Source organism: Fulvivirga sediminis, from assembly GCF_016757215.1.
Classification (GTDB): domain Bacteria; phylum Bacteroidota; class Bacteroidia; order Cytophagales; family Cyclobacteriaceae; genus Fulvivirga; species Fulvivirga sediminis.
In genome coordinates this window covers 230,686-288,356 of the sequence record NZ_JAESIY010000007.1, presented here as the reverse complement: position 1 = coordinate 288,356, position 57,671 = coordinate 230,686, and the positions used below count along the sequence as shown (strand labels likewise).

At 38.0% G+C, this 57,671-nt stretch carries 45 protein-coding genes and 1 riboswitch (2 of these 46 only partly in view); of the genes, 28 read left to right on the top strand and 17 right to left on the bottom strand.

The genetic code is table 11. The features are described 5' to 3' along the window. From JL102_RS14330 to JL102_RS14300, 7 genes are all read left to right on the top strand, one after another. Nucleotides 1-997, top strand: the 3' portion of a protein-coding gene (locus tag JL102_RS14330) for a TldD/PmbA family protein (RefSeq protein WP_202245100.1). The gene continues 320 nt to the left of window position 1, outside the view; only the last 997 of its 1,317 coding nucleotides appear in the window; its start codon lies beyond the left edge, outside the window; its stop codon occupies nt 995-997. Between the two features lie 94 nt (nt 998-1,091). Further along, a complete protein-coding gene (locus tag JL102_RS14325) occupies nt 1,092-1,718 on the top strand; it encodes a DUF4159 domain-containing protein (RefSeq protein ID WP_202245099.1) in 627 nt (208 codons plus the stop codon). A 10-nt stretch (nt 1,719-1,728) separates the two neighbouring features. Next, on the top strand, nt 1,729-2,730 hold the full coding sequence (locus JL102_RS14320) for an AAA family ATPase (protein WP_202245098.1): 1,002 nt from the start codon (nt 1,729-1,731) through the stop codon (nt 2,728-2,730). A 4-nt stretch (nt 2,731-2,734) separates the two neighbouring features. Then, nucleotides 2,735-3,634 carry a DUF58 domain-containing protein gene (locus JL102_RS14315; protein ID WP_202245097.1) on the top strand — a complete coding sequence of 300 codons (900 nt, stop codon included), beginning with the start codon at nt 2,735-2,737 and terminating at the stop codon, nt 3,632-3,634. Continuing rightward, nucleotides 3,627-4,931 carry a BatA domain-containing protein gene (locus tag JL102_RS14310; RefSeq protein WP_202245096.1) on the top strand — a complete coding sequence of 435 codons (1,305 nt, stop codon included), beginning with the start codon at nt 3,627-3,629 and terminating at the stop codon, nt 4,929-4,931. Before JL102_RS14315 ends, JL102_RS14310 begins: the two co-directional genes overlap by 8 nt. Continuing rightward, nucleotides 4,928-7,180, top strand: a complete 2,253-nt coding sequence (locus JL102_RS14305) for a hypothetical protein (RefSeq protein ID WP_202245095.1) — start codon at nt 4,928-4,930, stop codon at nt 7,178-7,180. Before JL102_RS14310 ends, JL102_RS14305 begins: the two co-directional genes overlap by 4 nt. Then, the gene (locus JL102_RS14300; protein ID WP_202245094.1) at nt 7,173-8,906 is read left to right on the top strand and encodes a hypothetical protein; all 1,734 of its coding nucleotides are present in this window, start codon (nt 7,173-7,175) and stop codon (nt 8,904-8,906) included. Before JL102_RS14305 ends, JL102_RS14300 begins: the two co-directional genes overlap by 8 nt. A 281-nt stretch (nt 8,907-9,187) precedes the next feature. Here the strand turns inward: JL102_RS14300 and JL102_RS14295 are convergent, their stop codons facing one another. The 4 genes from JL102_RS14295 to JL102_RS14280 all read right to left on the bottom strand — a co-directional run bounded on the left by JL102_RS14295 (nt 9,188) and on the right by JL102_RS14280 (nt 21,029). Beyond that, a complete protein-coding gene (locus JL102_RS14295) occupies nt 9,188-10,150 on the bottom strand; it encodes a PorP/SprF family type IX secretion system membrane protein (RefSeq protein WP_202245093.1) in 963 nt (320 codons plus the stop codon). 7 nt (nt 10,151-10,157) lie between these two features. Next, complete coding sequence (locus JL102_RS14290) at nt 10,158-16,343, bottom strand: T9SS type B sorting domain-containing protein (RefSeq protein ID WP_202245092.1); 6,186 nt, start codon at nt 16,341-16,343, stop codon at nt 10,158-10,160. A gap of 140 nt (nt 16,344-16,483) precedes the next feature. Beyond that, complete coding sequence (locus JL102_RS14285; protein ID WP_202245091.1) at nt 16,484-19,696, bottom strand: FG-GAP-like repeat-containing protein; 3,213 nt, start codon at nt 19,694-19,696, stop codon at nt 16,484-16,486. A 43-nt stretch (nt 19,697-19,739) separates the two neighbouring features. Next, the gene (locus JL102_RS14280; RefSeq protein WP_202245090.1) at nt 19,740-21,029 is read right to left on the bottom strand and encodes a PorP/SprF family type IX secretion system membrane protein; all 1,290 of its coding nucleotides are present in this window, start codon (nt 21,027-21,029) and stop codon (nt 19,740-19,742) included. A gap of 155 nt (nt 21,030-21,184) precedes the next feature. On the opposite strand from JL102_RS14280, the gene JL102_RS14275 reads away from it, so the two are divergent. Continuing rightward, the gene (locus JL102_RS14275; RefSeq protein ID WP_202245089.1) at nt 21,185-22,048 is read left to right on the top strand and encodes a porin family protein; all 864 of its coding nucleotides are present in this window, start codon (nt 21,185-21,187) and stop codon (nt 22,046-22,048) included. 23 nt (nt 22,049-22,071) lie between these two features. On the opposite strand, the gene trpF is transcribed toward JL102_RS14275, so the two are convergent. Further along, entirely contained in the window at nt 22,072-22,677 is a 606-nt protein-coding gene (gene trpF, locus JL102_RS14270) for a phosphoribosylanthranilate isomerase (RefSeq protein WP_202245088.1), read from the bottom strand. Between the two features lie 148 nt (nt 22,678-22,825). Between trpF and JL102_RS14265 the strand changes: the two genes are divergently transcribed. From JL102_RS14265 to JL102_RS14200, 14 genes are all read left to right on the top strand, one after another. Then, nucleotides 22,826-23,143 carry a thioredoxin family protein gene (locus JL102_RS14265; protein WP_202245087.1) on the top strand — a complete coding sequence of 106 codons (318 nt, stop codon included), beginning with the start codon at nt 22,826-22,828 and terminating at the stop codon, nt 23,141-23,143. Between the two features lie 7 nt (nt 23,144-23,150). Beyond that, nucleotides 23,151-23,393 (top strand): DUF6952 family protein, encoded by a 243-nt coding sequence (locus JL102_RS14260; protein WP_202245086.1) that lies wholly within the window; start codon nt 23,151-23,153, stop codon nt 23,391-23,393. 124 nt (nt 23,394-23,517) lie between these two features. After that, complete coding sequence (locus JL102_RS14255; RefSeq protein ID WP_202245085.1) at nt 23,518-24,204, top strand: hypothetical protein; 687 nt, start codon at nt 23,518-23,520, stop codon at nt 24,202-24,204. Beyond that, nucleotides 24,191-25,789, top strand: a complete 1,599-nt coding sequence (locus JL102_RS14250; RefSeq protein ID WP_202245084.1) for a S8 family serine peptidase — start codon at nt 24,191-24,193, stop codon at nt 25,787-25,789. The genes JL102_RS14255 and JL102_RS14250 overlap by 14 nt, the downstream gene beginning before the upstream one ends. Nucleotides 25,790-25,812: 23 nt before the next feature. Beyond that, nucleotides 25,813-26,466: a ribulose-phosphate 3-epimerase gene (gene rpe, locus JL102_RS14245; protein ID WP_202245083.1), complete on the top strand. Its 654-nt coding sequence runs from the start codon at nt 25,813-25,815 to the stop codon at nt 26,464-26,466. Nucleotides 26,467-26,473: 7 nt separating this feature from the next. Further along, nucleotides 26,474-28,828, top strand: a complete 2,355-nt coding sequence (locus JL102_RS14240) for a TonB-dependent receptor (protein ID WP_202245082.1) — start codon at nt 26,474-26,476, stop codon at nt 28,826-28,828. Nucleotides 28,829-28,882: 54 nt separating this feature from the next. Further along, nucleotides 28,883-29,473, top strand: coding sequence for a penicillin-binding protein activator LpoB (locus tag JL102_RS14235; protein WP_202245081.1), 591 nt, complete (start codon nt 28,883-28,885; stop codon nt 29,471-29,473). A gap of 85 nt (nt 29,474-29,558) precedes the next feature. Further along, entirely contained in the window at nt 29,559-30,965 is a 1,407-nt protein-coding gene (locus JL102_RS14230) for a COG3014 family protein (RefSeq protein ID WP_202245080.1), read from the top strand. Nucleotides 30,966-31,088: 123 nt separating this feature from the next. Beyond that, nucleotides 31,089-31,544, top strand: a complete 456-nt coding sequence (locus JL102_RS14225) for a hypothetical protein (protein ID WP_202245079.1) — start codon at nt 31,089-31,091, stop codon at nt 31,542-31,544. Nucleotides 31,545-31,653: 109 nt separating this feature from the next. Continuing rightward, entirely contained in the window at nt 31,654-32,265 is a 612-nt protein-coding gene (locus JL102_RS14220; protein WP_202245078.1) for a hypothetical protein, read from the top strand. A 122-nt stretch (nt 32,266-32,387) separates the two neighbouring features. Next, nucleotides 32,388-33,452, top strand: coding sequence for a hypothetical protein (locus JL102_RS14215; protein ID WP_202245077.1), 1,065 nt, complete (start codon nt 32,388-32,390; stop codon nt 33,450-33,452). Nucleotides 33,453-33,638: 186 nt separating this feature from the next. Continuing rightward, nucleotides 33,639-36,197 carry a DNA gyrase subunit A gene (gyrA, locus tag JL102_RS14210; RefSeq protein ID WP_202245076.1) on the top strand — a complete coding sequence of 853 codons (2,559 nt, stop codon included), beginning with the start codon at nt 33,639-33,641 and terminating at the stop codon, nt 36,195-36,197. Between the two features lie 41 nt (nt 36,198-36,238). Continuing rightward, nucleotides 36,239-37,420 carry a tetratricopeptide repeat protein gene (locus JL102_RS14205; protein WP_202245075.1) on the top strand — a complete coding sequence of 394 codons (1,182 nt, stop codon included), beginning with the start codon at nt 36,239-36,241 and terminating at the stop codon, nt 37,418-37,420. Nucleotides 37,421-37,616: 196 nt separating this feature from the next. Continuing rightward, the gene (locus JL102_RS14200; protein WP_202245074.1) at nt 37,617-38,000 is read left to right on the top strand and encodes a YtxH domain-containing protein; all 384 of its coding nucleotides are present in this window, start codon (nt 37,617-37,619) and stop codon (nt 37,998-38,000) included. An 89-nt stretch (nt 38,001-38,089) separates the two neighbouring features. Here the strand turns inward: JL102_RS14200 and JL102_RS14195 are convergent, their stop codons facing one another. The 4 genes from JL102_RS14195 to JL102_RS14180 form a co-directional block, all read right to left on the bottom strand. Next, on the bottom strand, nt 38,090-38,632 hold the full coding sequence (locus JL102_RS14195; RefSeq protein WP_202245073.1) for a hypothetical protein: 543 nt from the start codon (nt 38,630-38,632) through the stop codon (nt 38,090-38,092). Nucleotides 38,633-38,909: 277 nt separating this feature from the next. Beyond that, nucleotides 38,910-40,010 carry an HNH endonuclease gene (locus JL102_RS14190; RefSeq protein ID WP_202245072.1) on the bottom strand — a complete coding sequence of 367 codons (1,101 nt, stop codon included), beginning with the start codon at nt 40,008-40,010 and terminating at the stop codon, nt 38,910-38,912. After that, nucleotides 40,007-40,555, bottom strand: coding sequence for an AAA family ATPase (locus tag JL102_RS14185; protein ID WP_317191645.1), 549 nt, complete (start codon nt 40,553-40,555; stop codon nt 40,007-40,009). The genes JL102_RS14190 and JL102_RS14185 overlap by 4 nt, the downstream gene beginning before the upstream one ends. Before the next feature lie 196 nt (nt 40,556-40,751). Next, the gene (locus JL102_RS14180; protein ID WP_202245071.1) at nt 40,752-42,311 is read right to left on the bottom strand and encodes a hypothetical protein; all 1,560 of its coding nucleotides are present in this window, start codon (nt 42,309-42,311) and stop codon (nt 40,752-40,754) included. A gap of 237 nt (nt 42,312-42,548) precedes the next feature. Here JL102_RS14180 and JL102_RS14175 point away from each other — a divergent pair, with 237 nt between their 5' ends. The 6 genes from JL102_RS14175 to JL102_RS14150 all read left to right on the top strand — a co-directional run bounded on the left by JL102_RS14175 (nt 42,549) and on the right by JL102_RS14150 (nt 48,535). Beyond that, entirely contained in the window at nt 42,549-42,776 is a 228-nt protein-coding gene (locus JL102_RS14175; RefSeq protein ID WP_202245070.1) for a hypothetical protein, read from the top strand. A 152-nt stretch (nt 42,777-42,928) separates the two neighbouring features. Next, nucleotides 42,929-43,405: a hypothetical protein gene (locus tag JL102_RS14170; RefSeq protein WP_202245069.1), complete on the top strand. Its 477-nt coding sequence runs from the start codon at nt 42,929-42,931 to the stop codon at nt 43,403-43,405. Between the two features lie 184 nt (nt 43,406-43,589). Then, nucleotides 43,590-44,756 carry a glycosyltransferase family protein gene (locus JL102_RS14165; protein WP_202245068.1) on the top strand — a complete coding sequence of 389 codons (1,167 nt, stop codon included), beginning with the start codon at nt 43,590-43,592 and terminating at the stop codon, nt 44,754-44,756. 219 nt (nt 44,757-44,975) lie between these two features. Next, nucleotides 44,976-46,601 carry a hypothetical protein gene (locus JL102_RS14160; protein WP_202245067.1) on the top strand — a complete coding sequence of 542 codons (1,626 nt, stop codon included), beginning with the start codon at nt 44,976-44,978 and terminating at the stop codon, nt 46,599-46,601. A gap of 130 nt (nt 46,602-46,731) precedes the next feature. After that, nucleotides 46,732-47,973 (top strand): cation:proton antiporter, encoded by a 1,242-nt coding sequence (locus JL102_RS14155; protein WP_202245066.1) that lies wholly within the window; start codon nt 46,732-46,734, stop codon nt 47,971-47,973. A gap of 124 nt (nt 47,974-48,097) precedes the next feature. Further along, entirely contained in the window at nt 48,098-48,535 is a 438-nt protein-coding gene (locus JL102_RS14150; protein WP_202245065.1) for a hypothetical protein, read from the top strand. 631 nt (nt 48,536-49,166) lie between these two features. Here JL102_RS14150 and cobC read toward each other — a convergent pair. From cobC to JL102_RS14110, 8 genes are all read right to left on the bottom strand, one after another. Then, nucleotides 49,167-49,691, bottom strand: a complete 525-nt coding sequence (gene cobC / locus JL102_RS14145) for an alpha-ribazole phosphatase (protein ID WP_202245064.1) — start codon at nt 49,689-49,691, stop codon at nt 49,167-49,169. After that, entirely contained in the window at nt 49,673-50,461 is a 789-nt protein-coding gene (locus tag JL102_RS14140) for an adenosylcobinamide-GDP ribazoletransferase (protein WP_202245063.1), read from the bottom strand. The genes cobC and JL102_RS14140 overlap by 19 nt, the downstream gene beginning before the upstream one ends. Continuing rightward, on the bottom strand, nt 50,458-51,513 hold the full coding sequence (gene cobT, locus JL102_RS14135; RefSeq protein ID WP_317191642.1) for a nicotinate-nucleotide--dimethylbenzimidazole phosphoribosyltransferase: 1,056 nt from the start codon (nt 51,511-51,513) through the stop codon (nt 50,458-50,460). Before cobT ends, JL102_RS14140 begins: the two co-directional genes overlap by 4 nt. 32 nt (nt 51,514-51,545) lie before the next feature. Beyond that, nucleotides 51,546-52,049, bottom strand: a complete 504-nt coding sequence (locus JL102_RS14130; RefSeq protein WP_202245062.1) for a bifunctional adenosylcobinamide kinase/adenosylcobinamide-phosphate guanylyltransferase — start codon at nt 52,047-52,049, stop codon at nt 51,546-51,548. A 39-nt stretch (nt 52,050-52,088) separates the two neighbouring features. Next, nucleotides 52,089-52,285: riboswitch (cobalamin riboswitch) on the bottom strand. Between the two features lie 164 nt (nt 52,286-52,449). Continuing rightward, on the bottom strand, nt 52,450-52,656 hold the full coding sequence (locus JL102_RS14125; RefSeq protein WP_202245061.1) for a hypothetical protein: 207 nt from the start codon (nt 52,654-52,656) through the stop codon (nt 52,450-52,452). Then, nucleotides 52,653-53,030: a GxxExxY protein gene (locus JL102_RS14120; RefSeq protein WP_202245060.1), complete on the bottom strand. Its 378-nt coding sequence runs from the start codon at nt 53,028-53,030 to the stop codon at nt 52,653-52,655. Before JL102_RS14120 ends, JL102_RS14125 begins: the two co-directional genes overlap by 4 nt. A 299-nt stretch (nt 53,031-53,329) precedes the next feature. Then, on the bottom strand, nt 53,330-56,518 hold the full coding sequence (locus JL102_RS14115; protein ID WP_202245059.1) for a type I restriction endonuclease subunit R: 3,189 nt from the start codon (nt 56,516-56,518) through the stop codon (nt 53,330-53,332). Further along, nucleotides 56,511-57,671: the 3' portion of a restriction endonuclease subunit S gene (locus JL102_RS14110; protein WP_202245058.1), read on the bottom strand. 276 nt of this gene lie beyond the right edge of the window; 1,161 of the gene's 1,437 nt are visible here — the last part of the coding sequence; its start codon lies off the right edge, out of view — the gene reads right to left on this strand; the stop codon is at nt 56,511-56,513. The genes JL102_RS14115 and JL102_RS14110 overlap by 8 nt, the downstream gene beginning before the upstream one ends.

The window sequence follows — 57,671 nt, the reverse complement described above, 5'->3', positions numbered from 1 at the left end:
CGCTGATAGTATTACTTATCAGGAATCTACGGCTAAAATTACACCTGAATATAGGGCTAATGTAGCTGAAAAAAGTATTACCCCTGCCATGAAAAAGGAGGTAACAGCTGCCGGTTTTTTAGATGATAGCGCGGGTTTCAGCGCCCTCATGAATTCTAAAGGCCTTTTTGCATATAATCAGTCTACTAACCTGGACTTTACCGTTACCATGAGAACTAATGATGGTACTGGTTCTGGCTGGGTCACCAGAGATTATAATGATGTTAATAAATTTGATGCAGCTGAAGCCTCTCAAATAGCCATAGAGAAGGCACTAATGTCTCGTGAGGCTAAAGCTATAGAGCCAGGTAAATATACCGTGATCTTAGAGCCTGCAGCCTCAGAAGACCTTTTAGCCAATCTTTTTTATTCCCTTAATGCTCGTACAGCTGACGAAGGACGCAGTTTCATGTCTAAAGAAGGCGGCGGCACCAAGCTAGGGCAGCAGATAGTTGATGAGAGGGTAAATATTTGGTCTGATCCTTTAAATCCATTGGTACCAAGCTCTACTTGGAATGGAGACGGATTGCCGGTGACGAAAACCAGTTGGATAGAAAATGGAGTGGCCAAAAATCTGGCTTATTCAAGGTATTGGGCTGAGAAACAGGGCGTAGAACCAGTTCCTTTTCCCGGTAATGCCATTATGGATGGAGGGAGCGCTTCCCTTGAAGACATGATTAAGGATACCAAGAAAGGGATATTAGTGACTCGATTTTGGTATATACGTACTGTAGATCCTCAAACTTTACTTTATACAGGACTTACCCGAGATGGTACATTTTATATTGAAAATGGACGTATTAAACACCCAATTAAAAATTTCAGATTCAATGAAAGCCCCATTATTATGCTTAATAACTTGGAGACTTTGGGGCAGCAGGTGAGAGTGAATGGTAGCTTAATTCCATATATGAAAATCCGAGACTTTACATTTACCAGCTTATCTGATGCTGTTTAATGAATTGATTTCAGGCAGCTGTCTTGATTTATAGAGGCAGTTGCTTTCTGATTTTTTTAGTACCACCAAAACAAGGCTTTAAGGATTACTATTTATGAATGATTACAATGCATTCTTTTTCACCAGATTACAATATGAATCCGGAGACTGGGATGTAGACCAAAGGATGCCTTCTAATGTGCTTAACTCTATGGTAGAATATACCACTGTTAAAGTTGATACTCGTGAGAATATAATTCCGCTGGGGAGTGATGATATATTCAAATGCCCTTTTTGTTATTTATCAGGTCACAAGCTTGTGCAGTTTACCAAACAGGAAAAGAGCAATTTTAAAAAATATGTTAATAACGGTGGGTTTGTATTCGTAGATGACTGCAACCATGATATTGATGGCCTTTTTGCGAAGTCCTTTGAAAGAGAAATGACAGATATATTTGGAGAGAAAGCTTTGAAGAAACTTCCCTCAAACCATGATATTTACCATTCCTTCTTTGATTTTGATGATGGGCCACCCACTACATCACAGGAGCTTAATGGATGGGGAGATGATTTGGTACATGATTATTTAAAAGCTATAGAAATTGAAGGAAGAATAGGCGTTTTGTATAGCAATAAAGATTATGGCTGCGAATGGGACTATGACTTCAGAAATAAGCGGTGGTACAAAATTGATAATACCCGGTTTAGTGTTAACATAATTATGTACGCATTAACCTCATAACATTTTATTTATGAACGATCAACTGTTACAGATAGAGCAGGAAGTTACCTCCTTAATGGATAAGCTTAAGAAACTGAAAGAAGAAATAGGCAAAGTGATTATTGGCCAGGAAGAAGCTATTGATCAACTCTTAATAGCCTTTTTGGCTGGAGGGCATGCGCTCTTGGAAGGTGTACCAGGCTTGGCGAAAACATTAATGATCAGAACACTGTCGCAGGCAATAGACCTGAAGTTTAAACGCATTCAATTCACTCCTGATCTTATGCCTTCTGATATTATAGGTACTGAGATTCTCGAAGAGGATCATACCACCGATAAAAAGTTCTTTCAATTTAATCAGGGGCCTATTTTTGCCAATATAGTATTGGCAGATGAAATCAATAGAACTCCGCCTAAAACTCAATCTGCACTGCTAGAAGCTATGCAGGAGTTTGAAGTGACTTACTCTGGAAAAGCTTATGCTTTAGATAAGCCATTTTTCATATTAGCAACGCAAAATCCAATAGAACAGTCGGGCACATTCCCTCTTCCTGAGGCGCAACAGGATCGTTTTCTGTTGTATATTAAAATTGGTTATCCATCTGAAAATGAAGAGAATGACATATTGAAATTCACGACAGGATCAACAAAGAAAAAGGTAGATAGTGTGATTAATGGAGATGATATAATTAGGCTACAGCAAATGGTGAGAGAGGTGCCTATCAGTGATACCCTTATTCAATATGTGTCCCGAATAGTTCGATCTACAAGGCCTGAAATATCGGTTTACGATTATATTAAAGAGAATGTGGAGTGGGGGGCAGGTCCTCGTGCCGGACAAGCAATGATTCTCACCGCTAAAGCCAGAGCACTACAGCAAGGAAGGTTGTCAGTCATTCCTGAAGATATAAAGCATGTTGCATTTCCCGTATTAAGGCATAGAGTTTTACCTAATTTTAAAGCTGAAGCTGAGGGGATTAACTCAGATGATTTTACTTATTTCCTCTTGGATAAAGTTGAAATTTCTAATTGATCTAATGAAAGGAAATCAAGACTATACTTCTCTTCTTAAACCTGAAGTAATAAGTAGTGTAAAGGGTTTATCTCTTATTGCCAAGCTATTAGTAGATAGTTATTTATCAGGGCTGAACTCAAGCAAAAGGAAGGGTAGCGGTATTGAATTTAGTCAATATAGAGGTTATGAGCCTGGTGATGATTTACGTATGTTAGATTGGAAAAGGTTAGCTAGGTCAGGTAAATACTTTATAAAGGAATCTGAAAGAGAAACTCACACCGTTATAAAATTTATTATAGATGCCTCAGCTTCCATGCTACACACCGAGCAAGAGCTGAGTAAATTAGTTTACGCACAGATTTTGGCTGCCTCTATTGCCTATTTAGCTCAAAACCAAGGCGATAATATAGGCCTTTTTGCTCTCAATGATACAAAGGTCTATAGCTTGCTTCCTTCAAATAAACCTCAGCAATTTAATAGGTTTATACAAAGCATGTTATCCATTGAAGCAGGAGGAAAGTGGCCCAAAGAAGTAAATACTAACATTATTCATAGCAGGAAGGAGCGTGAACTTATAGTGTTTTTGTCTGATTTATATGAGAAAGATAATGAAATAAGTGATTTAATCAGCCAGTTAAAAACTGTTAGAAATGAGGTAGTTGTGTTTCATTTATTAGGTGAAAAAGAACTCTTATTTGATTACTCAGGAACAATAGTGTTTGAAGACCTTGAATCAGGGAAGCAAGTTAAAGCGACTGCTTCAAATATAAAAGAAAAGTACCTCACAGCGCTTAATAATAAAATCACTCAATGCAAACATAAAATGTTGCATCAAGGTATTAGCTATGAGAGTTTTATTATGGGTAGACCTATGGAAACAGCATTGAGTAATTATTTGAAAAGGAGGGCTAGGCTTGTTTAATATTACATTTCTTCATCCTGCTTATCTATGGGGGGTATTTGGTGTGGCTGTGCCATTGGCTATTCACCTATGGAATAAACAGGAAGGGCGAGTTGTTAAGATCGGTAGTACTGAACTTATAAACGAGGCCGATAGTAAACAAATTAAAACTGTTTACTTTAACGAAGTTTTGTTGCTAATTATTAGAACTTTAATGATCTGTATGATAGTTCTACTAATGGCTGATCCGTTAATGCCTGTATTTCAGTCAGAGACTAGTAAAGTGACATATCTCTTTGAAGAGGAACTACTTGCTGACAAGTCAATTAAAAATATTGCAGACAGTTTAAATGAAAATCATGAAGTAAGACTTTTTAAGAAATGTTTTCCTCAGTATGATCAGCAAAGGAGTTATAAGAAAAATCATGTACCCGATTATTGGCAGTTAATTTCGAATTTTAATCATATAGAATCTGATAGTTTGGTCATTTTTACTAGTGCCAGATTGAAAGGCTTGAAAGGAAAAAGAGTGGGGGCTTCACCAAAAAAGTCGCATTGGATGCAAATTAATAAAGGGGAGTCTATAGCTAAAGTGGCTTATGCTTATGCTATCGATAGTTTAAATACTGCTTATATTGCTCATAGTGATACGTCATCTCTTAGTTTCAGGAAGATACAGTGGACCAATAATCCCCCTGATTATCTAGAGGTTAAAAACAATAATAAATTGAGGCTATCTTCAAAACATACCTGGACTAATATGAAGCAAATGGATCCAATTCATATAAAACTGGTATACGATAGAAAGTTTCATGATGATCTCATGTTTATTAAATCCTCTTTATCTGTGATAAAAAAGGAAATTCCTTTGAATTTATCAGTTGAAATTATAGAGTTGCCCTCTTATGAACTTGATAGTATTACCAATATTCTATTTTGGTTGAGCACAGATGACTATCCTGAAAATATGAACAGGAAGAGTATAATACTTCGCCCAGATGCTCTGGCTTCTCAATTAATTGATCAGGGAGACCGATCCAATGTTTATCATATTACAAAAAGGCTTAATATTCAATCTGTTATTAACTATCAATTGACAGAATCATTAATTCCTCTCATTGTCCCTTTTAATTTGGATAATGACGAATATGACTACAGGGTATTGTCTATTAATCATTGGGTGCCAGATAGGGTCATTTCTCCAGAAAAAGATAAACTAAATCCTTCTTCATCAAGGTCTATTACCCTTTGGATATCAATCATTTTAGTTATTCTATTTATTGTGGAAAGATCGTTGTCTTTAACTAGCAAACAATGATTGCTTCAAAAAACATATTAAGCAAATTTGCTAGAAAATGGCAATTTATACTATGGTTTGAGATCATACTGATTGGTTTATCTGTAGGATTAGGAACCTATTTATTCTTTTACAACTTAACCGAGGCCACAATTTCTATCCTTTTAGCACTTACTATTCTTTCACTGATTATCAGGCCTTGGGGAGTGTCCAAAAAAATAGCAGCTCGATATATTAATGATCATTATTTAAATGCTGAATATAGCTCCGATTTGTTATTGGAACGGACGGAGTCTTTAACTACAATCGGGCAATTACAGCAGAATAGAGTTTTTCTTAAGCTCACACAAGAGAGACTGCTGCCACCGCATCATTTATTTAAGGTATTAGGTTTATCCGTGGTTTTGATACTATCGTGTTGGGGTATTTCATCATTCTTAAAACATTATGAGGCAAATCAATCAATAGTTCAAAATGGTCGAAACGTCAATAACGAAATAGAGCTTCATCCTGTAGAAACCGAAACTAAGTCTAATGTTGACTCCTTGGAAATAGCTTCGGTTGAGCTTTTTATTAACTATCCCAGTTATACAAAAATGCCAACACAGACCCAAGTCGATATGAATGCTGAAATATTGGAGGGAAGCAGCCTAACCTGGAAGTTAGCTTTTAATAAGAAGGCTAGTGAAGTAGCGCTTGATTGGAATGGTAGAACTTATACAATGATCGAAAAAGATAAGTATTTTTATAGATCAATTACGCCTAAGTCCAGTGGCTTCTACCAATTCGTGTTTAAAGATGTAGATGAGAATGAACTTTTGTCTGACCTGTATAACCTTCATGTGATAAATGATCAGAAACCTATTATACAAATTCAGGGACTTAATCAATACACTTCTTTCGAATATAATAGCAATAAAAATGTCTTTTTTGAAGCAAGCATTCAAGATGATTTTGGGATTAACCAAGCTTACATAATAGCCACAGTAAGTCAAGGAGAGGGTGAATCCGTTAAGTTCAGAGAAGAGAGATGGAGCTTTGATAATCAATTGGTTAAAGGAGATAAGGAAGTTTCTCTCAATAAAACCATTCAATTTGATCACCTTGATATTAGCCCTGGTGACGAGCTGTACTTTTATGTAGAAGCTATAGACAATAAATTACCCGATCCTCAACGGGCCAGAAGTGAAACCTATTTTATCGAAATAAAAGATACTATTGCTTATGAGTACACCATGGATGCTTCTTTAGGGGCAGATGTAATGCCTGAGTACTTTAGAAGCCAAAGACAGATTATAATAGATTCTGAAAAGCTAATAAATAACGGGAATAATTTAACTAATAAGATTTTTAAAGATAAGATTAATAATATAGCATTTGATCAGAAGGCATTAAGGCTTAAGTACGGACAATTTCTTGGTGAGGAAGCTGAATCAGGTATAGATGTTTCGCCTGAAGAGCAAGTAGAGTCTATGATGCAAAATGATGGTAAGGATGATGCTTTAACGGCTTACATGCATGATCATGATGGAGGAGAAGGAGAGGGAGAAGTTGGAGAGTACGAACATGACAAATCACATGCTGAGCATGAACATTCTGAAAATAACCTAGAGACGTATACGCATAATCATGATAATCGTGAAGAGGCTACTTTTTATACTGTTTCAGTGAAGACTAAGTTAAAGCAGGCACTTAGTGAGATGTGGAATGCTGAATTGTACTTAAGGCTGGCTGAACCAAGCAAATCATTGCCATATCAATATAAAGCATTAAAGCTCATCAAAGAGGTTAAAAATGATGACCGTATTTATGTACATCGTATAGGGTTTGATCCACCCCCAATAAAAGAAAAAAGTAGACTAAGTGGTGATATTGATCACGTTAATAGCCATTCAGTTAATAATGATTTTAAGATAGCAGATCCATATGAGCATATAAAAAGAGCCATACCTCTTTTACATGATATCATTAATAAAGAGAAAACAGTCCTTGATAAAGCTGAATTGGAAACATTAAAATATTCAGCAGAAGAATTAGCGCAGCAAGCACTACTCCATCCTGGCAAATACCTTCATTCATTACAGAATCTAAAACGCATCACTCAGAAAGGCGCTATATTAAATAATCATAAAAGTGTGCTTCAAATGATTTTGAAAGATTTTACCACGGTGCTACCCGATTCGCAGCCTTCATTACAATCAAAAAATGAATCAGCTTCTGACTGGAATGTATTATTGATCAATGAAATGAGACAAGTGCAGCATGATTGATCATCTAAGAATCTTCCATATAGAGTGGCTTTGGCCTGTAGTTATCGTTTCTTCTATTTTGTTTATTGGACTTGTAATTAAAGAAGTGATTCGTAAGAACAAACGGCAAGTGCTGTTTCGCATTTTCTTTTCAGTCCTTATGATTGCCACTACTTCTTTTTTAATTCTCCAACTACAAGTGAGTAAACATCATTCGTATAATTACGTCGCCATTTTAACGCCCGACTTTAAAGAATCTCAACTGGATAGTCTAATAGCACTTTATCCTAAGTTAAAAAAGCTTGCAATATCCGCTGATTTTCCTCAAAACATAACGAATGACGCAGGCTTTATCCTCGGTAATGGCATAGCTATTCATGACTTAAATAAGATGAATCCATCGTCTTTTCAATTCCTGAGTGGTAATCCGTTGAATGGGGTGGTTAAATTAAATTATAATAAGTCACCAATAGAGGAAGAATCTATTGAACTCATAGGTAGATTTCATGATCAAACGAATTATTCAAAAAAGATATATTTAGAGCTAGATGGAATCGTATTGGATTCAGCTTTATTGAAAGGAAAAAATCAAGCATTCAGACTTAACAGTAAAGCTCATTCTTCTGGAGATTTTATTTATTCAGTGGTTTGTAAAGATAGTATTGGAAATGTCATTACTGCTGATCCACTTCCTGTAACTATTCTAAAGAAAAAATTGAAGCATATACTTTTCATTAATCAATTTCCCACTTTTGAGATAAAGTATTTAAAGAATTATTTATCAGAGGAAGGTCATCAAGTATTGGTCAGAAATGAGCTGTCTGCAAATAAATTCAAATTTGAATTTTATAATACCCAGGCAAAGAGTCTCCGTTATGTTAATACAGATTTGTTAAGTATTATTGACTTAGTCATTGTTGATTCCGAGTCATTGAACAAACTTTCAAATAGTGAGCTTCTTGCGTTAAAAAATGCCATGTCCAAACAAGGTTTAGGGCTGTTTATCTTTCCTGATGAAAATTATCTTAAAAGAAAGCCCTCTAGAATTTGGGATGCTTTCTCTTTTATAGCTTGGCCTGAGAATCAGGCATTGAAGCAATATACTAGTATTGAAATAGCTCCTTATAAGATTAATCACGGTTTGTTAACTACGCCTCTGGTTAAATCAGAGAAAGGTAATACTATTGCTGCCGCAAATAATGTGGGTAAAGGTAAAATAGGCACTTCATTAATAAGAAACTCTTATTATTTATGGCTTTCTGGGCAGAAGAAAGAATATAAGAAGCTTTGGAATGAAGTAATTTCTGCGGTTATGTCTGAATCATATGATCAATCGGTTGAGTTAATAAATTCCGAACCTGTTTTCAGTAGCAATATTCCCTATAAATTAGTGATAGATAGTAATAAAGACTCTTCCAATCTTACCAATCAGCTTCATGATTTTCCACTAGTTAAAGAACTTTATTCGAGAAAATGGACCACAATGATATGGCCTGAAAACCATGCTTGGAATAATATTGCCATTGCTGATACAGTTCGTACCAGTTATTTCGTGAATGATAATAGTTGGGATGTGATGAAAGCATTTAAAAAGAGACAGGCTAATTCAGTTTATTTTGCTAAACAACAAGCTATTGAAAATAATATAGTAAAGGAAAATATTAAATGGGAAGATGCTAATTATTGGCTACTATTTTGTCTATTTATCTTATCTGCAGGATATTTGTGGCTTGAACCAAAGCTATAATGAGTAAATCTAAAAAGATATTTCTGATCGTTGCACTTGTGTTTTTCGCAGTTATGGCATATATCGGTTATGACATTTCGTCGCGTACAACATTTCCTGGCTCAAAACCTCAATTGAAAGAAAGATTAATGAATCAGGAAGAGGAGACTGACAGTTCTAATAGTCATATAGACTCAATAAAACCATACCGTTAAAGCAGGGGAAAGTTGTAGAGAAGTGATTAATAAAAAGGCCTTTGAAAACGAAGTTTCAAAGGCCTTTTTATAATTTATTATTCTGGGTTAGAACTTAAATACGCTAGGACATTCCACATTACCGTGAATCTTTCTTATTCGGAATCTGTAATTGAGCGAAAACTCATGACTACCTGATGAATATTGTTTCATGTCTGAAGAAGTCCAATCATATGAATAGCCAAAATTTAAAGATTCAGTGATTTTTAATTGTATATAGGTAACGATAGCGTCTACATTTCGATAGGATGCTCCTACACTAAATACATCATAAAATATGAAGCCGGCATTTAAATCCATACTTAAAGGTTGTCCTTCTTGTCCTCTTAATAATACAGTAGGGTTGAAAACAACGGTTTTCATTCTACTGAGCGGTAAAGTCATTCCACCATGGAAGTAGTAGTACCTGGCTTCTTTGACACCATTTGCTAAAGCTTCAGCATCAGTAATATCTACACTGTTAGTTAAGATAAAAGGAACAGACAAGCCAGCGAAAAATAAGTCATTGCTATAATATACACCTGCTCCAAAGTTAGGCTTAAACTTATTATCGAAAGCTGCAAATGAAGGGTCATTAGGATCTTTCAAATTCAAGCTGCTGAAGTCAGCAGAGGTTAAGTTAAAACCAGCCTGAAGTCCCATGGAAAAAGTACCCATTGCAGACCTAATTATAAAAGCATAACTACCAAAAACACTATTGTTATTATAACTTCCTATTTGGTCATTGGCTACCAGGAGTCCTACACCAATTTTATTCTTAAGTAGAGATGTATGTCCACTGAAAGAAAAAGTCTTCGGAGCTCCATCAAAGTTAACCCACTGGTTTCTATACATGGCCGTAGCACTTACCTGTACATGACTACCCGCTACTGCCGGATTGATAACTAGCGGGTTGAAAATATACTGTGAGTAAACCGGATATTGCTGGGCTTCTGTTTTTATGACAGACATAAAAACAAGAGCCACAATAAGGGTCAGACTATTTTTGTTAAGCTTAAAAAATAACTTCATGCTATTATCAGTTTACAATTTCTAAGTATCCTGCTAGTGGCTTAGTGCCATTTCGTTTATCAATGATGTAGAAGTAGGTTCCATCTGGCAGATCGGTTCCCATGACACTAATTCCTTTATTAGATACTCCATTAAAGAAATTATTCTCGTTATCATAACCTTCTGTCTCGTAAACAAGAGTACCAGCACGGTTAAATATCTTCACTATACTTTCCTCAAAATTCTCAATACAATCAATGTAGAACCTGTCATTTCCGTAGCCTGAACGTCTTGCTATACCTCTGTGAGGGGTAGGATTTCCAAGTATTTCAACATCTTCACTCACATAACACTGAGTACTAGAGTAGACGTGAACAGTATAGATACCTCCACCGATGTCTGCCAAAATAAATCCTCTGTTAAGCACAGCAGTAGAATCAGCAGGATCACCTCCTTCTTTTGTCCAAATTACTCTCGCAATATCTACTGTACTAGTAGGAACTAGTGTAATAGCTCCATTTGGTGTGCTACAATCAGGATTTACAATGGAGAATGTAAATTCAGGATATGTTTCTTCATGAAGAATTTGAGCGGTAGCTATTCCTGTACAGTGAGATTCATTGTTTTTAGCTACTACTGTGTAAAAGCCTTCAGGTAAATTTCTTAATCTTTCACTTGTTCCAATAGGAGGGCCAGTAGGCTCTTTTCCTTCATACCAGGTAAATGAATATCCTACGGTGCTACTATCTACAGATGCAGAAAGCATGCCTCTTGGTACTTCATAACATCCAATATCATGTGCTTCTATTTTTATAGTTGGTATAAATGCTGCTGGTAGATTAATGCCAACTTGTACGTCATCGGTTCCACTACATTGCGTAATGTTATCTGTAGCTAAAACAGTATAAGGTATACTAGCTTTTAATTTTGAAACCTCTGGTCCGGTAAATGCAGTAGGGGCTGTTTCCGTATCTATTTCCGTGCCTTCAAACCATTGGAAAGTGTACCCTACAACAGTTCCAGCCACTGAAACCCTTGCAGCACCATCTGCGTAATTTTCATCACAAACTGTAATAGGAGCAAAAGCTTCAGCTACAGGTACTGGCATAACCAAATTCTCTTGAACGGTAAGAGTTAGTGGGTTTGATATACAGTTAACAGGATCGGTATTACTAGTGGCTACTACGGTGTATTGTCCAGCAGGAATATTATCCCATTCTTTTCCGAGACTATTGCCTAAACTAACGTTAGTCCATTCATAGGTATAATCATTACTTGCCCCACTTGTGATGGCTGCAAATACAGAACCGTTACTGTTAGTGGCGCAATTAGTGACATCAATTGCTGAGCCTTCTATGGTTACCTCTTTAATTTCTATACCCATGCGGTAAGTTTCTGTAGCGGTACAGTAGCTATCATTATTGGTTACTCTAACTGTATAAAGGCTGTTAGCATCTAAGTTTGTAGCTGTTTCTCCGTTAGCTCCAGTAACATTTGATGGGTTGAGTGGAGCTGCTGAAGTGGTTGTTCCATTGAACCATTCGTAGGTATATCCGCTGGTACTAGTACCAGAAGCTAGAACCTCTAATTGACCTATTTGAGGAGTTGGGAATAAACATTGAGAAGGATTGGAGAAATCCACTAAAGTGATACTTGGGTTGTTAATGGTTTCATCCTCAATCGTAAATTCAATCCTTGCTGCACTACAATTATTTATGTTATTAACTACTGTAACAGAATAGGTCCCGGCCTGAGCGAGTCGATCAATAAAGTTTTGTCCTGCTGGAACTGGTATCTGTACGGAATTAGGGTCAAACCATTGATAAGAATAGTCAGCCAAATTCGCGTCAGCATTATCTTCTAAAATTCTGGTGACTTCAACGTAGCTGCCATTATTGCTTGGATCGCAACTAATAATATTTGTAATAGATAAGTCTCCTCTTGGCACCGAAATAGTGGGAGGGTTATCATATATTCTATATGTACGACTAGTCAAACACCTTCTATATTGACTGATATCTTCCACCTCTACTGTATAGTAGCCAGCAGGTAGGTTTATCAAATGATCGCTACTGCTTACATAAGCAGGGTCAATAGGTGTAGAATTGTTTTCCCCCTTGTACCAAACTACATCAAATTCGGATAAAGGTCTGGATCCGCCATCTATTTCAATGATAATTTCACCATTACCATCTGTGCTAGCACCACTACAGAAAGTATTCTCGTTCAAGGTGGTAGCTCTAATAGATGGATACTCCACGATAAGTTCTATTTCAGCTCGTACTATAGGATCTTCACAAGCCGCAATAGCAGGGTCAAAAGGACGAGCGGTAACACTATAATTACCACTTGGTAAGTTGTTGAAGGTATAGTTCGTCGTACCTGCTACACCATTTTCTGTTCTATATACTGTTCCAATAACATCGTCACCCTCATATAAAAATATGGCATAGGAACTCTCATCATAACCCAAAATACTGGTAGGCTTTAAGGTTACTGTTATGCTTCCATTATCATCACTGCAATAAGATGCTGTACTAACAATATCTAGGTCCAATTGGTGTCCATCGTTTTTGGGCATATAGAATACAGCGGTTTCTTCACAATGCGTAACCAGGTTTCTAGCTAAAACTGTATAGTTTCCTGAAGTTAAGCTAGTAGCCGTAAATTCGTTAGTTCCTTGTAGGAAAGGGGTAACGGTTGCAGGGTCTACATTTCCCTCATACCAAGAGATATCATAGTCTGCCGAGCTAGGAGATACATTAATGGCTAAGACACCGCTATCTTCACTACAGTCATTAGGGAAACTAGATGCGGTGGCATCTACCTCTATTCTAATTACTGGCGCTTCGATTGTAACAGTTTCTATATTGGAGGCAGCACAAAAAGACACATTATTTACTGCCTGTACGGTGTAAGTACGCGCTTCTAGATTAGATAAAACGTTAGACGTTTCTGTGAAATCCGGAGTAGCTTTTACTGATGGACCTTCATAGTAATAGAAAGTATAATTAGAAACATCTCCAGAAGTACCATTTTCATCTACACCAACTGTGATACTACCATTGAAGGGCGCACATTGGGTTACGTCAGTTTTATTATCTATGGAAATTTGAGGTATAGTTATATCATTATCAATAATAACTTCTGCCGTATCAAAACACCCGTTGGCATCTATCACTTTTACTGTGTAAATGCCTTTGGCAAAGTTGTTTACAGTTGCTGTATTTGCTACAGCAGTACCAATAGTATTTTGTCCTTCATACCACTCATACGTGTATGGAGCCGTTCCGCTTGTAGCAGAGGCTTCAGCTGAGCCTAAGGGTTGAAGGTCATCACATGAAAAGTTATCTGAGATTTTAACTACTTGAGCTACTGGAGGAACTGTTTGGTTAATAGTAACCGTGACGGTATCCGTAGAGCAACCAGTGTTTTTATCAAAAGCGATTACAGTATAATCTCCTTGTGGTAAATTGCTTAAATTAGCCCCTGTAGCATTGGGTGTGGGTAGGGGAGTAGAGGCATAATACCACTCAAAATCATAGTCAGTAGTATTACCGGCTACATTTGCAGAGACTGTACCAGAATTGGCATTCGAGCAACTAATATCAGTGGCAGTTGCAGTCACGAGACTTCGAACCCTATTGTCAGTCACGTTCATACTTTCTATTGTAGAGCATCCCGTTAATTTTTCGGTTACAATCACTGTATAACTTAGCCCTCCAGTCAAACTGTTAATAGTATGACTGGTGCCTATTACTTCACCTGAAGTGAGGTCACCTACATACCATTCATAGGTATATTTTCCTTGGGGCTGCTTAACCCCATTTTCATCAAAAACATTCACTGTTAACCTACCATTTGGTGATGCGCAGTTATTGTCACCACGATTTTCCTCTATTTGAGCTAAGATGGGTCTAGTTTCTGAACCTACAGTAACTACTCCTTGTATTTCTGAATCACACTGTGCCGTTTTATGTACTGCATATACTGAGTATGTACCTGATGGGATTCCTGTATACACAGCTCCTTCATAATCAGGTGTTCCGTTGATATCATTGCCTGGGTTGAACCAATAAAAATCATACTCCGAAGTAACCTCAGTGCTTCCTTCAAGTCTGAAAGCTCTGGCTGTTCCGTTAGGGGAAGCGGTTGGCGAACATCTAATATCAGGTGTAGTAGCCACTGATATTTCAAAGGGTATTGGGTTAACCTCTGCTGAAACTATATTATCATAATTACATTCTAAAAAGTCGGTATTACCTTTAAAAGGATCTGGTAAGGGAACAGTGGTTCCATTGTCATTCAAAACAACAAATAATGTAAAGGCGGATCCCGGTCCGGTAACGGTCAAGTCATTCACTTCATATATATCTCCTACACGGAAATTATTGAAGGTAAAGTATTCAGTTGAAAGCCTAACGGTTTCGTTGGTTTGCGGATTATTTTGATAAAATGTAATTGGTAGTTCTCCTGTAAGATCATTGTCTCCAGTATTAGTTACCCTAAATGATATTTTGAAATCCATTTCAGGACAACTAGGAGGCTCCACGGTCAGAGAACCATCTACTATTTCCAAATCAGGACGGGCGTAGGTCGGGCAGCCGTAGGAATTGAGGTAAGGAGACTGGTTCAAAAAACCATTTAAAGGTCTTCTATCTCCATCAGAGCAAGTGCCATTTGACCAAATAAGGTGGTGCTTTTGTTGTCTAATAGGGATCGTTAAATCGTTATTGACATTTACATTGAAATAGGCATGCTGATTCCATAATCTTCGTGCAGGCACCCATGGCTCAGTATCTGATTTATATACTCTAACCTGACCATATATCCAGTTGCTATTATCATTAAACTGTCCTCTAGTCATATTATCGTTTGTAGCACAAGCCACACAGATTTCAGTAGATCCATCAGCATCTACATCTGCTACAATCGGGTAATCAACGTTGGTTCTGGAGATACATTTCTTTGCGGTATTTACGGTTCCATCACCATTAATAATATAGAGATATTCTTCATCTCTATAAACAATTTCCATTTTCCCATCGCCGTTAAAATCAAATAGTGTACAACCCGTATATCCAGATGTTTCTTCTTTAATTGATTTCTTCCAGTGTAGTGTGAAGTCCTCTTTTAGTGCATACAAATAACCACCTGTAACATAGGAAACATTGAGTTTTCCATCTCCATCAAGGTCTCCAATATTAAGTCGACCAGTGCCATTTCTCCAGTTATAGCTAGGATCTTGGTAGGTTCTTACGGTGTTGTTATGAACATCCCAAAAATACACAGTGGTATAGTCTCCATGTCGCCAGCCTCCATACTCCATTCTGCCAGTGGTAATTACATCTAAATAGCCATCTTGATTATAATCGGCTATACTCGTAGCAGCTTCAGTTATTTTAGGTCTGTAGAAAGCTGGCATTTGTCTTTCTAATGTAAGTGTACCAGCAACAAGATCTACAGAATAAATTTTATCTCCTATCACTAATTCTAAATCCTCATCACCCAATATATCAACCGCAACCGGACCACCATTTAGGTCCCGCCAGGTATTGGGTGTTCCTGCTACCAGTACCTCACCCGTAGACGCATTTCTTATTTCATTTTTGTAGTATAACTCAACTTGACCATCGCCATTAAAATCAGCTAAACTGGTGTGAACAGGATCATTACTGAATCTTTCGGTTCTCCATAACTCTTGAAGTTGGCAATTATAGGCTGTGATATAATAACCGGTTTCTACAGAAAATATTTCGCCGCATGATTCAGGATATGAGTTATTGGGATTAGGAACATTACCAATGTTTACGTACCACATAAGATCCCTAGGAGTTCTAGTAACATTTTTTACTGCTCCTGTTTGGCCATCTAGAATTGTTATTCTTCTTCCGGTCCTACTTTTTGTAACTATTTCAGGGATTCCATCACCATCTAAGTCACCTATGGCAATCCTTCCTAAATGATCAGCTGTCTGATCAGCAGATTGAAAATCCAAAGCCATAGCGAAGTCTGGAAAGCTATTAGGCTCAACCTCACATGTGGCATCATTTCCGAAATAAAATCCGTTACAATCGTCGTTATCAGAGCAATCTGGATCATAGCAATCAATGAAGCCATCACCATCATCGTCTATCCCGTTATTACACACTTCCTGTGCAAAGCCACCAGTAGCAGCCAGTAGAAGTGACAATAAAATGACCAATTTTTTCATAAGCAATGCGTTTTACACTTTATCCCTTGGTCATTGATAGGATTTACGAGGGTGTTGTAACTGCTAAATCGTAAAAAAGTGATACAAAAAGCGAAATTTTAAGACGAGTCGACATATTTCGTCGATGAAGTGACTTATTTCTATCTGAGAATGGTTATACTCCCAGATTTTGCCACTTCAGAACCATCACACTTAATTACATAGTAGTATACTCCGTCAGGTAGCATTTTGCCGTTAGAAGTGCCATCCCAGTCATTATTGTAGGGTTGGGCCTCATATAGTATATTACCAGTCTGATCGATTATTGTGACTATACATTCTGGAAATTGTTCAATTTTATCTATAACCCATAAGTCATTAATATTATCTCCAGAATTTGGTGAAAAAAAGTTCTTAGGTTTAATAATATTACCAACCATATCGGTAGCAACAAAAAGGTCTATGGAGCCTATTCCATAGCATCCGTTATTATCTCTTCCTTCTACCGTATAGGTTTCAGATTGGTTTACTGTTGCTATTGGGTTAGAAATAGTGGAGTCATTAAGTGAATTGCCAGGAGACCAAAGATAGTTTGCTAGTCCGGTAGCGTTTAGTTGTACATTACTTCCCGGTGAAACTGTAATACTATCCGCAGTAATATTAACTACTGTTTCAGGATAGGCATCAAGTGTGATATTTCCCAAATTGTCACATCCGTTGCTGGTGTTCACTAACATGACTGAGTAATTACCCGCCTCTGAAACTGTAATGTCAGCGGTGGTTTCACCCGTACTCCATTCAATTTGGTAGTTATTCGGAATATTGCCTAAGCTAAGCGTTACTTCCTCTTGAAAACACATTGGGTTTTGTGATGCTTCTATTTCTACATCAAGTCCATCATCTATAATTGTAATTTGCTTGGAGAAAGTGTCCGAGCATGTAGAGCCTTCATAACTTACTTTTAATACAACATCGTAGGTACCAGGCACACTATATGAATGTCCCGGCTCTTTATTTTCCATAATGGCACCATCACCGAAAGTCCACCTATGATTTACTGTAGCATTGGGATCTACAGTGCTGTTATTTTTGAATAGAACATTTTGTTTTGTGCAGGCATCATCGGCAACAATAAAAGAAGCGTTAGGTGCTGACAGTATTGATACTTCTATTGAGTTAGATTGAATATCAGGACATGACGCATTATTGAGATCAGTTATTTTTACATAATATTTCTGAGTACCAGGAGTGTTTACAGAAAGGGTTGCACCTGTTTGCCCAGAAATATTACCTGATTCATTGGCCCATTGATAGGAATAATCAGAAGTGTTGAATGGGCTCACTGTTAAAGTAATAGGGCTACCTTGGCAAGATGCTGTTTCTGGAGCAGAAACAGTAAAACTTGGTACATCTACCGATTGAACTAGTACGGTTTCTGTTGCTATTAGGCAACCCGCAGAATTATCATAAATCTTTACGCTATATTCTCCTACATTAATAGCCGCAAATGAAGTCACTAATGCAGGGTTAGAAGTTGATGTGAAATTGTTAGGACCAGACCACTCAAAAGTTTTACCGCTTACATTACCGGTTACTTGCAAAGTGGCAGTTCCACCAATACATACAGGATCTACCGGAGTAATGGCAAATGAAGCAGCAGTAGAAGTAACTACTTCGATACTGATTGGGTCTGATGTCTCTGAACATGCTCCTAGTGAAAGGGTAACTTCGTAAGTGTGGGTGCCCGTAGTGCTAGCAGTAAAGGTATTGCTAGGTCCAGTTTGTTGTGTAGCTCCATCCATGCGCCAGGTATAAGTAGCATTGGGTACGGCTTGAGTTTCTAATTCTACTAGATTGGAAGCGCAAACGGTTAATGGACCTTCTTCATTTAAGACTGGAGTTACGCATTTTTTATTCATTAGTATGCCTATTCTGGCTTGTGCAAAAATGGTAAATACAATATCAGGCTTTCCATCCATATTGAGATCTCCTACCTTCACATTTCTGGTTCGGTCGGAAACACCTAAGTTTAATGTTGCGTAATTTAATGCGGTTGAACGATATAATACTGAAACTATAGATGCATTAGAGTTACCTACCACAAAGTCTTCAAATCCATCTCCATCTATATCTCCTAAATCTAGACCCCAAGGTCTATCTCCAGCAGATACCCTGTTGCTAGCATTGACGTTAAACGAAATGGCACCCCCATTGCTTGAGGTGTTCAAATAATAAGCAACGTCACTATTAAGGTATCGTGATGCTATCAAATCGATCTTACCATCTCTGTTAATATCAGAAGCTCTTAAATTTACTATAGTACCTGCAGCAGCTATGGCACTTACAGTTGCGAATTGAATATTTCCTGGTGTACTATTATTTCTTAAAATAAAAAGACCTCCACCATCTGTAAAATATAGACTGGCTGCAATATCTGGTTTGCCGTCATTGTTTAAATCATCAACCAGTAGGGGCCCAGTTTGTAAAGACCTCCCTAAATTTAATGATATAGGTGCTGCAAAGGATACAGAAGCATTAGAAGTGTTTCTTAAAATATATATTTTGCCGTTATCCGCCTGATCAGAAACCACTAAATCAGGTTTACCGTCCCCATCAAGATCAGCAATATCTACCAACTTGGTTTTAGAGGATGGGATATCTATTATGTAGGGTGAGGCACCAAAGCTTATCGCTCCACCACTTGAGTTCGTTAAGATAAATACTCGGCTAGAGGGGTCGCTATCATTGCCTTCAGATAGAATTACGTCTGGTTTGTTATCTCCATTCAAATCTGCTGAAGTGATATTCAGCGAGGTGGCAGTGGATGGTAAACTATAAGTGGACGCATTAAAACTGGGGCTAGGAGCTCCTACTGTGGTTGTGCTATTTTGTAATATTTGTATAGAGTTACTGCCTGCACTTGTAACCATTATGTCATTTTTTGCATCGTTATTAAAATCGGATATGACTAGATCATAAGGTGTGGGTTGGGTGGGTAAGTTAATTTCTGCACTGAAATCACTGGCAGTTAAGCCTGTCTCTCCTCCAAAACTTAAAATAAAGGGAAAGGGACTAGATGCTGAATTTCTATTACTATTCGTAACCGTGATGTGATCAAAAGTAGCATTTGCAGGAACTTCCACTTCGATAATTTGAGAAGTACTGGAAAGTATATTAGCTCTTGCATTTCCAAAGCTTACTACACAAGGTGAGCTGAAGTTACTGCCTGTAATAGTTATCTTCTGCCCAACGTACCCATATCCTGGTGAAACCGAAGCAATATCAGGAACTTGTGCACAAAGAACGCCGCTTACCAACATTAGACATATAGACAGAAGAGTAATTCTTCTTATATGGTAAGATTTAGTTTGCATATTATGAGTTTATAGTAAACATAACTTCAGGTGATCTTTATATTTATTGCTGAACAGTGATAATGGTAACACTTTTATATTTAGTTAATTCCTGAACCGCTCTTCTTTGTTCGTTAGCTTCCTTTAATTTATAGGTTTGGAAGCTATATACGTGGTACTTTTTATCAATATTGTTATAAAAAATATTTGTGTATAACTCTCTCTCCGCCATTCGACGAACAAATTCATCAGCAGAATTGAAATCTTTGAATGATTTTATAACAACATAATACTTTTTTAAATTTCCATCTCCTTGATCATCTCCACCTTCAGAGATATCATCTGCGGAGAAGCGTGCTCTGTGAGTTTCGGTTTTTTCTAAGGTGCGAAGTATAGGTTTGCTACGTTCTATCTTTTTCTTTTCTCCTATTCTCAAAGTCAACTGCACTTCGTGGGTGCCTTGCGGAAGCCCTTCTACATGTTCAGACGCTGGCTCATAAGCGTAACTGAAAAGGAAATTTTTAATTTTAAGTCCTAATAATCCTGAAGCTCCATAATTCATTCTATAGGAACCACCCACCCAAAAATTCTCTGTTAGGTTAAGTGTGGCTAAAACCTCTATTCTTTGGTCTTGAACTTTAGAATATTTATATAAAAAATACAGCTGTAAGGGAGCGTATGGATCTTCAATTTCCACTCTTCGTTTCATTCGGCCGTATTTGCGAGTCACGATTTTTTTCTCCAATGGCTTTTTAAAATATGTGACAAACTGGACTTCATCAAATGGAGAAAACTCATAAGAGGTGAAGCTCTCAGGGTTTAAATACGTAGGACTGAAAAGTCTAGGTAAACTAATTCCTATATTTAATCCACTCTTAGATGTAAGCTTAAAACCAGCATTAGCAATAGGTTGCATATTATTACTGGTATAATCTACCAAAACGGGATCATCAGGATCGTCAATGGCATTGAGATCTATAGTATTAGATGTTAATCCTGCTGAAATTCCAAAGTTCAACGTAGTTATCTTGGTTAAATACGCTCGATAACTATAAGTGAATAGGAGGTCATTAGTATTTAACAAGCCTCTTTCAAAATTACGTATGGTTACGCCTACTGACGCCTTTTTGTAACTGAATGGTGTTTGAAAAGTAAAAGTAGAAACTACTGGAGCTCCTTCAATTCCTCTCCACTGCTGCCTGTGATTAAAATCAAAACTCATATAACCTGACATTCCTACCTCAGCAGGATTTATCAAATAGGGGTTATTATAGAAATGATTATACACTGGAGCAAGTTGTGCATTAACCTTCCATGCCAAAAAGAGTAGTAGTATAAAAAAATATTTACTCATTAAGGAGTCCTAAAATCAGATAAATCTGGTATAAAAAAATTATAAATACCTTAAAGCCACCCCATAAAGTACATCAATTGAAACTTATCTCAAAATAAATACATTCCTACGGCAAAAAAAATTATAAATTGGGTTACTTCACAAGTGCAAAAAAAATGAATAATAGTTGGCTTAAAAAATTTAAGACGAAAAATGTATCGAAACTACCCATGAATAATTACGGAACGCGAATTGTAACTACAATATTTTTTTCTTTTGTATTATTTTTTTTAACTATTCCAGCTAAATCTCAATTATTAATTGGACCAAGAGTGGGGGTTCAATATACTTGGGTAAGATATTCTGATTCAGATTATAGAGATTCTGTCAGTGTTAGTCCTGTGCTAAATTATTTTGCTGGTTTTACTACGGCCTTTAGGGTTAAAAACCGATTTTTCCTGGAGATAGATTTACTTTATTCTAGAATGGGAAAAGAAGTGGAGAGTAAGATAGACGAATCTTTAGAGTACAAAATGTATACTGATCATATCCAGCTTCCTATTTTATATAGAGTTGACTTTAAAAAAGAAATAGGAAAGGACAAGTCTTTTAAATGGTATGTCGGTGCAGGCCCTACACTTAGCTATTGGTTAAGTGGTCACGGTACCGTTTCATCTAGCGAACTAATAGAAAGAGGCATCGATAAAATCGATTATAAAGTAAAATTTAATAGTGATTATAATGAAGCGGCTGATGATGAATTAGGTATTCCTGATCCTAACAGGTTACAATTAGGTTTGAATATAGGAGGTGGGCTGGTTTTTGAATTTCCCGGGGTGTCTTCTTTGGCTGTGGATTTAAGGTTTGAAATGGGACATTCCTATTTGGGTAAAGGTGATGCTGCTGAATTTAGGGATATTGTTTTATTCACTGATTCTATGGAAAGTAAAAACATGGCTATCAAGATAGGAGTGTCATACTTGATGGATACCAGAATTTCTGAGCGTAAGAAAGGTAAGAGCTCTATTAAAAGACGTTGATAAAAAGGCTTAAGCATTGATGCTTAAGCCAAATCATCTATTTCTAGTGATTCTAAAATATCGGCTAGTTCATCATAGTCTTTATACCCTGGCCTTAGTTCATTTCCTCCTTGGAGGGCAATACCTGCTGCTTTTGTTTTTTCGAGTAGCTGTTCTATGTTGCTTTCATTAACTCCTGAGCTCAGCAAAATTTTATAGTTATCTTTATGCTGAAATATGAGGTCTAGTTCTTTCTCAGACCATTCGTCGGTCTCACCACTTACAAGAAGATATACTACAGGTAAATTTGGATCTATATGGGGCAAATCTTTGACTGAAATTGATAGAATAAGTGAGAAAGACTCACTATTTAGCTCTTTGGCCTGTTCAGGATTATTTATTTGCACAAAACTTACATTATACTGATTTATAGTCTCTTGTATTTTTTGTGTAGAAGAATTCTCAAATTCACCCACATATTCCACTCCAGATAACCACTCGGTGAGTTCACTAAATTTCTCAGGTGAGATATAACTTTCAGTTCCTTCTTCTAAAGAAAAGCCTATTTGATTTACCTCCATGCCGGCACAGTATCGGGCATCAGAGAGGTTGTTTACAGAGCTTACTTTTACAAATGTTTTTAAGGCCATAGATAAATTTTATTAGCTGATCAGTAAAATCCATTAAAAATTCGGGCAAAACTAAGGTAAAATAATTTGATTCGCATGACAATTGTCCGAGAAGGACGTTATACTACGAAACAGATAATTTTCATAAATTAGCATAAAACTAAACGACATGGCAGTAGAAGTTTTAACAGACAATGATTTTTCTTCAACTATTAAAGAAGAAGATAAAGTAATAGTAAAGTATTTTGCCGGCTGGTGTGGTAGCTGCAGGCTATTTGCCCCAAAGTTTAAAAGACTTTCTGGAGATGAGCGTTTTTCTGATATTAAGTTTGTAGACGTAGATGCAGAAAATAATCCAGAAGCTAGGAAATTAGCTGGAGTGACTAACCTTCCTTTCTTTGCCGTTTTTAAAAAAGGAGAACTTTTAGGAACAGTTTCTACAAGCAAAGAGGAAGGAGTACTAGAATTGTTGAGTCAACTAAACTAATGGAGATATGAAAATCCCGGAAATAAAAAGGCTGGTGGAGAATCATCAGTTAGAAGAATTAATACAAGCAGAGGAAGATCTTGTTAATGAAAAAGATTTAGATATTACTGTTAATGGAGAAGATGAAGGCGAGCAACTGACTCACATTTTTGCAGCTATTTTTATAATTAACAAGATGAATGACGATCAGGTAGATTTCAAAACTGCACTTAGAGAATACACTGGTAAAGTAAGAGAGTCCATTAACTAAAGTATTACCCTAATATAAGTCCTTTGAAGCTTCAGATATTTAGAGCAATGTTTCGAATATCTGGAGCTTTTTTATTTTATTGTCTCTAAATTTTGCTAGTCTTTATTTAACTTCAAATAAATTAATGAAGAAGCTTTTTTTAATATTTATAGTTTTTGCGGCCTGTAGATCTGAGGATGCAGATCCTGATAACTCCAGACTAGGCCTTGATTTTTACCCCATTGAGGTTGGTACATTTCAGGTATATCAGGTGGATCGCATTGATTATCGAATTACTGGAGAAATAGAGCGTAGTAGCTATGAACTAAAGGTTGAAGTAGTGGACTCCTTCTACAATCAAACAGGAACGCTTACTTACATTACTCACCAATCCAAAAGATCTGATAAAAATACCGACTGGCAGTTCAGCACGGCTTGGCCAGTACGTATCACCCCTTATCAGATTGTACAAACAGAAGATAATATTCCCTATATTAAGTTAAGCTTACCTATAGAAAATGGAAAAGAATGGGATGGCAATGCTTCAAATACGTATGAAGAAGATATTTATAAAATGGATAGTATCAATTCTTTATATATAACACCCTTATCTGATACTATTAATTCTACGCTTACTGTAATACAGTCTGATAATCAGGATTTTACGGTGCAGCAAGATCGTAGGTATGAGATATATGCCCGAAGCATTGGGTTAGTTTATAAAGAAGATATATCGCTTCAATATTGCACTGACCCTAAATGTATAGGGCAGCAGCAGGTAATTGAAGGAAAAGAATATCGACAATATTTAATTGATTATGGCAAAAACTAGATTTATACTTTCTGTCATGTATTTTCTTCTATCCATCTCCTGGGTATGTGCACAGAATCGTTATATGGTCTTTTTCTCTGATAAGAATGACTCACCTTATTCCATAAATACTCCTTCACAATTTTTGTCCGACAGAGCTATTGAAAGAAGGCTTAAGTTTGGTATAGCCATCGATGAAAATGATATACCAGTAAACCCTGATTACGTTAAAGGAATAAGTGAAATGGGGGTTGATGTTTATTATAAGTCCCGTTGGCTCAACGGTATTTTGATAGAAACGGATGCATCTACCGTTGAAGGACTAATTGAGCTTGAATATGTTAGCTCAGTGAGGTTATTGGCTCCAGGAAATAAACTTAGTAGAACGGCGCGTACACAGTATGAAGAGGATTTGAATGCCATGAATACGAGTACTAAGGAACAATTGAATATGATGGGGCTTAATCTATTGCATGAGGATGGTTTCACAGGTCATGGAATGTTAACAGCAGTATTAGATGGAGGTTTTTCAGGAATTAATACTATACAAGCCTTTACTCACTTGTATGATTCTAACAGATTAGTTTACACGTATGATTTGGTGCGCAACCATCAAAATATAGACGCTGGCAGCACGCATGGCACCAGAGTTTTATCGGTAATCGCCGGTTATAAAAAAGAGTCATATATTGGAAGTGCATATAATTCTGATTACATGTTGTTTATCACTGAGGATAGCGACACTGAATATACTATAGAAGAATATAATTGGCTCATTGCTGCCGAGCGTGCAGATAGCGCCGGTGCAGATATTATTAGTAGTTCACTAGGCTATTTTGATTTTGATGACGTCAGTATGAATTATGATTATAGTGACTATGATGGACATACTACTATAATAGCCCAAGCAGCAGATTTTGCTGCTAAGAGGGGGATTTTAGTGGTAGTGAGTGCGGGAAATGAGGGGGGAAGTAGTTGGAATTATATTACTTCTCCGGCTGATGCAGAAGGCGTGATCTCAGTAGGATCGGTTGACCTTGGCTACAACACCAGTTTATTTAGCTCTGGTGGACCTACTGCTGATGGACGGTTAAAGCCAGAGTTAATGGCTTTAGGCTCATCGACCAGTATTATTTCTGAGTCAGGAAATATTACTTCGGCCTCTGGCACTTCATATTCTACCCCGTTGGTGGCTGGTTTTGCAGCATGCTTATGGCAGCAAAATCCAGAGTTAAGTGCTCAGGAAGTGCGTGATCTTATGTTGAAAAATGCAACCAGATCTGGAAACCCGGATAATTTGTATGGATATGGCGTTCCTAATTATAGATACATCATTTCAGGAGTTGACAACGAATATGAAGAAAGCCGCTTTTTGGTCTATCCTAATCCTGTTATTAATGATGAAATCCATCTTGCTACTGATGTGAGTACTGGAAAAACCCTACTCATGCTTTACGCTAAAGATGGAGCTCTACTTTCAAAAGAAACTATTGATTTCTGCCAAAATAGAGATTATTCAATGAAAGTTAACTTGAGTAAAGGAATTTATTTCTTACAGGTTCTTGATGGAGACAAAAGCTACTACTTCAAAGTAGTTAAATACTAGCTGATTTTTTTATCTTTGAAAGCATGAATAAACCTTTTATTGCCCCTTCAGTTTTAGCCGCAGATTTCGCTAATATTCAGAGCGAAGTGGAAATGCTCAATGAGAGCGTTGCCGATTGGATACACGTAGATATTATGGACGGCAGATTTGTGCCTAATATTTCTTTTGGTATTCCTGTGGCCGAAGCAATAAACAGGCATGCTAAAAAGCCTCTGGATGTTCATTTAATGATTGAACAACCTGAAAATTATGTAGATCAGTTCTACAAAGCTGGAGCGGCCTCTATTACGGTGCATTACGAGGCCTGTCCGCATTTACATAGAAACATTCAACAAATAAAAGAGCTAGGTATTAAAGCGGGGGTAGCCCTCAATCCGCATACTAATGTACAATTGCTGGAGGATATTATTTCAGAAATAGACATAGTCCTTATCATGTCAGTTAATCCAGGCTTTGGAGGGCAGAAGTTTATTGAAAACACCTACAAAAAGGTAAAGCAGCTAAAAGAAATCATTATAGACGCCGGAGCGGATACTCTTATTGAAATCGATGGTGGAGTAAATGAAGGGAATGCCCGGAAATTGATTAATTCTGGTGCTGATGTTTTAGTGGCAGGTAGCTTTGTTTTTAAATCAGAAGACCCAAAAGGTACTATACTGGATTTGAAAAACGTTTAACCTTCACATGAAATTTTCAACCTTATTATTCTTCCTAACCTTAATCTACTCTTTCACTTATGGCCAAAGTGGTCTAAAAGGTACTGTTTACGACCAACAAGGACTTCCTTTAGAAGGAGTAAGTATCCAATTGACAGAAAATAACAAAGGAACTGTTACAGATTCTGAAGGTTATTTTAATCTCTTACTGACACCTGGCACATATATTATAGAGCTTAGGCACGTAGGCTACAATCCTGCTTTTGACACGGTTGCTGTAGCCGCTAATCATTTTATCAAGAAAACATATAATTTAAAAGAAAGGGCCGCTTTACTTCATGAAATAAGTATTGAAGACTATAGAACAAAGGATGATGAAGTTAGTGTAACACGTATCAAACCCATTTCTGCAGAATCTTTAGTAACTCCTTTTGGAGATTTTAACAAGATTTTAACCACCTTACCTGGGGTAGTGAGTAATAATGAACTTTCATCAGCCTATTCAGTAAGAGGGGGTAATTTTGACGAAAATCTGGTTTATGTGAATGAGATTCCGATTTATAGACCATTTCTGGTGAGCAACGGTCAGCAAGAGGGGCTCAGCTTTGTGAATACCGATATGGTGGAAAATGTATCTTTTTCTGCCGGAGGCTGGCAGCCAAAATACGGTGACAAGCTCGCTTCGGTGTTAAATGTGAATTATAAAAAAACTAATTCATTTGGCGCGTCAGCCAGTCTTCATTTATTAGGTGGCTCGGCTCATATAGAAGGCACCAATAATGATGAAAGACTTTCTTATGTGGCAGGCATCAGGCATAAATCAGCGCAGTATCTTTTAAATACGCTTGAAACACAAGGGGAGTACTTGCCAAGATTCACTGATATGCAGGCTTTTGTTAATTATAAGCTCAATAAAACTACTGAAATTGGAGTTTTAGCTTCTTACGCCAGAAACAGGTATTTAACTGAGCCGGAAAGTAGAGAAACTGATTTTGGTACGATTGGTCAATCATTTAGATTATTTGTAGGTTTCCAAGGTCAGGAAATCTTACAATATGATACCTATCAGGGAGGCATTAAGCTGACCAAGCATATCAATGATAAATGGATTTCTAAGTTAATCGTTTCAGGAGTTTATGGGCTTGAAAGAGAGTATACTGATGTGGAAGGAGCCTACCGTTTATGTGATGTAGATAAAAATCTAAGTAGCAACTCTTTTAATGAATGTATTTATATAAGAGGAATAGGTTCTAATTATGACTATGGTAGAAATACACTTGAAGCCAATATTATTAATGCAGAGGATCGAAATGTTTATCAGCTAGATGATAAAAATACTTTAGAGTTTGGATTAGGTTATTCATATCAAAACATTAAGGATCAGCTAGGTGAGTATTCATTTCGTGATTCATCCGATTATGTAATTGACATAGAATCATTGCAGGCTGAAAATAACCTTGAAAGCAACCGCTACACTGGATATGTACAGCATACTCATTATTTTTCTGACGAATTTTCGGCTACTTATGGCGCTCGGTTAAACTATTGGGATGTTAATGAAGAATTACTGATTAGTCCCAGAACACAGTTTTCATATAGCCCAAAATGGGAGAGAGACATTACTTTTAATGCGGCTGTGGGTGTATACCAGCAACAACCATTTTACCGAGAGTTAAGAAACTATCAAGGAGATCTTAACGAGGACCTTAAAGCACAGCGCTCTATGCATATTATAGGAGGTATGAATTATAGCTTTAAGTGGTGGGATAGGGATTTTAAATTCATCAGCGAACTGTATTATAAAAGAATTAGAAATGTTATTGCTTATGACATAGATAATGTAAAAGTGAGGTATTATGCTAATAATGATGCTAAAGCGTATGCTTCAGGGCTTGATATGAGACTTAGTGGTGAGTTTATACCAGGTACTGAATCATGGTTTAGTTTAGGAATTTTAAATACACGTGAAGATGTGGATGGTGATGGTAAGGGGTACATAAGAAGACCGACCGATCAGAGAGTAAATATGGCTATTTTCTTCCAAGATCATTTACCTTCTAACCCAACAGTAAGAGTAAGTCTAAATTTACTGTATGGAACGGGGTTGCCTTTTGGTCCTCCGAGAGATAAAGAGAGAAGGAACATTTTTAACGGAGGCTCCTATCGTAGGTTGGATGTAGGATTTTCGAAAATATTTTTCATTCAGGAAAATAAATATAAAAAAGAGAGACAATTCATTGTTAGCGCTGAGATATTAAACCTTTTAGGAACCTCTAACCCCATATCTTATACATGGGTGAGTGATGTTTCTAACAACAGTTTTGCAGTACCTAATACATTATCGGCAAGGTTTTTGAATGTTAAAATTTCAGTTAAAATATAGTTCTTACTTATAACACTTATTAACCTTGTCAGGTTTGTTTTAAATTAATTATTTATGAAAAATTCTATAAAAACTTTAACTGTAGTTATTTTTTCAGTGGCTATTCTTTTTGGTTGCTCTCAGAGAACAGTAACCAGAGTAAGTCCTGATCAGCAGATTGATCTTAGCGGCCGTTGGAATGATGTTGACTCTAAAATGGTGGCCAATAAGATGGTGCAGCAGTTCCTGAACAGTCCGAGATATCAGCAATATTCAAGTGATAATGGTAGAACACCAGCTATTATAGTAGGTTATATAAAAAATAAAACCAGCGAACATATTGACTCTGATAACTACATCAAGAAATTTGAGATGGAAATTTTTAACTCAGGCCTTGCAGACTTAGTAGAATCTGCTGAGTTCAGAGAAAAACTAAGAGAAGAAAGAGCAGACCAGCAAGAGTTTTCTTCTCCCGAAACAGCCGCCAGCTGGGGAAAAGAATATGGAGCAGATCTTATGCTTTTTGGAACTATGACTTCTGAAACAGATACTTACAACAAGAAAAAAGTAGTAAACTATATTACTACCCTTTACCTTACTGACCTGGAGACAAACAAAAGGGTATGGTACGGACAAGAAGAAATTAAAAAGTATATAGAAAATTAAAAATGCTTTAATCGCCTCTTAATCATTAATGATGGTTAGGAGGCGGTATTTTTTAAAGATATCATTTCCGTATCATTCGAGATCTATGAGGGGTTTTAAAGTAGTGGTTGTTGTAGTGTTAGCTCTTTTATCTTCTTGTGCTACCTATTATGAAGTAAATCAAGAGTTTAACTATGAATTTGAAAAGGGGCAGTTAAAGGCTGCTAATCAGACTCTTGCCAAGAAGAGTAAGAAGCTTGAGCAAAGCAAAAACAGACTCTTATATTACTTAAACAGAGGTGTAGTTCTTTCCATGCTGGGAGAGTATGAAGAAAGCAACCGATATCTAGAAAAAGCTTACCTCTATACAGAAGATTACCAGACTAATTATTTGAATGAAGCGGTTTCCATGCTCTCTAATCCTAATTTTGTAGCTTACAGGGGGGAGAATCATGAAAACCTGATGATGCTCTACTATAAAGCTCTTAATTACCTAAGAATGGGGCAATATGACAATGCACTGGTAGAGTGCAAACGTCTAAATATTAGACTGGACCAGCTTAGTGACAAATATAAGAGCGATAATAAATACAAAAAAGACGCCTTTATTCATACTTTGATGGGTATCATCTATGATGCTCAGCATGATTATAATAATGCTTTTATTGCATACAAAAACGCTTTAGAAATATATAAGGATGAATATGCCGATATGTTCGGCGTAAATGTTCCTCATCAGTTAAAAGAAGATATCCTTAGAACCGCATATCTTACAGGATTTCAACAGGAGTATGATCTCTATAAAAAGGAATTGGGTATGGAAGATTCTCAATACCAGCGCACTGATGGCGGTGATTTAGTGTTCTTCTGGCATAATGGTCTTGGGCCTGTAAAAGCCGAATGGAGTATTAATTTTGCAGTGGTAAGAGGTCAAGGTGGAGCGGTTAACTTTACTAACGAAGAATATGGACTTAGTTTTCCTTTTAATCTCAACTACAATGAGGAAACAGGCAGTACTGGCCTGGAAGATCTTGAATTTTTCAGAGTTGCTTTTCCGAAATACAAAGAAAGACCCACAGTGTATTCAAACGCAAATCTCAGCGTTAATGGCAAGCAATATTCTCTGGATCTAGCTGAAGATGTTAATGCTATTGCTTTTAAAAGCTTGAAAGAGAGGATGATAAAGGAGTTTGGTAAAGCTTTACTTCGTGTTGCTTTAAAGAAGGCCGCTGAGGAAGTGGCTCGAAATGAAAAGGATGGACTTGGTGCAGCTGTGAGTCTTTTCAATGCTATCACAGAAAAAGCAGATACCAGAAATTGGCAGACATTACCGCATAGCATTTATTATACACGAGTGCCTTTAAAAAAAGGGGAGCAGCATATAACATTAGAAATGCAGGGTAAGGACAATAAGGGAGTCCAGAAAGAGGAGTTTGTCTATCAGGTGCAATCAGGAGCAACTATCTTTCAAGCTTTTTGGTCCTTAGATTATGCGATAAAGCTCTATCCATAAGCACTAATTATCACGTTTATAGTCTTTTTTTTGAAAAAAAGTTGAATTACTAAATCAAAAAGCCTTTATTCGGGGTTTTGTATGTAAGAAATCAATTATTTATAAATAAAACAAAACGAATAAATGAGCAAGATCAATTTAATTTTGGCAACCCTATTTACTGTAATGATTTTCGGAACAGCGCAGGCACAAGACGATGAGTATGTAACTGACGAGAATTTGAGGAGATATGCCATTATGGAAGAGGTTATTGATGACATGAAGTCTGAAATTAGTGTGGTTCTTAATGACATGATAAAAAACCAGGATGGATTTGACGGAAAGAGATATTCTGAATTGAAAAGTGGATCTGGAGAGCCTGCCAGTGACTTTGAGAATAAGATTATGGATCAAATTAATAACATGGTAGACGAAAGAAAAGAAGCTATCGGAGATGTTGTTAAGATATTGGCTACCAAGATGTTACCTGATGGAGGTAAAGCTTACAATGCCATCAAATCTAAGTTAGCTTCAGATGAAGAAGTGAAAACAAAATATGCAGCAATTAAAGCTGAAGTATCAGGAGAAGCTGCTGAATAATCAATATTACCTGATTGTAGATATTATGTAAATGAAGGCTCGTAATGACATTGCGGGCCTTTTTTAATGTGAAATGTATTATATTAACCTTTAATTAAATTATTTATTCATGTTTTCTGAGAATGAAATAGCCACTTTGGTAGAAATACCAGAGATAAGAAAGGTGACTTTAGAGGCCAAACAACGGTTTATTGAGGGAGAGGTAAGTATGTTGGAGATTACCAATCATGATTTTCTTTCATTAATAATGATGACTCCTGCTATAGGTGTAGCACTGGCTAATGGCAGCATCAGCCTGTTTGAAGAATTGGCGCTCAATAAAATGGCCAGGAAAATGTCTAAAGGAGGTTATTTTATGAAGGTAGATCCCGTGGCTCATGCCATGAACTATCTAATAAAAAACTATATGAACTGGGAGCAACCCTTCTTTGAAGTAATAAAGCAATGCATGGATCATACCTTTAACAAAGAGCAGCTTCTTAGTATGAAATCTAGTGATATGGTGGACCCTGTACAGCGCTTCGCCAGAGACTTGATGACGGTGCCTTATATATTTGTACGATTTTTGAGTACAGTAATTTTGAATGACGAATCTGATATAGTAGAGCAAAGAAGCATCTCTAAGGTAGAATATGAGAAGATTTTAGATATAGGAGAAAAATTAGGACTCTATGATATGCCTGTATTTGACTCCTTCTGTAGAACCTTTGAGGTAAAATAAGAACAGAAAACCAATGCCTTGAGTATAATATTCTTTAATTTTGCCTGTTTTAATATATGTGTGCATTTTTTGAATAAACTAGAAAGGTTTTAAGCCTTAGGCGCACAGCTAGATATTATAAAATGATCTTAGAAAGGATTAGAGTTTTTTTTTATTTTCTTACCATAGTGATGGGCTTGTTGGCTTTGTCATTTCTAACCGCTACCGCACAGGTAGAGCAGGATGATAGAGAAGCGTCTATTCCATTAGATCATTTTTACCTAAAACCTAAAGGCAGAGGACTTAGAACATTTTTAAGTAAATTTCATTGGAGCTTTTCTACTGGTTACGGTCATACTTTTTACAGACAAGATTTGGATGGGTTTGCCTTATTACAACAGCCTGATAGCGATCCTGTTATATATGACGCTAACCCAAGTGGTACAGGTGGTATAGGTTACAATTATTGGTTTAACGATGTTAAAACCACTAACAACATAGCCGCTGGTCCTAATGACTTTACGGTGAGTAGCGATACTACCGATTTGCGATTTAAAGCACCCGGAACCAGCATACCGCTCAACTTCACAGTTCATATGGAGTTTGACCGATACAAAATAGGAGGGGGTGTTATGTTTGAATATCACCGTCCGGGTAAATTTAAGCCTACAGTTTTTGAAGACCAGATAAGTAGCTATGAGCCTGATTTTGGAAGTGCTTTTTATAAAAAATATTATCTGATACTGGGAGCTAGAGTATATCGCTATTACGAATATAGTATTTCTATAGATGCTCATATTGGGGCTTTTAATCTGTCGAAGAAGTTTAATAAGGAGGTAATGGATAAAGGCGTTTATGTAAACCTGGGCGCGACCTTTGAACGTGATATGTCTGAATACTTTAAGTTGTTTGTAAGGCCTTCTTTTGATTTGAAAAGCTTTACCACCAATATGCCTGAAAGTAGCCTCTCCATTTCTCAAAGTATGAATGCGGCTTATCTCACCTTTGGATTCACCTACCGTATACCAGAGCTGCCTAAATGCTTTTTAAAGCAGTGTTCCACCCAGGTGAACCATCAGCATGGCGAAAGAGAGTATAGGAGCAGAATGCACCCTATCTATAAAAAACAAAACCCTCATCATGGGGAAAATTATCCTACTTTAATCAAGTATAAGAAAAAGAACAAGAATAAACTTAACGCTTATTAGAGATCGTTAACGACGTGCTTTTTCGTCTATAATTTGGCTTTTTTTTAAAATACTTAGTGAGGCGAGTCATTAGTTGATAACTATTGATGCTCAATAGCTAATAATTGTTGGTTAACGCTGTTAATTACTAGCTTATTTGCGTAAATTCGCCATGATTTTACAAATAAATGACCTTTAAATTACTCTATGGCTGACGAATCGAATGAGAATCTGCCGGCAGGCAGACAGGGTATTATACCCATCAATATTGAGGATGAGATGAGAGGAGCCTACATAGATTATTCTATGTCGGTGATCATATCCAGGGCATTACCGGATGTAAGAGATGGTTTAAAACCTGTGCATAGAAGGATCTTATATGGTATGCTCGAACTGGGTGTAAATTACAATAAGCCGTATAAAAAATCTGCCAGAATCGTAGGAGAGGTGCTAGGTAAGTATCACCCTCATGGTGACTCTGCCGTGTATGATACCATGGTGCGTATGGCGCAGCCTTGGTCCTTGCGGTACCCTTTGGTAGATGGCCAGGGAAACTTCGGTTCCATAGATGGTGACTCTGCAGCTGCCATGCGTTATACTGAGGCTCGACTCAAGCGTATTGCTGAGGAGTTGCTTACAGACATTAATAAAAATACGGTAAACTATCAGTCTAACTTTGATGACTCCCTAAAGGAGCCTTCTGTAATGCCTGGTAAGCTACCCAACCTGTTGCTTAACGGCTCATCAGGTATCGCTGTAGGTATGGCTACCAACATGGCTCCACATAACCTGAGAGAGGTGGGAGCGGGTATTATAGCCTACATAGAAAATAATGATATTACGGTGGCTGAGCTGATGGAGCATGTAACGGCTCCTGACTTCCCTACGGGAGGTATTATTTATGGCTACACTGGTGTAAAACAGGCGTTTGAAACGGGTAGAGGCCGTGTGGTAATGCGAGCAAAGGCCGAATTTGAAACCACCAGTACTGGAAGAGAGCAAATCATCGTTACGGAAATACCTTATATGGTGAATAAGGCCAGCATGATTGAAAAAACAGCGGCCTTGGTTAACGATAAGAAAATAGAAGGTATATCCGATATCCGTGATGAATCTGATAGAAATGGATTGAGAGTGGTGTACGATCTTAAAAAGGATGCTATACCTAATATCGTACTTAATTACCTTTATAAATATACTCAGCTTCAATCTTCTTTTGGGGTAAACAACATTGCTCTGGTAAAAGGAAGACCGGAGACGCTAAACCTTAAAGACCTGATCAAGCATTATGTTGATCACCGTCATGAAGTAGTAATCAGACGTACGCAGTACGAGCTGGATGAAGCAGAGAAAAGAGCCCACATATTAGAAGGGTACCTTATCGCGTTAGATAATCTTGATGAAGTAATTTCATTGATCCGTAACTCACAGGATCCTGATAGTGCTCGTCAAGGATTGATGGAGAAATTTGAGCTTTCAGAAATTCAGGCCAGAGCCATATTGGAAATGAGACTCCAAAGGCTTACCGGAATGGAAAGAGACAAAATATTGAAGGAATACGAAGAGGTGAAAGCCTTGATCGAAGACCTGAAAGATATTTTGGCTAGAGAAGAGCGTAGAATGGAGATCATCAAAGATGAGATTAATCAGCTGGTAGAAAGATATGGTGATGACCGAAGAACGCAAATAGTTCATAGTGCTGATGATATCACTGTAGAAGATATGATACCTAATGACGAGATGGTCATTACTATTTCTCATCAAGGATATATCAAAAGATCAGCCCTTTCTGACTACCGTACTCAAGGCCGTGGCGGCGTAGGTAGCCGGGGTGTATCTACTAAGGATGATGACTTTACAGAGCTGCTATTTATAGCACGTGCGCATAACTACCTTTTGATCTTTACAGATAACGGTAAAGTATTCTGGAAGAAAGTATATGCTATACCTGAAGGAAGTAAAACTTCAAAAGGGCGAGCTATTCAGAACCTGATCAATATTGAGCCTAACGATAACGTAAGGGCGGTAATAAACGTAGAGAGCCTTTCTGATGAAGACTACGTGAAGAATAACTTCCTAATGATGTGTACAGTAAAAGGTACTATCAAAAAGACTACTTTGGAGGCTTATTCAAAACCAAGGGCTAATGGTATTAACGCTATTACCATCAGAGATGATGATCGCTTGCTTTCTGTAAGACTTACTAATGGTGATAACCATATTGTGATAGCAAAGAGAAACGGTAAAGCTATTCACTTCCATGAGTCTGATGTAAGACCTATGGGACGTACTGCCACAGGTGTACGTGGTGTAACCCTGGAGGATGAAGATGATAGGGTAGTAGGTATGGTGAATATACACCGAGAAGAATCTAACTTGCTGGTAGTATCAGAAAATGGTTATGGAAAACGCTCATTAGTAGACGATTACCGAATCACGAAACGTGGTGGTAAAGGAGTGAAGACCATCAACGTAACGGAGAAGACTGGCAAGCTTGTTGCAATCAAAGAAGTAATTGATACTGATGATTTGATGATTATCAATCGTTCAGGAATTACTATAAGATTGGGAGTGAAGGACTTACGAGTGATGGGTAGAGCCACGCAAGGAGTGAAGCTGATCAGATTAAATGAAAATGATACTATTTCTTCCGTAGAAAAAGTGGAAAAAATCGATGATATCGACGAAATAGATGAAGAGCTGGAAGAAGGACAGGAAGGTGCTGATGACAACCAAGAGACTTCTACTGATAATAATGAAGATTAATTAACTTAAAGCAAACTAAACAAAGAATAGAAACACCGATTATGAAAAGAATGATTTTATTACTGGCTGCAGTTAGTATAGCCGGATATTCTTTTGGACAAAAGAAGCCTAAGATCAACCAGGCGGAAAAGGCACGTGAAGAAGGTAACTTAGGTGAGGCAAAAGAAATAATAGATGCAGCCATAGAGCACGAAAAAACAAAAGATGATGGTAAAACATGGTATTATAGAGGCTTAATCTATGCTTCTTTAGATACTACCAGTAACCCTCAGTATCAGAATCTGGCTAATGATCCTTTGAAAGAAGCGATGAAAGCTTTTGATAAAGCAGAGGAATTAGGAGGTAAAAGTGAGTATTATATTAGTGATGCTAATGGTTTGCCTATTCTTCAAAGTCAGCAAATGCAAACACTTTGGGGATATTATTTAAATAAAGGTGTAGAAGGATACCAGGCTCAGGAATCAGAGACTGCTGTGAAATATTTCACTAAGACACAGCTAGTACAGCCTAAAGATACTACCGGTTATATCTATGCTGGTTTAGCTGCACAGTCTGGCGAAGATTATGAAACTGCTGCCAAAAACTACTATACACTTATAGATGATCTTGATTATCAGAGTGAGGATGTTTATAATTCTTTGATCTATATTGAAGGAACAATAAACAAAGACCAAGAAAAGGCTTTAGCACTTGTAAAAAAAGCTAAGAAGGCATTCCCTAATAACACTGATTTTGCTAAGTCTGAAATCAATTACCTGATTCAAATGGGTAAAATTGATGAGGCTAGAAATGAAATTGAAACTGCCATAGCCAATGAGCCAGATAACAGTAACCTGTACTTTACGCTAGGAGTGATGTACGAAGAGCTTGATAATAGACCTAAAGCTATTGAAGCTTATGCTAAATCTGTAGAGCTTGATCCTAAAAACTTCAATGCTAACTTTAACCTGGCTGTACTTTACTACAACAAAGCGGTAGATTTGATAAAGCAAAAAAATAACTTAGGTATTACTTCTGAAGACAGAAAGAAAGCCAAAGGGATGGATGCAGACATCAACCAAGCTTTAAAAGACGCTATGCCTTACTGGGAAAGAGTATTAGACCTTGAGCCTAATAACAGAACAGCGCTTGAGTCTTTACAATACATCTACAGCCAATTGAAAATGAACGAGAAAGCGGTAAAAGTAAGTGAGAAATTAGAATCTATGGGTGACGCTGAATAAGCGCACAAACAGATTACAAAATATAAGGAGCTTCGTGGAGCTCCTTTTTTTGTTGGTAACCGTGACGAAAATTCCACAAGTCTGTGTTGTTATGATAGCTTATTTGGAGCCATAGGGGCTAAATTTTAAGGTAGATGCATTTTTTGTAGATGGTATGATATTTTCATTAAATAAATTAGAACCAAATCATTTTAAAATGAAATCATTAAAAATAATATCTGGAGCGATTGCCGGAGCTGCAGCAGGATATGTGGCCGCCACACTGATAGCACCTCGTAGTGGAAAGCAGACTTTAAAAAATATAGATACCAGTTTAAGCAAGCCGGTAAAAGATATCCGAATGACCTTAAATAAGGTGGCTTATAAACTGCGGATTATCTCTGAGAAAAAGAAAGCTGAACTCAACAAGAACACCATAGAAGCTTATAATGCCAACCGAAAAATGGCTAACGACAAATTCATGCATCCAGAAGATCACCACGCCAAAGAAAATGTGAACGATACATCAGCCGCCAACAAAGCTGTAATGAACAGCACAGCCAAGAGCGCATTAAGCAAAGTCCCGGTGAATGCTAAATAAGATTAGACAATCACTTTTGTTAAAAGCCTCTTCGATAATCATCGGAGGGGCTTTTTTGATTTGAGACAGATAGTTGAAGGGCATGAAGATTAATTTATGGAGATAGAGTGGAAGGTATGATGCCGAGGAAAGTATTGGGAAAGTAGGTTACTTAATTCTCTATTTAACATAATATAAATTATATAACAAATAGATCTAACTATTAGCCCTGAAAAGTCACTGGCTCCTGTGGTAATTCTGTCTAATACTTTTAAGTATTGTATCATTTGGTATTGATTCATACCAATTTGACTTTTAATCATTTTAAATATAAACGCTTCGAGCCCAAATACATTGTTTATTGTATCTGGATCGGAAATATGTCCAGCAAGTGATACATAATTACGAAAAATTAATTCAACGGTATCTTTTCTAATGCTTTCCTTACCGTAGCATATAAAATGACCTTTACTTGAAATCGACCAAAAAAAATTTCTGCCATTCCAATTACCAAATAAGTCTCCAATCTTTTTATCTAAAGGAGTTTGTTGAATTAGGTTAATACTGGCAGGAAACTTACCTTCTTTACCTCCCTCAACTCCTAGGGTATAAATAAATGCGCCTATGTACTGATTTTCATATAAATGAGTCATAAGAGTAGATTTTGTGATTGAGAGACTACAGAACTCAGAATTCTTAACCGATGAATCTATGAATAGCTGATTCGGATCATTCCAAACTATTAACAACAGGCAAATATATCAAACTCTGACTCCCCTACTCTGTTCAACCCGAAAATTTGCTCCTTTATGTTCCACATAACTCTGAATTACATGTTGATCTTCAGGCATAATAAAGGCCGTTTTCATGATCGTTTCGGCCAGTTGGTCGAGTTTGGATAGTGGACGGAGTTGAGACCAATTATTCATTCTATGCTGCTCTTATTCCTGCTGTAAATTTCAAATCCTCTTCAAATCCGCTCATTTCAAACAAATATTGATAATACGCTCTTTTAATTATTCCTTTTTCGTTTGCTAACAATTCTCGACTTAGCTTATTCAATGTCTTTGTTTTAAAACGTTCAAATGCAATTCCATCTTCAACGGATTCCTTAAAGTCTGATTTCAATTGTTCGAACCACTCTGTCTCGAAATCTGCAAGATATCGCTGATACTTTTCCTTGACCCTAAAAATATCATCCCAAGTATCAATTCTTTCATCACCTTTTCCATCAATAAGAATATCATACTGATACTTAAAATTCTTCTTCATCAATGTGCTATTGTTAGAAGGGTTATAAGCCTGATTTCTAGTAATAGTTACCGAAAGCTTAGCCGGATCGATTGTTGAATCATATGGATAAAAAGCAATTCGCCTATCTCCATCTTTAAAGAGTGTATCTGTGGCTTTCTTCTCATCACTATTGCATTCATGACAAATCGGGACAAGGTTTTTGAAATTTACGGATGTAAATGGATAGAGCGATTTAGGCAAGTAATGATCATAAGCATTTCGGTAGATGTCATCTGATGGTTTTAAGCCATTGATGCCGCAAAAGGGACAAACTCTTGTTTTTTGATCAGGCTGTTTTTTGAATTCATGAAAATGCTCTAATACTTCTCCACATAATACTTTGAGATGTTGGTTTATGTTTTCCTTACCAGAAAACCCTTCCCATAGGGTTTTCCAAAAACCTTCAATTGCTTCCCTTATGCTATTCGGGAGTTCAGTATATTTCTTGGGTTCCCCTTCTCCTTTACACAACTCTTCGATTTTATTGTTTTCTTCAAAGCTTCTTTTAATGAGGTCTTTTTCCTGAGCATTCAAAGCATGATAAAGTCTAACAATTTCTCTTAAGGGTGTTTCAAGCCTAGTTTTAGAGGTACCAACTATTTCAATCATTGGTGTTTTTAGCAATTGATCTTGATCGTATTCTTCTAAATCAAGCTCGAATAATTTATCAAAAAAGTGAGTTAGCCCCTCATGGAATTTTTGAATCTTATGATCGAAATATGTGTATGGATAGATCATTTTTTAGATTCTAGTTCTTGTTGCTTTTCTCTTAGAAATCTTAATGCATCAAACTTTTCAATGGATTCCCCAAAATCGAATAGTTTCTCTCTTGCATCCTCAATATCCTGAAGCGTTTGGACACTTGATTTAAGCGTTTCTAAATCAAAATTAGAATACTCGGATATGGAGTTATCTCTTCCGAATATTTCCTCATTTAGAAATCCGATAGACGCACCATACGTTTGAGGTTCAGGGTTCTTGATGTTGGCACCCTCTTTTGTTCTCCTGAATAAATAAACATCCATCTTCTCACTATCCGATACAACATACGGTGAATGAGTAGTTAGAAGTATCTCATGCTTTCTAACCACTTCAGGAAGGTTTTGTCGATTGAGTTTCTTCGCTGAGAGATAATTAAAAAGCTTGATCAGTTTTGCCCTCCATTTTGGGTTGAAATGGGTGTCTGGTTCATCTAGTAAGAATAAACATCCATCTTCTTCGACCATTAATAATGAACCAAGAATCTCATTAAGTTGATGTTCTCCATCAGAAAACTGATAGATATTACAACAAGTTTGAATGAGATAACAAGAAAAACAAGTACTTCAATCAAAAGCAAAAAGATTTAATCTCCAAAAATGGCTCAATCGATCCGATAGCCCTGAAAAGAAGAACTAGTTAATGAGTAAAAGAGGCTGGCTAAATTCCGGCCTCACTTTACATATTTAGCCCTCTGAGTTTCAAGTCAATTAGCTAATTTTAAATTAGAGCCAGGACTATTGTGAAAACTTTTGGAGCTACTGATACAACAGTAGACCAAACTTGATCCCATTCCTGACTTTTATCATCTTTTTCTAATTCATCTGCTATGGATTTGGTAATTTTATTAATATCTTCTTCAATACCACTATCTTCAAGAATCTGCTTAATTTCCTTTTTTGACTTACCTTTTAAATCATTTTTATCCAAAACAGTTACAGAAGAGATGACAAATTTCCTAATCTTTTGACCATCAATATTTACTCCTATTTCGATATCCTTTTTATTATCAGTTTCTCTAGCTATGATAGTTGTTAGCGTTTTCATATCGGGATCGGAAAAATTGAAAAAGGCGTTATATTTATTAGAACCAGCTGGAGTCATATTTAACGTCATGGAATTATCTAAATTTAATTGCACATCTGAACTTGGTTTCAATAAATCAACTGTAACAGTATAAGTACCTTGATTAAAATCAACTTTCATATTTTTCCAATCATTTATTAGTTTTCGAAAAACAAACCGATTTTCAATGATTGGTGTATTTTCCTGAGATCTGCCTGAAAATTTGACAGAATAGTCTTGGTAGGAGAAAGCATCGTTTGCTGAATTAATAGTAAAACTCCAGCTTGTACCTGATGGCCCATTTGGGATCCCATTTATAACTCTCAATCCTTCAGGGATAGTCTTATCAAGTATCTCAAGAGTTAGAGACTTACATTTAGCTGATGTCTGAACATTGTTTAAAACGTGATCATACTTACCAATTACTGACATATCACCTGGATCAGTGACATAATATTGTTGCTTCACTTTTAATGCATACTCTCTATTGTTGTTAGGAATACTATATGATGTGCCTAATGCTGGTTTTTGAAAATCTCCAAATAAATAATACGTTTGACCAGGGTTCAGACTCTGTCCATCATTCTTTTTGAGCTCTATTCTGACATCTACGTTTGCATTCAATGTATATGAAGACGGATTCTGTAACGTTGCGATATCTGCCCCAGCTGCGTTATCAACTTGTTTAATGGAAAGATTGGTAATCTTAGTTCCATCTTGGTTAGACTTTATGTGTACTATCGCAGTGCTGTCATTTGATTCTAGATAAACACCATCCAACGAAACATCTACTTTTAAGGTAGCTATCCCAGGAAATTGGACACGCAACTGCGTAATGGTTGATTTATAAACAACATTATTGATCCTGTATTCGCACCAAAATGTCACTTTCTCAAATGTACGGATATCGGAGTAAGGGACTTTGAAATCATAAGACTCCGAGTTACCCGTTGCTTGATAAGGCGTTAAAGGTGAGGTGCTATTATTACCTTTCACATATAATCTGTCAATTATTAGATTGTCATTAGAGGTAAAATTTGAAGTAGAGTCACCATCAAAATTAAACCCGTAATATATGTGATAAAATCCTGCATTATCTTTAGCCGTAGCCTCCCAAAGTTTAACTGGTTGACTAGAACTAACATATTTAATGTTTCCTTGAGAATAGGTATTGCATACAATGAATACCAAAAAGATTGTTATAATTGTTTTCATTTTTTATTTGCAAGAAAAAAATTTATTCCAACAGCTTCAATACCCAACCTTAGGCATTTTACTTTGCAAGCAGATCCCCAAACACCCCATTCCTTCACACTAACTTAACCTCCTCACAACTCAATCTTAATCCTATTTGCTTACTATTGCCGTGCAAACGGGGTAATGGAATCCGGCTTGTTCAAATTATAGATGAGAGAGATAGAAAAATTGAGGATCGGGATAACGACTTGCTCCATGGGAAATGGCCATTGGATGAAGGCCATAGCCATACAGGCCGCGCTTAAGGAAAGAGGCGTGGATGCTGAGATAGTGGATGAATCACAGGCGCTAAGCCCAGGTGCCGAAAAGGCGATGAAGTTCTTTGAGGGTATGTACAATATGGCTTCAAAATCAAGGGTACTGCAGAAGATCAACAAATTTATATCTAGCGGTAAGAACTCCTACCTGGCTGGTTTGAGATAGCTCACGGGTCGTCTATTTTTAATTGGTGTTTGCAATGTCCTTGTGCCGAGTGGGAAAATACTTTTGGCATTGCTCAAAGAGCATCTATCAAATTATATTAAATAGTCATGTAGGATACTTAATTTTGTATTGAAATCAATGTTATATCCGGTATGAACTACATCTCTGAGCTGGAGTTAAGAGAATTCCTCAATGATAAAAATAATCGTTTTACCAACTTGTCTGGTATGCAGATCGGATGGTCAGAAGAAACTGGTATTTGGACTTTTTTAATGCACCAAAGTTATGATCAGGGGCCATATGAGGTTAGTATAGCCACTGAGTATGATAGTTTAACCGATTTTATTACGGGCTTTAAGCTATATAATGTTAGCGAAATAGATCACTTGAACTATACAAGTAGCTGGATGCGATATCTGAATGGAGAGGCTGAAATTATCATTGCTCCTATGGAATTAGAGGCATCACTTTCATTTAAAATACTCAAGCTTAAGACTATTATCTTTAGCCTGGAGCTGCATTTTTATGACGAGGAATATGAACATTTAACAATGCCAGAAGATTTTGAAAGATATATCTTAAAAAAAGAATCATTGCTAAGAGTGGCCACTCAAATGAGGTATAAGTAATTGCTGTCTGCAGTAACAGCACTGATTATAGTTGAAACAGATGCCCATTTTTTCATTCGGTTTAAAAGCCAAGAAAAACCATTTCTTCACACTAACTTAACCTCCTCACAACCCAATCTTAATTCTATTTCATTACTATTGCCGCGCTAACCGGGTAATGGAATCCGGCTTGTTGAAATTATAGATGAGAGAGATAGAAAAATTGAAGATCGGGATAACTACTTGCTCCATGGGAAATGGCCATTGGATGAAGGCCATAGCCATCCAGGCTGCGCTTAAGGAAAGAGGTGTTGAGGCTGAGATAGTGGATGAATCACAGGCGCTAAGCTCAGGTGCAGAAAAGGCGATGAAGTTCTTTGAGGGTGTTTACAATATGGCTTCAAAATCAAGGGTACTGCAGAAGATCAACGAATTTATATCAAGCGGTAAGAACTCATACCTGGCTGGGTGGTTTGAGTACGTCATATTAAAACTGAATGCTAAAGGACCAGCCCTTGAATATCATTGTATCATTTCTACTTACCCCACTATAGACAAAGTGGCAAAGATTGCTAAAGATGTACCTATCATAAGATTACTGCCTGATATCTATGCGCACGACCTTTATTTTGAAGAAAGTAAGCGACCCATCACCTATGTGGTATCGTCAAAAAAGCTTAAAAAGAGGATAGCCAAGGGTAAGGAGGCAGCGTTGAGCATCAAACCCAAAAAATCAAACATTTTCAATACTGGCACCATTACTCACCCCAAAAGCGCGTCATACAAACAAGATGACGGCACTTTATTTTTAAAATTAGGTGGAGCTGGAGCACAACAAACCTTGCTTTTGGCCATATTAGAACATATTGAGCATGATAATATCGTAGTCTTTGCGCATAGCAATCAGGAATTTTACGAGAAGCTACTTGCCCAGACAACAATCACAGAAATCTCCGAACCGTTTTACTATACAGACAAATACACCATCATCTACCATGAAGACAAGCGTACTGCCCTTGAAGCCTTCGAAGAAGTAAGGCAATATGCTAAAGCATGCATTGCCAAACCCGGAGATGTAACTAGTGCGGGTACCGCCTACCTTCTCCTCTATCCTATTGGCCTTCAGGAAATTGATAATGCCAACTGGTCCAATGCGAAGGGGTTCACCCAATGGGCATTATCTAAAAAGGAGATGCAACTTAGCGAATACGAGCAAGGTAAATTGATTGCCCAAAGGATCAATAATGGTGTTTATGATTTTGATGCTATGAGATCAACCCTGCAGGATCTTAAAATGAATGGCGCCTATGATATCGCTGATCTTGCCATAAAGAAAGCATCTAAAAAACTAAAAAAACACCCATTTAGCTGATAACGCCGATACTGTTAATCAAGCCTAATAAATACGAATTAGATCTGAAATTAGATCCAAAAGCATATAATTGATAAATACCCTAAACACGTCACTCACATAATGGCTTGGCCGACTTAACTAAAGGTAGAAGCTATCTGCACTTATAAACTTAATAACCATCCCCCTTCTCCCATGTTACTCTTATAGTGATACTAGAATATTAAGTAGTTTTTTTCTATGAACCTAAACCAAAGACAATTTAACAATAACAGCATTTCCAAGATTAAATATACTCTACTTTTCCTGGCTCTTCCCCTACTCTATGGCTGTAGTAATCAATGGGTTGATAAGATCAATCAGCGGGATCAACTCCAAGGTCAAAACGTAGAAAATGCTGATGAAGTTGTGGTGGCGATTAGGCCTGAATATAGAAAGAGCAAGGTTCATGAAGTGTTTTTTGGTGGTAAGTACCGCGAGTTGTGGGCGCAGCCTGTGAAGATGCAAACTATAGATGTTTTTAATCAGGGCTACACTTTCCGTAAGTTAAGTGGTGGACGACAGTCATTTAACTTACAGGTTTATGATAGTGCGGGTAATCAATTTGTGCTGAGGTCTATAGATAAAATGCCTACCAAGGTACTGTCGCCCTTTCTGGCGCATTCTTTTGTGGGGGAAGCACTGAAAGACCAGGTCTCTTCCGGGCATCCTTACGCTCCTCTCACTTTGCCCATTATGTCAGATGCCTTAGGAATTTATCATACCAACCCAAAGGTAGTGCTCATTAAACCAGATCCTGAGCTGAATCAATATTCCAATAATTTTCCCGGTATGGTCGCTATGCTTGAACATAGACCAGATGAGGATCAATCCGAATTTGATTACCTGGGGAATTCTAAAAATGTCATTGGCAGTCAAAATATGCTGGATGACTTGTTCAAGGATAATGATTCGGAAGTTGATACGAAGAATTTTCTAAAATCACGCTTGTTTGACATGCTCATTGGCGATTGGAGCCGCCATGAGAGCAACTGGCGGTGGGCTTCTTATGAAAAAGACAAAGGTGAGTTATATAAGGCCATTCCCCGAGATCGTGATCATGCCTACTATTATATGGATGGCTTCTTTCCTAACATTATCAGGTTTCTGTTTAAACCTCACTTCCGATCGTTTCATGAAGATCTGCCGAATTTAAAAAAGCTCAACCGCAGTGGTAAAAAGCTGGATATGCTTTTGCTTTCTGGTTTAGACTCAGAGGACTGGGTAGCCATGTCGAACACCATAAAGGATCAATTAACGGATGAAGTAATTGACTCTGCCATGCATGCCATGCCTGAAGAAATCTATGAATTAAGTGCTGCTAACATAGCCAAAAAACTAAAGAACAGAAGAGATCAATTACCAGATAAAATCATGGATTATTACCTTTATCTCATGAAAGAACCCGTAGTGTATGGCACCGATAAGCATGAGCGTTTTGAGCTAGAAGTTCTCAATAATGGAGATGTTAAGGTGCAAATTTACAAGACTAAAAAGGATGGAGAATTACGACATTTGCTTTATGATAAAACTTTTAAGCACCAGGAAACCAAAAAACTTAAGCTGGCAGGATTAGCGGGTAATGATAGCTTTCATTTTACTGGTAAGTATAGAACGCCCATTAAGATAACCGTATATGGTGGTGCCGGAGAAGACGCATTCATTAACGAATGGGATGATTATAAGGGTAAACTCATAGTTAAGGATACTGATGCTGGGAGTGATTTTAGCGTGAATAAAGGGATTAAGGTGAAAGAAACGGAAGATCCTGACGTAGAATATTTTGATGCCAATGGAGCCTTGATAAATTATTATATTTGGGACTAGAAAAGAGTTATTGTCGGAGATAGATATTGAACCGGTTGATGATATAGTCATCTGATGTCATCAGCCAAACTGTGTTGTAAATGAGATATCTCCAAATCCAATTCTTGCTTTGCATTTTTAAAATCTTGAAATGAGTATATTCCAAATTATCACGTTATTAATAGTAATCTCTGCACTTTTTAGTTACATCAATGTGCGGTTTTTTAAATTACCCACTACCATTGGTCTCATGATCATGGCCATGATTTTCACCTTAGGTATATCCATTTCAGTACTCTTTACGGATGTTTTGTTTAACAATGCGGTGAATATCATAGGATCTATAGATTTTAAAGAAGTGCTACTGGATGTAATGTTGAGCTTCCTGCTTTTTGCGGGAGCTTTACATACCAAACTGCCCGACATTAAAGCGCAACGAGGGCCTATCCTCATGTTTGCTACCTTTGGCGTGCTGGTATCCACTTTTCTTATTGGTACTATCGCCTATTATTTGCTCAACGCGATGAGTTTGCCCATCAGTTATTTGCAAGCCTTATTATTTGGAGCGTTAATCTCCCCTACTGATCCTATAGCGGTTTTGGGTATTTTGAAACAAGCCGGAGCGCCTAAAAGGTTGGAAACCAAAATCGTAGGCGAAAGCCTTTTTAATGATGGAGTTGGTGTAGTTATCTTCCTGACACTCTTTCAATTGGCGGCAAGTCCTGATGCCGATATTTCTGTAAGTCATATTACATTATTATTTGTAGAAGAAGTTGGTGGCGGCATACTGTTAGGCCTGGGTTTGGGTTATGTGACCTACTGGATGATGAAATCAATAGATAACTATGAGACCGAAGTAATGATCACCTTAGCAATGGTGATGGGTGGTTATTTATTAGCCAGTAGCCTCCATTTTTCTGGGCCTTTGGCTATGGTAATCGCCGGGCTATTTATAGGTAATGATACCAGAAGACAGTCGTCAATGAGTGAAAGAACGGAACGTTATGTAGATAAATTCTGGGAACTGTTAGACGTTCTTCTCAATGCTGTTCTCTTTGTTTTGATCGGATTGGAAGTATTAATTTTAAGCTTCGAAGGCAATTATATTTTAGCAGGACTAATTTTAATTCCGGTGGCACTTATTTGTAGGTACATCGCACTTTCCGGCCCCATCCAAATCTTTAAAAATAAAATGGATTTTGTGCCAAAAACTGGCCTAATTATGACCTGGGGTGGCCTAAGGGGTGGAATATCCATAGCTTTGGCCCTTTCCCTCACAGACGAAATGAACCGTGAACTTATTGTAGCCATAACCTACATTATAGTAGTATTCAGCATCATTGTGCAAGGTTTAACGGTGGAGAAAGTGCTTAAATGGGTGAAGGGTGTTTAACAAATATAAGAATGACCTTGAAGGACACCGAGAGTGACTTTAGTATCAATCAACGTATATAGGAAAAGGAAACGATCAGTTTTCTTTATTATGTTTGATGTTTAACTAATTCATAATCAATTAAATGAAAAGATCACTTGTTTATTTAGCGTCTGGGGTGTTGTTGGTTCTTTTCTTCTTGTCTAGCGGTGATGTGCTAGCACAAGGTAGAGGGAAAGGGAAAAATAAAAACAAGAATAAAGATAAGGAATACGTAAAAGAGTATAAATCGGAATACAAGAGCAAGCATAAGCAACAAGGACCACCTCCTTGGGCGCCTGCTCATGGATATAGAGCCAAAACGCGCTATGTTTATTTTAAAGACTATGACGTTTATTATGACCACGAGCGCGGTGTCTATATTACCCTTTCGGGAAAAGGATGGCAAGTAGAAGCTAAACTTCCTGATGTGCTAGAAAAAGTGAACCTTCCCGCTGCCGTTAAAGTTGATATCGATTTTGATGGATTAGACCCTCAAAAGCTGCATAAAGAGCATTTGAAATTGTACCCTAAAGGAAGTTGATTAGGCCTCAACCTTTTTTGAAATTTTGAGGTTTAAATATTTGAAATTCATTATGTTAATAATTCATCGTCTACTCTTCGAGAGCCTCAGAGTGACTCGGAACGCTGGCTTAATCGCGATTACATTATGGGGTATAAGCCTTCAATGGCTCTGTTATACCTACGTTCATTCTAATAATCATGAAGATAATGTAAGGAAATTGAATAATACATTCCCAAAGTCATCCTGAGGCACTCGAAGGATAGACTTTCTACAGACTTAGGAGCACGTGGTTTGCCTCTTAAATTATTTTGTGTCAGTACTTTACCGTCTACTCTTCGAGAGCCTCAGAGTGACTCGGAACGCTGGCTTAATCGCGATTACATTATGGGGTATAAGCCTTCAATGGCTCTGTTATACCTACGTTCATTCTAATAATCATGAAGATAATGTAAGGAAATTGAATAATACATTCCCAAAGTCATCCTGAGGCACTCGAAGGATAGACTTTCTACAGACTTAGGAGCACGTGGTTTGCCTCTTAAATTATTTTGTGTCAGTACTTTACCGTCTACTCTTCGAGAACCTCAGAGTGACTCGTGTCGATTCTTCCAGGTCTCAGAGTGACTCGGGTGCTATGGCTGGACCGCAATTATTCCGCATCATATCTCCAAATCTCACCATATCCTATCTTGAAATTTTCAAAGGCTTTGTTTAAGGGAATGTTATTGAGATGCGCATGCATAATTCTTATTACTCCTGCATGGGTCACAACTGCTATCTTTAGCCGATCCTTTTTAATAGACCCCCACCATTCTATTACACGGACATCAAGGCCTTCCATTGATTCTCCATTAGGGGTTTTGGCTGTCACAAAGTGCTCCATCCAATGGTCTAATGGTTCTTTAGGAATTTCATCCCACTTTTTCATTTCCCAATCACCAAAGTTCATTTCTTTAAGTCGGTCATCGGTTATGACTTGGCTGGTCAGTTGCTGCGCTAAAATAGTACACCGTTTGAGAGGGCTACTATACACTGCATCAAACTTCTCAGGCAACTGTTGTTTGAGCTGGTTGCATTCAGCTTCAAATGACTCGGTAACGTCAAGGTCGCTCTGGCCATAGCAGATGCATTTAGCCACCTCCGGAGTGGTATGTCTTATAAAGTAAACTTCCATATAAGGATAAAAAATAGATAAAAGGCCACCTCTGTTACTTGTTGCATTGCGCCTAGGCAGTCGCCGGTATAGCCACCTATCCATTTGGTGAAGTACCTTGCCAACCACATTTTTACAACATATAAAAGCGGGATAATAGCCAAAAGAAAGACATTGTAAGTGATGAATGTTAAGCCTATGAAAGGTATAACTCCAAAAAATGTCGCTATGATCAGGTTGGTGTTGTTGGCTTGCTGAGCAATGGGTTTGGCCTTGCTGTCATCAGTATCTCTCACATAAGGGTGTGTAAATACAAAGGTAGCGGCCATTAAACGACTCATAGTGTGCGCACTCACCATGGTGATGAGTGTAGTCCATAGGTCTGTTAAAGTGCTTACTTCCACTAATAGACTAGTCTTTAGTAACAGGATAAGGATCATGCCAATGACACCGTAAGCTCCCATTCGGCTATCTTTCATTATGACCAAGATCTTTTCTTTAGTCCAGCCACCGCCAAAGCCGTCACACACATCAGCAAAACCGTCTTCATGAAAAGCTCCTGTGGTCAACACCGAAGCGATAATGCTTAGCACAATGCCCACCGTAGGGTTAACAGTCCATGCTCCTATTAAAAAAGCTACTGCAGCAATGCCCCCAACTATCCAACCGATCAAAGGAAAGTAGCGAATGGATTTGTTAATATATTCGGGGCTATGATCTACCGATTTAGGGCATGGGATGCGCGTATAAAACATCAAAGCCGTGAAAAATACTCTGATTTGTTCTTTCATATCGCGGATTGCTGGCTTACTCCTGCTCCTTCAAAACTGGCCATTTCATTCAGAAAAGTACAGGCTGACTGCACAATAGGATAAGCCACCGCACAGCCTGTCCCCTCGCCTAGTCGCATGCCTAACTGAAGCAGTGGTTTGGCGTTAATAGTCTTAAGCATCAACTGATGGCCATGCTCTTCAGATTGATGGGTAAATACACAATAATCTAAAATGGCCTTTTCTATCATTTGTGCCACCAGCAAAGCAGCAGTACAAATAAAGCCATCTACCAGTATAATCATGCCTAATTCAGCCGCTTTGAGCATTCCTCCGCATATCTGGGCTATTTCAAATCCACCGAAGGTAGAAAGTATTGCTATGGGATTCGCCTTATCTAGGTCTTGATGCTTTTCTAACACTTGTTGAAGGGTTTTTATCTTTCCTGCTAGTTGCTCCTGATTAGCACCTGTGCCTTTTCCTACGCAGTCTGCTATAGGTATATCGCAAATAACGCTCATCAACAGGGATGCCGCTGAAGTGTTACCAATACCCATTTCTCCAAACCCTACCACGTTGCTGCCCTTATTAAAGATACTTTGAATAATCTCAGCCCCTTTGGCTATGGCTTGCTCACATTGAGCCTGAGTCATAGCTGGACCTTCTAGGTAGTTAGCGGTCCCATAAGCTATTTTAGCATCTATAAGTTTATCAACGGTGCCAAAATCATAGTTTACACCGGCATCAATAATCTTTATATCAATGTTATTTTGCTTGGATAGCACATTGATAGCCGCACCTCCTTTTACAAAATTCATAACCATTTGGTAGGTCACCTCTTGTGGGTAGGGATTAACCAAACCTGTTTTAGCAATACCATGATCACCGGCAAATACGGCAATGGTGGGCGCATTTAATGATGGCGTTAGCGTTTGCTGAATACGCGCTATGGTAAAAGCGGTATCTTCCAAAAGCCCTAGTGCACCAATGGGCTTAGTCTTAAGGTCTATTTTATTGCGAATATCAATATCTAGATGATCAGAAACAGGTGTGATTGTGAATTGAGGCATCATTTAGGGTTGAGGTTTCAATATCGTTTTTGAGTTTACTTTAATATTAAAGGAAGACCGGAAACCATAAAAAAGGCTTTGTCAGCTTGGTGGGCAATAAACTGATTCATCCACCCTTGTAGCTCTGTGAACTTTCGGCCTACATCGGTTTGCGCATGCAGCCCCATTCCTATTTCATTGGAGATAATAATGAGGGTTGAATTCTGCTTAAACAGAGTTGAAAGCTCCTGTTTACACTTTTCCAGGCATTCATCAACATTATTTTTAGTATCTACATACCAGTTGGTGAGCCACAGTGTAATACAGTCTAGCACCACTACCTTGCCGGAGATATCCAGTTTGCTGAGGTGCTTTTCTTCTTCTATGGTAGTCCAGCGGTCATCTCTATCGGCGACATGGCGGTCTACTCTTTTCTTAAAGTCACCGTCCCACTGGCGAGCAGTCGCCAAGTAGATGGGGCTATCCGATAGGCTCAGCGCCAGCTTTTGCGCATAGCCGCTCTTTCCGGACCTTTCCCCTCCTGAAATGTAATAGATCATGGTTTATTAGTTATTCCTGACTCTTCCTCCGAAAGCCGTTAACATACATTGTCATTGGCAGGTCTTCTGGCTCGCTTCCAATGTTTTTGGCCTTCCCATTCTATAGAATAGTGGCAAGAGGTAAAACATCTTTCAGAAACTTACAGCTACGGGGATAGCTCCGGACTTTCACCGGATTCCCATTTTAATTCATTGCAGCCTGAGAGGTGAATGAAACCAATAGCATCTCAAAGCTATGGATTATGATCAAATATTGTCTTTAAAAAAATTAATTAATTCTTCTGTTGTCGGAATCATGATTTACTGGATTTTAGGATGCCAGAATTTGAATTATACTTCGGATTAAATATCTGCTTAAATTGTAAGCTTTTACTACCGAAGTTATCTAAACCTTGATTTCTCATGATTTACCTGATTGCTTGATTTTTTTGTTATTGTGTACTCTTTTAAACTGTAGGGATTTTGAGCCGAAGTTGTCTGAATAATGATTTTCAGGATTTGAGTTGTACTTCGGATTAAATACCTTCTTAAATTGTAAGCCTCCTTCATTGTCAGAATCACTGATTCTCAAGGATTTACAGATTACACGGATTAAGGAGTGTTTCATAAAACAAGGCGTTTAAAGGTTAAACTCTTACTACCAAAGTTGATCAGCAGGCCTACCTCAAGTTTGTAAGCTTTGAGATAATTCAAGGCTTGGGCCAGGTGTACGTCTTGGAGCTCTATAATAGCTTTGAGCTCTACCAAAACTTTTCCTTCTACCACAAAGTCTGCTCTTCTCGTACCAACAGGATCAGGCAGGTCCTTATAAAATATGTCTTGTTCGATCTCACGTTCAAATTCAAGCTTACGCTGAGTCATTTCCCATGCCAAGGCACGTTGGTAAATCACTTCCTGAAATCCATTACCCAAGAATCCATGCACATCAAAAGCGGCACCAATTATCTTCTCTGTTATGTCTTTATATTTCAGTTCAGCCATTTAAAATCCGTTTTCAATAATCTAATCATCCTCTTTGTCAGAACCACGGATTTGTCCGGATTAGAGGATTGTACAGATTAAGCACTTCATACTTTTAAATCCGTGTCTTCAGCGTCATCTTTTTAATCCGTGATTCTGACAGTTTTTCATACTTTATAAACTTAATCAAGTCATCCTTAAATCATGAAAATCATGGTTAAGACATGTTCCATGCTGCAAATACCTAATCAAGTAATCCTTTAATCCTTTCAATCATGGTTAAGACACTTTTACATCCTCTAATCCTGATTCCGATCTTCTCACCCCCTATACTTTTTAAAATTCTCAGCTTGCTCGAAGATTTCCTGGTAGACTTCATCACGATCTACTGGAGGGTAATCATGCTCTCCGAGTAGTAGGATTAGATCCACCTTAAGCTCGGCCTTGATATCGTCTCGCTTGCTCCAATCGGTGTATTTGGCTTTGTCATCTACTACGTTCTTTACCGCTTTTGCTAGGGTGATGAGTTTATCTTCTGGATAGGAGAAATCATACTTATGAGCGAGGTTATTTAAGATGTCATAGAAAGCCTTTTCCTCAAAGGTGATGCCTAGCTCTTCGCCTTCTGAGTAGGCCTGCTTAATGGCTAGAATCATATCTGTGAGACTTTCAGCCATTTCATCGTAAACGCGACCTTCAAACGTATCTTGTTCCTTACGCTCGTTATATTGATTGACTAGCTGCTCAAACTTATGAGAGAAGTCCACTCCTCGGGTCTTGTTGGTTTTCTTCAGCTCACCAATGGCTTGCTTCAGCAGCTGCTGGAGTAGTTTGATTTTTGTGTTCGGTAACTTGATGCGATCAATCTTATCCAGATAGTCAGGGTCAAACAGATCGATTTGTGTTTGCTTGTCATCTCCGAGTTTGAAGATCTCTTCCACACCATCGCTACGGATGGCTTCTTGTATCATTTCCCTTACACGGGCATTCATCTGGGCGGTATCTGGTGCATCTCCTTTGGTGAGCTTGAAAACGATGGATTTGACCGCAAGGTAAAAGTGTACATGATCACGATGATCCTCTGTAAACTCTTCACTGCCACAGCAGATATCATAAGAAGCTTTGAGGCGCTTCACCAGGTCTACAAATCGGCGCTCCTGCTGCTGGGTGACCATCACAAACTCAGAGGCTCTATTGAGGCAATCGTATTGTTGTTTCGGTGCTCCAGTGAAAAAGTCTGAAGTATCGAACTTATGGAAGTATTTGGACAATACATCCAACATGTCTTTCACCACAACTATGGATTGACCCACTTCCTCTATGCTTCGCTCCTCTTCCTTAGAGTACATTGCAAGGGCTTGGTTCATCTGTCTTTTGATGCCGATGTAGTCCACTACCAAGCCTTTGTCCTTACCTTCAAACTTTCGGTTTACCCTGGAAATGGTTTGGATTAAGGTATGCTTTTGAATGGGTTTATCGATGTAAATGGTATCCAGGAAAGGCACATCAAATCCGGTCAGCCACATATCCACTACCATGGCAATTTTAAAGTTGGATTTTGGCTCTTTAAACTGTCTGTCCAGTTCCTTTCGATATTCCTTGTTGCCCAGTAGATCATAGAGCGCCTTGGTATCATCCTGCCCTCTGGTCATCACCATATTGATCTTGGCCATGGGCTTGAGTTCTTTCTTTTCTTTATCAGTGAGTTCTGCGCCTTCCTCACAAGCTTTGATCTCACCCCATTCTGGTCGGATTTCCAGGATTTCCTGATACAGGTCATAAGCAATCTCACGGGCTGAGCATACAAACATGGCCTTACCCTTCACCGATGCGCCTTCACTAACACGCTCTTCGTAGTGGCGAATGAAATCTTCGGCTATGGCTCGCAATCTATCTCGATCTCCAATAATCGTATTCATCCGAGTGGTCGCCTTCTTGCTTTCCTCTACCTGATATTCACTAGCTCCAGCCTCCTCGGCTTCTTTGTAATAGCGCTCGATCTCCTGTAGCTTATCATGGTCCAACAGCACCTTGGCGGCACGGCCCTCATAGACGATCCTCACAGTGATTTCATCCGTCACTGACTCTTTCATGGTGTAGGAGTCTACCACTGCACCAAATACATCCAGTGTAGCATCTACCGGAGTTCCTGTAAAGCCAACATAGGTGGCATTAGGCAAGCTGTCATGCAGGTATTTGGCAAAACCATAACTGCGCTTGACCTGACCATCTGCTACCCGAATTTTCTGATCCAGATTGACCTGGCTTCTGTGCGCTTCATCGGAAATGCAAATGACGTTGGTGCGCTCTGTGAGCAGCTCTGTATCTTCGGTAAACTTGTGAATGGTGGTAAGAAATACGCCCCCTGAGTTTCTGCCTCTCAGCAGTTCCCTGAGTTCCTGTCTACTGCCTACACTTTTGACCAGCTGATCGCCAATATAGCCCTTGGCTCCTTCGAACTGCTCTGATAACTGATCATCCAGATCGGTACGGTCGGTGATGACCACAATGGTAGGACTGGAAAAGAAAGTGCTCCGCATCAGCAAGCGCGTGAGAAACAGCATGGTAAAACTCTTGCCGCAACCTGTAGCCCCGAAATAAGTACCTCCTTTACCATCGCCAACTGGCTTCATGTGTGCCTTGATGTTTTCGTAGAGTTTTCTGGATGCATAGTACTGCGGATACCGACAAAGAATCTTCGCTTCTTTCTTGCTGCTATCGGGGATAAAAATGAAGTTTCGGATAATGTCTCGCAACCGCTTGCGATCAAACATTCCCTGAATGAGAGTATAGGTACCATCTATACCATCCTTCTCTATCGATTCATCCCCAGTGATTTTCCTCCAGGAATAGAAAAACTCATAAGGTGCAAAGAAGGATCCTGACTTGGTATTGATGCCATCACTGATCACACAAAAAGCATTGTATTTAAACAGCTCAGGAATGTCTCGCCTATACCTTGTAGTGAGCTGAATGTAGGCTTCATGAATATTCACTTCTTCTCTGGAAGTGGACTTTAGCTCAAACACGACCAGCGGCAACCCATTGATGTAAACGATCACATCGGGTATGCGCTTCTCCAGGCCATCTATGGCGAGCTGACTAACGACTTTATAGGTATTCTTATCTGCTGCTGAGTAATCGATCAGCTCAATGAACAGGTCCTTTTGGGTGTGATCATCTCGCTTGAAAACAAACCCATCACAGACCTTTTTCATGATGGCCTTGTTGGTATCATAGAGATCTGAGGCGGGTAAACGCTCCAGGTCCTGAATGATGCGTGTGACCTCTGCGAAAGTGATCCCTTCGTCTTTGTATTGCGCTAGTAGAAAATCCGTAAGGTCTGACTGGATGAGTACCTCTGCACTAAAGGCATGACCATATTTTTCCTCCGGCTCCTGCACGCCAGATTGTGCCCTGACGGCTGCTCCAGCAAGGAACTCCATGCCCTGATCTTCCAGCAGAGCGATGAATGTAGTCTCTAGCGATGATTCATTAAACCTAGACATGATCAGCAATGATTTTCTCAGCTTCAGGCACTCTTAGTTCTCCTGAAATAAGTTTGGGGAGAAGAATATTTCTTATTTTTTCAAGCTGGTTTGACTCTTTGGTATTAGCAGCTTGTTTCAATTTAAATTTAAAAACAGTGTCATGATATTTGTTAGTTAGTTGTGAAATAGGTTTAAGTACAACTACTTTTCTAAGTTCTGACTGCTTTATTCCAGTAACGGTTGTTCCTGTACATCTACTTTCTAAATCTTGTTTAGCCACGGGAGACTCTAACCAACTGTAGAGAAATGTTGAGGTCAGAGTATTAATTGCTCGAAGAGCATAGAGTCTTTGACTTAATACATAATCCGTCTTTTCAGGCAAATAATACATTTCACCCATTGGGGCTTCAGAAGTCATAATGATATCACCTGCAATGAGCTTTTCCCTCATCCATTTAGAGTAAAGCGGCTCATCTACAAATTTTATTGACTCTGTATTAACCAATTTCCCACTCTTAATATTTTTCGCTGATATTGCCGGTATTCCGTTATTAACCCAATCACTGCCAAGCTTGCTTGGTGTTTTACCTCGGTGATCAATTATGAGTGTAGTTGAATCATCAATAGTTCCTATCTCCCACCCTTCAGGAATCCAGCCAAGCTCTTCGGTGAAGGTGAAGCTGTCAGGGAAGTGAGCGGCAAGCTCAGGATTGGTATGGATGACCTTCTGATCATCAGGAACGGACTTTCGCTTCTCGGTTTTTTGCAGTAGTGGTTCAGGGATCTCGTTTCCTGCAGCCAGGGCTTTGTCTATCACCGGATCAAAGTCCACAAACCAACTCTTAAACAATGCCTGAGCCATCTCCTCCAGGGTCTCATTCATCTGGCGGTTGAGTTCTATTTTGTCGTCGAGTGTGCCTAGAATGTGGGCAATGGCTTTTTGTTCCGGGAGTGGGGGGAGAATTATAGGAAGTTTCAACTGACCAGTTATTCCTAGGTATTTCCTTGTTGAACCACCTCCTGACCACTGATCAAATATTCCTTGAAAACCTCTTGAATTGAAATAATAGAAAAGGTAATGATTATCTAATCTATCCCCGTCTTTTACTCTGTAGTAAGTGACCTGCGGTGTTAAAATAGTCGTTTCGTACTCGCTTTCTTGTATTATAGC

Bases quoted from the DNA above. Each gene is read 5' to 3' on its own strand.
- JL102_RS14150 (WP_202245065.1), top strand. From the start codon at position 48,098: ATGAAAAGATCACTTGTTTATTTAGCGTCTGGGGTGTTGTTGGTTCTT.
- JL102_RS14325 (WP_202245099.1), top strand. From the start codon at position 1,092: ATGAATGATTACAATGCATTCTTTTTCACCAGATTACAATATGAATCC.
- JL102_RS14180 (WP_202245071.1), bottom strand. From the start codon at position 42,311: ATGAAAACAATTATAACAATCTTTTTGGTATTCATTGTATGCAATACC.
- JL102_RS14220 (WP_202245078.1), top strand. From the start codon at position 31,654: ATGTTTTCTGAGAATGAAATAGCCACTTTGGTAGAAATACCAGAGATA.
- JL102_RS14235 (WP_202245081.1), top strand. From the start codon at position 28,883: ATGAAAAATTCTATAAAAACTTTAACTGTAGTTATTTTTTCAGTGGCT.
- JL102_RS14200 (WP_202245074.1), top strand. From the start codon at position 37,617: ATGAAATCATTAAAAATAATATCTGGAGCGATTGCCGGAGCTGCAGCA.
- JL102_RS14265 (WP_202245087.1), top strand. From the start codon at position 22,826: ATGGCAGTAGAAGTTTTAACAGACAATGATTTTTCTTCAACTATTAAA.
- JL102_RS14190 (WP_202245072.1), bottom strand. From the start codon at position 40,010: ATGATCTATCCATACACATATTTCGATCATAAGATTCAAAAATTCCAT.
- JL102_RS14170 (WP_202245069.1), top strand. From the start codon at position 42,929: ATGAACTACATCTCTGAGCTGGAGTTAAGAGAATTCCTCAATGATAAA.
- trpF (WP_202245088.1), bottom strand. From the start codon at position 22,677: ATGGCCTTAAAAACATTTGTAAAAGTAAGCTCTGTAAACAACCTCTCT.
- JL102_RS14295 (WP_202245093.1), bottom strand. From the start codon at position 10,150: ATGAAGTTATTTTTTAAGCTTAACAAAAATAGTCTGACCCTTATTGTG.
- JL102_RS14115 (WP_202245059.1), bottom strand. From the start codon at position 56,518: ATGTCTAGGTTTAATGAATCATCGCTAGAGACTACATTCATCGCTCTG.
- JL102_RS14155 (WP_202245066.1), top strand. From the start codon at position 46,732: ATGAGTATATTCCAAATTATCACGTTATTAATAGTAATCTCTGCACTT.
- JL102_RS14280 (WP_202245090.1), bottom strand. From the start codon at position 21,029: ATGAGTAAATATTTTTTTATACTACTACTCTTTTTGGCATGGAAGGTT.
- JL102_RS14305 (WP_202245095.1), top strand. From the start codon at position 4,928: ATGATTGCTTCAAAAAACATATTAAGCAAATTTGCTAGAAAATGGCAA.
- JL102_RS14175 (WP_202245070.1), top strand. From the start codon at position 42,549: ATGGGAAATGGCCATTGGATGAAGGCCATAGCCATACAGGCCGCGCTT.
- rpe (WP_202245083.1), top strand. From the start codon at position 25,813: ATGAATAAACCTTTTATTGCCCCTTCAGTTTTAGCCGCAGATTTCGCT.
- cobC (WP_202245064.1), bottom strand. From the start codon at position 49,691: ATGGAAGTTTACTTTATAAGACATACCACTCCGGAGGTGGCTAAATGC.
- JL102_RS14125 (WP_202245061.1), bottom strand. From the start codon at position 52,656: ATGAAACACTCCTTAATCCGTGTAATCTGTAAATCCTTGAGAATCAGT.
- JL102_RS14205 (WP_202245075.1), top strand. From the start codon at position 36,239: ATGAAAAGAATGATTTTATTACTGGCTGCAGTTAGTATAGCCGGATAT.
- JL102_RS14260 (WP_202245086.1), top strand. From the start codon at position 23,151: ATGAAAATCCCGGAAATAAAAAGGCTGGTGGAGAATCATCAGTTAGAA.
- gyrA (WP_202245076.1), top strand. From the start codon at position 33,639: ATGGCTGACGAATCGAATGAGAATCTGCCGGCAGGCAGACAGGGTATT.
- JL102_RS14300 (WP_202245094.1), top strand. From the start codon at position 7,173: ATGATTGATCATCTAAGAATCTTCCATATAGAGTGGCTTTGGCCTGTA.
- JL102_RS14240 (WP_202245082.1), top strand. From the start codon at position 26,474: ATGAAATTTTCAACCTTATTATTCTTCCTAACCTTAATCTACTCTTTC.
- JL102_RS14130 (WP_202245062.1), bottom strand. From the start codon at position 52,049: ATGATCTATTACATTTCAGGAGGGGAAAGGTCCGGAAAGAGCGGCTAT.
- cobT (WP_317191642.1), bottom strand. From the start codon at position 51,513: ATGATGCCTCAATTCACAATCACACCTGTTTCTGATCATCTAGATATT.
- JL102_RS14160 (WP_202245067.1), top strand. From the start codon at position 44,976: ATGAACCTAAACCAAAGACAATTTAACAATAACAGCATTTCCAAGATT.
- JL102_RS14315 (WP_202245097.1), top strand. From the start codon at position 2,735: ATGAAAGGAAATCAAGACTATACTTCTCTTCTTAAACCTGAAGTAATA.
- JL102_RS14290 (WP_202245092.1), bottom strand. From the start codon at position 16,343: ATGAAAAAATTGGTCATTTTATTGTCACTTCTACTGGCTGCTACTGGT.
- JL102_RS14255 (WP_202245085.1), top strand. From the start codon at position 23,518: ATGAAGAAGCTTTTTTTAATATTTATAGTTTTTGCGGCCTGTAGATCT.
- JL102_RS14320 (WP_202245098.1), top strand. From the start codon at position 1,729: ATGAACGATCAACTGTTACAGATAGAGCAGGAAGTTACCTCCTTAATG.
- JL102_RS14120 (WP_202245060.1), bottom strand. From the start codon at position 53,030: ATGGCTGAACTGAAATATAAAGACATAACAGAGAAGATAATTGGTGCC.
- JL102_RS14275 (WP_202245089.1), top strand. From the start codon at position 21,185: ATGAATAATAGTTGGCTTAAAAAATTTAAGACGAAAAATGTATCGAAA.
- JL102_RS14140 (WP_202245063.1), bottom strand. From the start codon at position 50,461: ATGAAAGAACAAATCAGAGTATTTTTCACGGCTTTGATGTTTTATACG.
- JL102_RS14225 (WP_202245079.1), top strand. From the start codon at position 31,089: ATGAGCAAGATCAATTTAATTTTGGCAACCCTATTTACTGTAATGATT.
- JL102_RS14215 (WP_202245077.1), top strand. From the start codon at position 32,388: ATGATCTTAGAAAGGATTAGAGTTTTTTTTTATTTTCTTACCATAGTG.
- JL102_RS14285 (WP_202245091.1), bottom strand. From the start codon at position 19,696: ATGCAAACTAAATCTTACCATATAAGAAGAATTACTCTTCTGTCTATA.
- JL102_RS14230 (WP_202245080.1), top strand. From the start codon at position 29,559: ATGAGGGGTTTTAAAGTAGTGGTTGTTGTAGTGTTAGCTCTTTTATCT.
- JL102_RS14195 (WP_202245073.1), bottom strand. From the start codon at position 38,632: ATGACTCATTTATATGAAAATCAGTACATAGGCGCATTTATTTATACC.
- JL102_RS14250 (WP_202245084.1), top strand. From the start codon at position 24,191: ATGGCAAAAACTAGATTTATACTTTCTGTCATGTATTTTCTTCTATCC.
- JL102_RS14165 (WP_202245068.1), top strand. From the start codon at position 43,590: ATGAGAGAGATAGAAAAATTGAAGATCGGGATAACTACTTGCTCCATG.